61 protein-coding genes, 23 tRNA genes, 2 rRNA genes and 1 other RNA gene (2 of these 87 cut by a window edge) are annotated in these 53,490 nt (G+C 40.7%); 80 read left to right on the forward strand and 7 right to left on the reverse strand.

What is annotated here, in order from left to right:
- From DBT50_RS03455 to DBT50_RS03590, 28 genes are all read left to right on the forward strand, one after another.
- Positions 1-2,828, forward strand: a 23S ribosomal RNA gene (locus DBT50_RS03455) (it extends 76 nt beyond the left edge of the window).
- A gap of 76 nt (positions 2,829-2,904) precedes the next feature.
- A 5S ribosomal RNA gene (gene rrf, locus DBT50_RS03460) occupies positions 2,905-3,020 on the forward strand.
- Between the two features lie 10 nt (positions 3,021-3,030).
- Positions 3,031-3,103 (forward strand) — tRNA-Val (locus tag DBT50_RS03465).
- Between the two features lie 4 nt (positions 3,104-3,107).
- Positions 3,108-3,180, forward strand: a tRNA-Lys gene (locus DBT50_RS03470).
- 7 nt (positions 3,181-3,187) lie between these two features.
- Positions 3,188-3,269, forward strand: a tRNA-Leu gene (locus DBT50_RS03475).
- Positions 3,270-3,280: 11 nt separating this feature from the next.
- A tRNA-Thr gene (locus DBT50_RS03480) sits at positions 3,281-3,353 on the forward strand.
- Positions 3,354-3,364: 11 nt separating this feature from the next.
- A tRNA-Gly gene (locus tag DBT50_RS03485) sits at positions 3,365-3,436 on the forward strand.
- A 32-nt stretch (positions 3,437-3,468) separates the two neighbouring features.
- Positions 3,469-3,554: transfer RNA gene (locus DBT50_RS03490), tRNA-Leu, on the forward strand.
- 18 nt (positions 3,555-3,572) lie between these two features.
- Positions 3,573-3,646: transfer RNA gene (locus DBT50_RS03495), tRNA-Arg, on the forward strand.
- 4 nt (positions 3,647-3,650) lie between these two features.
- Positions 3,651-3,724: transfer RNA gene (locus DBT50_RS03500), tRNA-Pro, on the forward strand.
- 5 nt (positions 3,725-3,729) lie between these two features.
- Positions 3,730-3,802 (forward strand) — tRNA-Ala (locus tag DBT50_RS03505).
- Between the two features lie 14 nt (positions 3,803-3,816).
- Positions 3,817-3,890, forward strand: a tRNA-Met gene (locus DBT50_RS03510).
- A 9-nt stretch (positions 3,891-3,899) separates the two neighbouring features.
- Positions 3,900-3,973: transfer RNA gene (locus DBT50_RS03515), tRNA-Ile, on the forward strand.
- Between the two features lie 20 nt (positions 3,974-3,993).
- A tRNA-Ser gene (locus DBT50_RS03520) sits at positions 3,994-4,083 on the forward strand.
- 11 nt (positions 4,084-4,094) lie between these two features.
- Positions 4,095-4,167 (forward strand) — tRNA-Met (locus tag DBT50_RS03525).
- Positions 4,168-4,184: 17 nt separating this feature from the next.
- A tRNA-Asp gene (locus DBT50_RS03530) sits at positions 4,185-4,257 on the forward strand.
- A 3-nt stretch (positions 4,258-4,260) separates the two neighbouring features.
- A tRNA-Gly gene (locus DBT50_RS03535) sits at positions 4,261-4,331 on the forward strand.
- Positions 4,332-4,341: 10 nt separating this feature from the next.
- Positions 4,342-4,415: transfer RNA gene (locus tag DBT50_RS03540), tRNA-Ile, on the forward strand.
- Between the two features lie 12 nt (positions 4,416-4,427).
- A tRNA-Ser gene (locus DBT50_RS03545) sits at positions 4,428-4,515 on the forward strand.
- A gap of 9 nt (positions 4,516-4,524) precedes the next feature.
- A tRNA-Glu gene (locus DBT50_RS03550) sits at positions 4,525-4,596 on the forward strand.
- Between the two features lie 41 nt (positions 4,597-4,637).
- Positions 4,638-4,710, forward strand: a tRNA-Met gene (locus tag DBT50_RS03555).
- 23 nt (positions 4,711-4,733) lie between these two features.
- Positions 4,734-4,806: transfer RNA gene (locus DBT50_RS03560), tRNA-Asp, on the forward strand.
- A gap of 12 nt (positions 4,807-4,818) precedes the next feature.
- Positions 4,819-4,891, forward strand: a tRNA-Phe gene (locus DBT50_RS03565).
- A 17-nt stretch (positions 4,892-4,908) separates the two neighbouring features.
- Positions 4,909-4,980, forward strand: a tRNA-Glu gene (locus DBT50_RS03570).
- Between the two features lie 223 nt (positions 4,981-5,203).
- A complete protein-coding gene (locus DBT50_RS03575; protein WP_013669665.1) occupies positions 5,204-5,944 on the forward strand; it encodes a DeoR/GlpR family DNA-binding transcription regulator in 741 nt (246 codons plus the stop codon).
- Complete coding sequence (pfkB, locus tag DBT50_RS03580) at positions 5,941-6,861, forward strand: 1-phosphofructokinase (protein ID WP_111852581.1); 921 nt, start codon at positions 5,941-5,943, stop codon at positions 6,859-6,861. The genes DBT50_RS03575 and pfkB overlap by 4 nt, the downstream gene beginning before the upstream one ends.
- 18 nt (positions 6,862-6,879) lie before the next feature.
- Complete coding sequence (locus DBT50_RS03585; RefSeq protein WP_111852582.1) at positions 6,880-8,877, forward strand: PTS fructose transporter subunit IIABC; 1,998 nt, start codon at positions 6,880-6,882, stop codon at positions 8,875-8,877.
- Between the two features lie 335 nt (positions 8,878-9,212).
- Positions 9,213-10,034 carry a MetQ/NlpA family ABC transporter substrate-binding protein gene (locus tag DBT50_RS03590; protein ID WP_111852583.1) on the forward strand — a complete coding sequence of 274 codons (822 nt, stop codon included), beginning with the start codon at positions 9,213-9,215 and terminating at the stop codon, positions 10,032-10,034.
- A gap of 289 nt (positions 10,035-10,323) precedes the next feature.
- On the opposite strand, the gene DBT50_RS03595 is transcribed toward DBT50_RS03590, so the two are convergent.
- Positions 10,324-10,395, reverse strand: a tRNA-Arg gene (locus tag DBT50_RS03595).
- 272 nt (positions 10,396-10,667) lie between these two features.
- Here DBT50_RS03595 and clpP point away from each other — a divergent pair.
- From clpP to smpB, 15 genes are all read left to right on the forward strand, one after another.
- Positions 10,668-11,270: an ATP-dependent Clp endopeptidase proteolytic subunit ClpP gene (clpP, locus tag DBT50_RS03600; RefSeq protein WP_013669776.1), complete on the forward strand. Its 603-nt coding sequence runs from the start codon at positions 10,668-10,670 to the stop codon at positions 11,268-11,270.
- A gap of 242 nt (positions 11,271-11,512) precedes the next feature.
- The gene (locus tag DBT50_RS03605) at positions 11,513-12,553 is read left to right on the forward strand and encodes a sugar-binding transcriptional regulator (protein WP_070558135.1); all 1,041 of its coding nucleotides are present in this window, start codon (positions 11,513-11,515) and stop codon (positions 12,551-12,553) included.
- Between the two features lie 35 nt (positions 12,554-12,588).
- On the forward strand, positions 12,589-13,587 hold the full coding sequence (gene gap / locus DBT50_RS03610; RefSeq protein WP_064293523.1) for a type I glyceraldehyde-3-phosphate dehydrogenase: 999 nt from the start codon (positions 12,589-12,591) through the stop codon (positions 13,585-13,587).
- 98 nt (positions 13,588-13,685) lie between these two features.
- Positions 13,686-14,882: a phosphoglycerate kinase gene (locus DBT50_RS03615; RefSeq protein ID WP_013668894.1), complete on the forward strand. Its 1,197-nt coding sequence runs from the start codon at positions 13,686-13,688 to the stop codon at positions 14,880-14,882.
- Positions 14,883-14,897: 15 nt separating this feature from the next.
- Complete coding sequence (gene tpiA, locus DBT50_RS03620; protein WP_111852609.1) at positions 14,898-15,653, forward strand: triose-phosphate isomerase; 756 nt, start codon at positions 14,898-14,900, stop codon at positions 15,651-15,653.
- A gap of 47 nt (positions 15,654-15,700) precedes the next feature.
- Positions 15,701-16,999: a phosphopyruvate hydratase gene (gene eno / locus DBT50_RS03625; protein WP_064293521.1), complete on the forward strand. Its 1,299-nt coding sequence runs from the start codon at positions 15,701-15,703 to the stop codon at positions 16,997-16,999.
- 167 nt (positions 17,000-17,166) lie between these two features.
- Entirely contained in the window at positions 17,167-17,769 is a 603-nt protein-coding gene (locus tag DBT50_RS03630; protein ID WP_064293520.1) for a YutD family protein, read from the forward strand.
- Positions 17,769-18,593, forward strand: coding sequence for an HAD-IIA family hydrolase (locus DBT50_RS03635; RefSeq protein ID WP_111852584.1), 825 nt, complete (start codon positions 17,769-17,771; stop codon positions 18,591-18,593). The genes DBT50_RS03630 and DBT50_RS03635 overlap by 1 nt, the downstream gene beginning before the upstream one ends.
- A complete protein-coding gene (locus DBT50_RS03640; RefSeq protein WP_111852585.1) occupies positions 18,566-19,195 on the forward strand; it encodes a TIGR01906 family membrane protein in 630 nt (209 codons plus the stop codon). The genes DBT50_RS03635 and DBT50_RS03640 overlap by 28 nt, the downstream gene beginning before the upstream one ends.
- 118 nt (positions 19,196-19,313) lie before the next feature.
- Positions 19,314-20,405, forward strand: coding sequence for a 3-phosphoserine/phosphohydroxythreonine transaminase (serC, locus tag DBT50_RS03645; RefSeq protein WP_111852586.1), 1,092 nt, complete (start codon positions 19,314-19,316; stop codon positions 20,403-20,405).
- A complete protein-coding gene (locus DBT50_RS03650) occupies positions 20,392-21,576 on the forward strand; it encodes a 3-phosphoglycerate dehydrogenase family protein (protein ID WP_111852587.1) in 1,185 nt (394 codons plus the stop codon). Before serC ends, DBT50_RS03650 begins: the two co-directional genes overlap by 14 nt.
- Before the next feature lie 102 nt (positions 21,577-21,678).
- Positions 21,679-21,909 carry a preprotein translocase subunit SecG gene (gene secG, locus DBT50_RS03655; protein ID WP_013669309.1) on the forward strand — a complete coding sequence of 77 codons (231 nt, stop codon included), beginning with the start codon at positions 21,679-21,681 and terminating at the stop codon, positions 21,907-21,909.
- 74 nt (positions 21,910-21,983) lie between these two features.
- Positions 21,984-22,733, forward strand: a complete 750-nt coding sequence (locus DBT50_RS03660; RefSeq protein WP_181566096.1) for an alpha/beta hydrolase — start codon at positions 21,984-21,986, stop codon at positions 22,731-22,733.
- A 7-nt stretch (positions 22,734-22,740) separates the two neighbouring features.
- Positions 22,741-25,065, forward strand: a complete 2,325-nt coding sequence (gene rnr, locus DBT50_RS03665) for a ribonuclease R (protein WP_111852589.1) — start codon at positions 22,741-22,743, stop codon at positions 25,063-25,065.
- 21 nt (positions 25,066-25,086) lie between these two features.
- Positions 25,087-25,551 (forward strand): SsrA-binding protein SmpB, encoded by a 465-nt coding sequence (gene smpB, locus DBT50_RS03670; RefSeq protein WP_013669518.1) that lies wholly within the window; start codon positions 25,087-25,089, stop codon positions 25,549-25,551.
- A 195-nt stretch (positions 25,552-25,746) separates the two neighbouring features.
- Here smpB and DBT50_RS09630 read toward each other — a convergent pair whose 3' ends face one another.
- Both DBT50_RS09630 and DBT50_RS03675 read right to left on the reverse strand, forming a co-directional pair.
- Positions 25,747-26,025 (reverse strand): helix-turn-helix domain-containing protein, encoded by a 279-nt coding sequence (locus DBT50_RS09630; protein ID WP_111852590.1) that lies wholly within the window; start codon positions 26,023-26,025, stop codon positions 25,747-25,749.
- A 77-nt stretch (positions 26,026-26,102) separates the two neighbouring features.
- Positions 26,103-26,618 (reverse strand): hypothetical protein, encoded by a 516-nt coding sequence (locus tag DBT50_RS03675; protein ID WP_111853294.1) that lies wholly within the window; start codon positions 26,616-26,618, stop codon positions 26,103-26,105.
- Between the two features lie 171 nt (positions 26,619-26,789).
- Between DBT50_RS03675 and DBT50_RS03680 the strand changes: the two genes are divergently transcribed.
- The 5 genes from DBT50_RS03680 (at position 26,790) to DBT50_RS03700 (ending at position 31,007) form a co-directional block, all read left to right on the forward strand.
- Complete coding sequence (locus tag DBT50_RS03680; RefSeq protein WP_060778105.1) at positions 26,790-27,509, forward strand: histidine phosphatase family protein; 720 nt, start codon at positions 26,790-26,792, stop codon at positions 27,507-27,509.
- A gap of 130 nt (positions 27,510-27,639) precedes the next feature.
- Positions 27,640-28,002, forward strand: a transfer-messenger RNA (tmRNA) gene (ssrA, locus tag DBT50_RS03685).
- A gap of 392 nt (positions 28,003-28,394) precedes the next feature.
- The gene (pyrF, locus tag DBT50_RS03690; RefSeq protein WP_060778107.1) at positions 28,395-29,090 is read left to right on the forward strand and encodes an orotidine-5'-phosphate decarboxylase; all 696 of its coding nucleotides are present in this window, start codon (positions 28,395-28,397) and stop codon (positions 29,088-29,090) included.
- The gene (pyrE, locus tag DBT50_RS03695) at positions 29,091-29,726 is read left to right on the forward strand and encodes an orotate phosphoribosyltransferase (RefSeq protein ID WP_111852592.1); all 636 of its coding nucleotides are present in this window, start codon (positions 29,091-29,093) and stop codon (positions 29,724-29,726) included.
- 69 nt (positions 29,727-29,795) lie between these two features.
- Positions 29,796-31,007 (forward strand): MFS transporter, encoded by a 1,212-nt coding sequence (locus tag DBT50_RS03700; RefSeq protein WP_111822343.1) that lies wholly within the window; start codon positions 29,796-29,798, stop codon positions 31,005-31,007.
- A 232-nt stretch (positions 31,008-31,239) separates the two neighbouring features.
- On the opposite strand, the gene phoU is transcribed toward DBT50_RS03700, so the two are convergent.
- The gene (gene phoU / locus DBT50_RS03705; RefSeq protein WP_013669817.1) at positions 31,240-31,911 is read right to left on the reverse strand and encodes a phosphate signaling complex protein PhoU; all 672 of its coding nucleotides are present in this window, start codon (positions 31,909-31,911) and stop codon (positions 31,240-31,242) included.
- Positions 31,912-32,262: 351 nt separating this feature from the next.
- Between phoU and lysA the strand changes: the two genes are divergently transcribed.
- Together lysA and DBT50_RS03715 are read left to right on the forward strand one after the other, a co-directional pair.
- Entirely contained in the window at positions 32,263-33,579 is a 1,317-nt protein-coding gene (lysA, locus tag DBT50_RS03710; protein ID WP_111852593.1) for a diaminopimelate decarboxylase, read from the forward strand.
- Positions 33,580-33,609: 30 nt separating this feature from the next.
- The gene (locus tag DBT50_RS03715; protein ID WP_111852594.1) at positions 33,610-34,581 is read left to right on the forward strand and encodes a diaminopimelate dehydrogenase; all 972 of its coding nucleotides are present in this window, start codon (positions 33,610-33,612) and stop codon (positions 34,579-34,581) included.
- 108 nt (positions 34,582-34,689) lie between these two features.
- Here DBT50_RS03715 and DBT50_RS03720 read toward each other — a convergent pair whose 3' ends face one another.
- The 3 genes from DBT50_RS03720 to DBT50_RS03730 all read right to left on the reverse strand — a co-directional run bounded on the left by DBT50_RS03720 (position 34,690) and on the right by DBT50_RS03730 (position 37,525).
- On the reverse strand, positions 34,690-35,835 hold the full coding sequence (locus DBT50_RS03720) for a tyrosine-type recombinase/integrase (protein WP_181566097.1): 1,146 nt from the start codon (positions 35,833-35,835) through the stop codon (positions 34,690-34,692).
- 282 nt (positions 35,836-36,117) lie between these two features.
- Positions 36,118-36,687, reverse strand: coding sequence for a DUF4352 domain-containing protein (locus DBT50_RS03725; RefSeq protein WP_111853296.1), 570 nt, complete (start codon positions 36,685-36,687; stop codon positions 36,118-36,120).
- A gap of 76 nt (positions 36,688-36,763) precedes the next feature.
- Positions 36,764-37,525 carry a S24 family peptidase gene (locus DBT50_RS03730; protein ID WP_111853297.1) on the reverse strand — a complete coding sequence of 254 codons (762 nt, stop codon included), beginning with the start codon at positions 37,523-37,525 and terminating at the stop codon, positions 36,764-36,766.
- Positions 37,526-37,685: 160 nt separating this feature from the next.
- Here DBT50_RS03730 and DBT50_RS03735 point away from each other — a divergent pair, with 160 nt between their 5' ends.
- From DBT50_RS03735 to DBT50_RS03880, 30 genes are all read left to right on the forward strand, one after another.
- Positions 37,686-37,910, forward strand: coding sequence for a DUF739 family protein (locus tag DBT50_RS03735; RefSeq protein WP_111853298.1), 225 nt, complete (start codon positions 37,686-37,688; stop codon positions 37,908-37,910).
- A gap of 29 nt (positions 37,911-37,939) precedes the next feature.
- Positions 37,940-38,128, forward strand: a complete 189-nt coding sequence (locus tag DBT50_RS03740) for a hypothetical protein (protein ID WP_111853299.1) — start codon at positions 37,940-37,942, stop codon at positions 38,126-38,128.
- Between the two features lie 19 nt (positions 38,129-38,147).
- Complete coding sequence (locus tag DBT50_RS03745; RefSeq protein ID WP_111853300.1) at positions 38,148-38,390, forward strand: hypothetical protein; 243 nt, start codon at positions 38,148-38,150, stop codon at positions 38,388-38,390.
- 32 nt (positions 38,391-38,422) lie between these two features.
- Positions 38,423-38,554: a hypothetical protein gene (locus DBT50_RS03750; RefSeq protein WP_258455483.1), complete on the forward strand. Its 132-nt coding sequence runs from the start codon at positions 38,423-38,425 to the stop codon at positions 38,552-38,554.
- Entirely contained in the window at positions 38,532-38,714 is a 183-nt protein-coding gene (locus DBT50_RS03755) for a hypothetical protein (RefSeq protein WP_146742902.1), read from the forward strand. The genes DBT50_RS03750 and DBT50_RS03755 overlap by 23 nt, the downstream gene beginning before the upstream one ends.
- A 96-nt stretch (positions 38,715-38,810) precedes the next feature.
- Entirely contained in the window at positions 38,811-39,632 is an 822-nt protein-coding gene (locus DBT50_RS03760) for a hypothetical protein (RefSeq protein ID WP_111853301.1), read from the forward strand.
- A gap of 56 nt (positions 39,633-39,688) precedes the next feature.
- Positions 39,689-39,982, forward strand: coding sequence for a hypothetical protein (locus DBT50_RS03765; protein WP_111853302.1), 294 nt, complete (start codon positions 39,689-39,691; stop codon positions 39,980-39,982).
- Positions 39,975-40,268, forward strand: coding sequence for a hypothetical protein (locus DBT50_RS03770; RefSeq protein ID WP_111853303.1), 294 nt, complete (start codon positions 39,975-39,977; stop codon positions 40,266-40,268). Before DBT50_RS03765 ends, DBT50_RS03770 begins: the two co-directional genes overlap by 8 nt.
- A complete protein-coding gene (locus DBT50_RS03775) occupies positions 40,261-41,211 on the forward strand; it encodes a YqaJ viral recombinase family nuclease (RefSeq protein ID WP_111853304.1) in 951 nt (316 codons plus the stop codon). The genes DBT50_RS03770 and DBT50_RS03775 overlap by 8 nt, the downstream gene beginning before the upstream one ends.
- On the forward strand, positions 41,201-42,097 hold the full coding sequence (locus tag DBT50_RS03780; protein WP_111853305.1) for a recombinase RecT: 897 nt from the start codon (positions 41,201-41,203) through the stop codon (positions 42,095-42,097). The genes DBT50_RS03775 and DBT50_RS03780 overlap by 11 nt, the downstream gene beginning before the upstream one ends.
- A gap of 9 nt (positions 42,098-42,106) precedes the next feature.
- Positions 42,107-42,967: a phage replisome organizer N-terminal domain-containing protein gene (locus DBT50_RS03785; protein ID WP_111853306.1), complete on the forward strand. Its 861-nt coding sequence runs from the start codon at positions 42,107-42,109 to the stop codon at positions 42,965-42,967.
- A gap of 2 nt (positions 42,968-42,969) precedes the next feature.
- Positions 42,970-43,779 carry an ATP-binding protein gene (locus tag DBT50_RS03790; protein WP_111853307.1) on the forward strand — a complete coding sequence of 270 codons (810 nt, stop codon included), beginning with the start codon at positions 42,970-42,972 and terminating at the stop codon, positions 43,777-43,779.
- Positions 43,780-43,829: 50 nt separating this feature from the next.
- Entirely contained in the window at positions 43,830-44,090 is a 261-nt protein-coding gene (locus DBT50_RS03795) for a hypothetical protein (RefSeq protein WP_181566098.1), read from the forward strand.
- Positions 44,050-44,520 (forward strand): RusA family crossover junction endodeoxyribonuclease, encoded by a 471-nt coding sequence (locus DBT50_RS03800; protein ID WP_181566099.1) that lies wholly within the window; start codon positions 44,050-44,052, stop codon positions 44,518-44,520. The genes DBT50_RS03795 and DBT50_RS03800 overlap by 41 nt, the downstream gene beginning before the upstream one ends.
- Complete coding sequence (locus DBT50_RS03805; RefSeq protein WP_111853309.1) at positions 44,513-44,956, forward strand: hypothetical protein; 444 nt, start codon at positions 44,513-44,515, stop codon at positions 44,954-44,956. The genes DBT50_RS03800 and DBT50_RS03805 overlap by 8 nt, the downstream gene beginning before the upstream one ends.
- Positions 44,946-45,353 carry a single-stranded DNA-binding protein gene (locus tag DBT50_RS03810; RefSeq protein WP_111853310.1) on the forward strand — a complete coding sequence of 136 codons (408 nt, stop codon included), beginning with the start codon at positions 44,946-44,948 and terminating at the stop codon, positions 45,351-45,353. The genes DBT50_RS03805 and DBT50_RS03810 overlap by 11 nt, the downstream gene beginning before the upstream one ends.
- Before the next feature lie 16 nt (positions 45,354-45,369).
- Positions 45,370-45,639, forward strand: coding sequence for a hypothetical protein (locus DBT50_RS03815; RefSeq protein WP_111853311.1), 270 nt, complete (start codon positions 45,370-45,372; stop codon positions 45,637-45,639).
- Positions 45,632-46,009 carry a hypothetical protein gene (locus DBT50_RS03820; RefSeq protein WP_111853312.1) on the forward strand — a complete coding sequence of 126 codons (378 nt, stop codon included), beginning with the start codon at positions 45,632-45,634 and terminating at the stop codon, positions 46,007-46,009. Before DBT50_RS03815 ends, DBT50_RS03820 begins: the two co-directional genes overlap by 8 nt.
- A gap of 4 nt (positions 46,010-46,013) precedes the next feature.
- Positions 46,014-46,478: a dUTP diphosphatase gene (gene dut, locus DBT50_RS03825; protein WP_111853313.1), complete on the forward strand. Its 465-nt coding sequence runs from the start codon at positions 46,014-46,016 to the stop codon at positions 46,476-46,478.
- 70 nt (positions 46,479-46,548) lie between these two features.
- Entirely contained in the window at positions 46,549-46,839 is a 291-nt protein-coding gene (locus DBT50_RS03830; RefSeq protein WP_111853314.1) for a hypothetical protein, read from the forward strand.
- Positions 46,823-47,092 carry a hypothetical protein gene (locus DBT50_RS03835; protein WP_318602873.1) on the forward strand — a complete coding sequence of 90 codons (270 nt, stop codon included), beginning with the start codon at positions 46,823-46,825 and terminating at the stop codon, positions 47,090-47,092. The genes DBT50_RS03830 and DBT50_RS03835 overlap by 17 nt, the downstream gene beginning before the upstream one ends.
- Positions 47,073-47,312 carry a DUF3310 domain-containing protein gene (locus DBT50_RS03840; RefSeq protein ID WP_111853316.1) on the forward strand — a complete coding sequence of 80 codons (240 nt, stop codon included), beginning with the start codon at positions 47,073-47,075 and terminating at the stop codon, positions 47,310-47,312. The genes DBT50_RS03835 and DBT50_RS03840 overlap by 20 nt, the downstream gene beginning before the upstream one ends.
- Before the next feature lie 76 nt (positions 47,313-47,388).
- Positions 47,389-47,829: an ArpU family phage packaging/lysis transcriptional regulator gene (locus DBT50_RS03845; RefSeq protein WP_111853317.1), complete on the forward strand. Its 441-nt coding sequence runs from the start codon at positions 47,389-47,391 to the stop codon at positions 47,827-47,829.
- A gap of 146 nt (positions 47,830-47,975) precedes the next feature.
- Complete coding sequence (locus tag DBT50_RS03850) at positions 47,976-48,320, forward strand: HNH endonuclease signature motif containing protein (RefSeq protein WP_111853318.1); 345 nt, start codon at positions 47,976-47,978, stop codon at positions 48,318-48,320.
- A 95-nt stretch (positions 48,321-48,415) separates the two neighbouring features.
- Positions 48,416-49,729 (forward strand): phage portal protein, encoded by a 1,314-nt coding sequence (locus DBT50_RS03855; RefSeq protein ID WP_111853319.1) that lies wholly within the window; start codon positions 48,416-48,418, stop codon positions 49,727-49,729.
- Positions 49,638-50,969 (forward strand): ADP-ribosyltransferase, encoded by a 1,332-nt coding sequence (locus DBT50_RS03860; RefSeq protein ID WP_258113529.1) that lies wholly within the window; start codon positions 49,638-49,640, stop codon positions 50,967-50,969. The genes DBT50_RS03855 and DBT50_RS03860 overlap by 92 nt, the downstream gene beginning before the upstream one ends.
- Before the next feature lie 5 nt (positions 50,970-50,974).
- On the forward strand, positions 50,975-51,142 hold the full coding sequence (locus DBT50_RS03865; RefSeq protein ID WP_181566100.1) for a hypothetical protein: 168 nt from the start codon (positions 50,975-50,977) through the stop codon (positions 51,140-51,142).
- A gap of 163 nt (positions 51,143-51,305) precedes the next feature.
- Positions 51,306-52,691, forward strand: a complete 1,386-nt coding sequence (locus tag DBT50_RS03870; protein WP_111853320.1) for a terminase — start codon at positions 51,306-51,308, stop codon at positions 52,689-52,691.
- A 117-nt stretch (positions 52,692-52,808) separates the two neighbouring features.
- A complete protein-coding gene (locus DBT50_RS03875; RefSeq protein ID WP_111853321.1) occupies positions 52,809-53,291 on the forward strand; it encodes a capsid assembly scaffolding protein Gp46 family protein in 483 nt (160 codons plus the stop codon).
- 17 nt (positions 53,292-53,308) lie between these two features.
- Positions 53,309-53,490, forward strand: partial view of a phage major capsid protein gene (locus DBT50_RS03880; protein WP_111853322.1) — the 5' end (the start) only. Its footprint extends 730 nt past the window's final position; the window shows 182 of its 912 coding nt (coding positions 1-182); its start codon is at positions 53,309-53,311; the stop codon falls past the right edge of the window.

The raw sequence follows: 53,490 nt of genomic DNA on the forward strand, positions 1-53,490 counted from the left end.
TTCGGGGAGCTGTAAGTAAGCTTTGATCCGGAGATTTCCGAATGGGGGAACCTCATTGTTTTCATCGACAATGGTCCACTCAGTGAACACATAGCTGAGTGGAAGGTAGACGTGGTGAACTGAAACATCTCAGTAGCCACAGGAAGAGAAAGAAAAATCGATTTCCCGAGTAGCGGCGAGCGAAACGGAAAGAGGCCAAACCAGTGTGCTTGCATGCTGGGGTTGTAGGACTGATGGACGGGAGTGAATGAGCTAGTCGAACGCCATGGAAAGGGCGATCAGAGAGGGTGACAATCCCGTAGGCGAAAGCTCAGCCACCTCATTCAGTATCCTGAGTACGGCGGTACACGTGAAATTCCGTCGGAATCCGCCAGGACCATCTGGCAAGCCTAAATACTCCCTAGTGACCGATAGTGAACCAGTACCGTGAGGGAAAGGTGAAAAGCACCCCGGAAGGGGAGTGAAAGAGTACCTGAAACCGTATGCCTACAAGCAGTCAGAGCCCGTTAAGGGGTGATGGCGTACTTTTTGTAGAACGGACCGGCGAGTGACGATAGCAAGCAAGGTTAAGCTGAAGAAGCGGAGCCACAGCGAAAGCGAGTCTGAAGAGGGCGTTGAGTTTGTTGTCGTCGACCCGAAACCAAGTGATCTACTCATGTCCAGGCTGAAGGTGTGGTAAAACACACTGGAGGGCCGAACCCACGTCTGTTGAAAAAGGCGGGGATGAGGTGTGGGTAGCGGTGAAATTCCAATCGAACTTGGAGATAGCTGGTTCTCTCCGAAATAGCTTTAGGGCTAGCCTCGGATGATGACTATTGGAGGTAGAGCACTGTTTGATCGAGGGGTCCATCCTGGATTACCGACATCTGATAAACTCCGAATGCCAAATAGTTTAGTCCGGGAGTCAGACTGCGAGTGATAAGATCCGTAGTCGAAAGGGAAAGAGCCCAGACCACCAGCTAAGGTCCCAAAGTTTCAGTTAAGTGGAAAAGGATGTGGGGTTGCTTAGACAACTAGGATGTTGGCTTAGAAGCAGCCATCATTGAAAGAGTGCGTAATAGCTCACTAGTCGAGTGACCCTGCGCCGAAAATGTACCGGGGCTAAACTGAACACCGAAGCTGTGGATCCGTAGGATGGTAGGAGAGCGTTCTATAGGCAGAGAAGCATGATCGTGAGGACATGTGGAGCGTATAGAAGTGAGAATGCCGGTATGAGTAGCGAAAGACGGGTGAGAATCCCGTCCACCGAATGACTAAGGTTTCCTGGGGAAGGCTCGTCCTCCCAGGGTTAGTCGGGACCTAAGCCGAGACCGAAAGGGATAGGCGATGGACAACAGGTTGAGATTCCTGTACTTGTTTGATTTGTTTGAGCGATGGAAGGACACAGAAGGCTAAGCGGAGCGCGGAGATGGAAAAACGCGTCCAAGCAATGAGTGAGAAGGTGAGTGAAAGGCTTGCCTCAGACTTCATGAGTTGTGACGGGGAGGGAAGTTTAGTACCGAAGCCGCCGACGTCACGCTGTCAAGAAAAGTTTCTAGTGAGAATCAAACAACCCGTACCGCAAACCGACACAGGTAGTCGAGTGGAGAACACTAAGGTGAGCGAGCGAACTCTCGTTAAGGAACTCGGCAAAATGACCCCGTAACTTCGGGAGAAGGGGTGCTGACCGCAAGGTCAGCCGCAGTGAATAGGCCCAAGCGACTGTTTATCAAAAACATAGGTCTCTGCCAAATCGAAAGATGATGTATAGAGGCTGACGCCTGCCCGGTGCTGGAAGGTTAAGAGGAAGGGTTAGCATAAGCGAAGCTCTGAATTGAAGCCCCAGTAAACGGCGGCCGTAACTATAACGGTCCTAAGGTAGCGAAATTCCTTGTCAGGTAAGTTCTGACCCGCACGAAAGGCGTAACGATTTGGGCACTGTCTCAACGAGAGGCTCGGTGAAATTGTAGTACCAGTGAAGATGCTGGTTACCCGCGACAGGACGGAAAGACCCCATGGAGCTTTACTGTAGGTTGATATTGAATGTTTGTGCCACATGTACAGGATAGGTAGGAGCCATCGAAGTCGGGACGCTAGTCTCGATGGAGGCACTGGTGGGATACTACCCTTGTGGGATGACCATTCTAACCCGCGACCATTAGCTGGTCGGGAGACAGTGTCAGTCAGGCAGTTTGACTGGGGCGGTCGCCTCCTAAAGTGTAACGGAGGCGCCCAAAGGTTCCCTCAGAATGGTTGGAAATCATTCGCAGAGTGTAAAGGCAGAAGGGAGCTTGACTGCGAGACCTACAAGTCGAGCAGGGACGAAAGTCGGGCTTAGTGATCCGGTGGTTCCGCATGGAAGGGCCATCGCTCAACGGATAAAAGCTACCCTGGGGATAACAGGCTTATCTCCCCCAAGAGTTCACATCGACGGGGAGGTTTGGCACCTCGATGTCGGCTCATCGCATCCTGGGGCTGAAGTCGGTCCCAAGGGTTGGGCTGTTCGCCCATTAAAGCGGTACGCGAGCTGGGTTCAGAACGTCGTGAGACAGTTCGGTCCCTATCCGTCGCGGGCGTTGGAAATTTGAGAGGAGCTGTCCTTAGTACGAGAGGACCGGGATGGACACACCGCTGGTGTACCAGTTGTTCCACCAGGAGCATGGCTGGGTAGCTATGTGTGGACGGGATAAGCGCTGAAAGCATCTAAGCGTGAAGCCCCCCTCAAGATGAGATTTCCCATACTTTGAAAGTAGTAAGACCCCTGAAAGACGATCAGGTTGATAGGTTTGGAGTGGAAGCTTAGCAATAAGTGGAGCGGACAAATACTAATCGGTCGAGGACTTATCCAAAGGATAAGGTTGTATGAGGTTTAAGGAAGGCATGATAGATTCAGTTTTGAGCGAACAAGCTCAAAAAAATAAATTGTACGGTGACGATGGCAAGAAGGACCCACCTGTATCCATCCCGAACACAGCAGTTAAGCTTCTTAGCGCCGAATGTAGTTGGGGGTTGCCCCCTGTGAGACTAGGACGTTGCCGTGCAATATTTTATGGAGAATTAGCTCAGCTGGGAGAGCGTCTGCCTTACAAGCAGAATGTCGGGGGTTCGAGCCCCTCATTCTCCATTATGATTCGTTAGCTCAGTTGGTAGAGCATCTGACTTTTAATCAGAGGGTCGGGAGTTCGAGCCTCCCACGGATCATTTACATGCGGGTGTGGCGGAATTGGCAGACGCACCAGATTTAGGATCTGGCGCCGAGAGGCGTGGGGGTTCAAGTCCCTTCACCCGCACTAATATAAAAGCCGGCTTAGCTCAGTTGGTAGAGCATCTGATTTGTAATCAGGGGGTCGAGGGTTCAAGTCCTTTAGCCGGCATTATATCTCATGCGGAAGTAGTTCAGTGGTAGAACATCACCTTGCCAAGGTGGGGGTCGCGGGTTCGAATCCCGTCTTCCGCTTAGCCAAATGGCTTAAAATTAAATATTATTATGCCGGGGTGGCGGAACAGGCAGACGCACGGGACTTAAAATCCCGCGGTGGTTAAACACCGTACCGGTTCGATTCCGGTCCTCGGCATAAACTTTTTATAAATAGGCACCCATGGCTCAACTGGATAGAGTACCTGACTACGAATCAGGCGGTTGCAGGTTCGAATCCTGCTGGGTGCATTACCGGGAAATAGCTCAGCTTGGTAGAGCACTTGGTTTGGGACCAAGGGGTCGCAGGTTCGAATCCTGTTTTCCCGACTTTGGGGGGATTAGCTCAGCTGGGAGAGCGCCTGCTTTGCAAGCAGGAGGTCAGCGGTTCGATCCCGCTATCCTCCATTACATTATAATTTGGCGGTGTAGCTCAGCTGGCTAGAGCGTCCGGTTCATACCCGGGAGGTCGGGGGTTCGATCCCCTCCGCCGCTATTAATGTTCGGACCTTTAGCTCAGTTGGTTAGAGCAGACGGCTCATAACCGTCCGGCCGTAGGTTCGAGTCCTACAAGGTCCATCTTGTTAATTATATATTACGGAGGATTACCCAAGTCTGGCTGAAGGGAACGGTCTTGAAAACCGTCAGGCGGGTCAAACCGCGCAAGGGTTCGAATCCCTTATCCTCCTTTACTTATTATCGCGGAGTAGAGCAGCTGGCAGCTCGTCGGGCTCATAACCCGGAGGTCGCAGGTTCGAATCCTGCCTCCGCAATTATTCAAAATTGAATAGGTCCGGTGGTGTAGGGGTTAACATGCCTCCCTGTCACGGAGGAGATCGCGGGTTCAAATCCCGTCCGGACCGTATGCGGGTGTAGTTTAGTGGTAAAACCACAGCCTTCCAAGCTGTTGTCGCGAGTTCGATTCTCGTCACCCGCTTACATTATATGGGCCTGTAGCTCAGCTGGTTAGAGCGCACCCCTGATAAGGGTGAGGTCGATGGTTCGAGTCCATTCAGGCCCATTTATAATTTGTGGAGGATTACTCAAGAGGCCGAAGAGGACGGTTTGCTAAATCGTTAGGTCGGGAAACTGACGCAAGGGTTCGAATCCCTTATCCTCCGTTATCCAATGGCCCGTTGGTCAAGCGGTTAAGACACCGCCCTTTCACGGCGGTAACACGGGTTCGATTCCCGTACGGGTCATATTTAGGTATTATCCTAATTTAAACTGGAGATATTGACACCGCGGAGTAGAGCAGCTGGCAGCTCGTCGGGCTCATAACCCGGAGGTCACAGGTTCGAATCCTGTCTCCGCAATTTTATTTTACCTAATTTTTTTAGGTCCGGTGGTGTAGGGGTTAACATGCCTCCCTGTCACGGAGGAGATCGCGGGTTCAAATCCCGTCCGGACCGTTTCTTTTTCAAGGTCCGATAGCTCAGTTGGTAGAGCACTTGATTGAAGCTCAAGGTGTCGGCAGTTCGATTCTGTCTCGGACCATACAAAAAATATATTTTGGCCCGTTGGTCAAGCGGTTAAGACACCGCCCTTTCACGGCGGTAACACGGGTTCGATTCCCGTACGGGTCATATGTAAGCAACTCTATAAAGGGTTGCTTTTTTATTTGTCTAAATATATTTCCTAGCTTTGTTCAATATGATAGATAAAATACACTTTATTCTGCAAAATCTGTCAAAAATTGGCCCTTTTTGATAGAATATGAAAGAAAATGATTGATTAACAGCTGGATTTCCTTTATAATATCCTATGTTAAAAGAGAAAACGATTTCAATTAATGGAGGGAGGTAGATTATGCTTACCGAAGAAAGGCAAAAGTATATTATGGAAGCCTTAACCAAAGTCCCTATCTTAAATCTTCAAGAGGTATCAAAACAGTTAGCTGTTTCTGAATCAACTATTAGAAGAGATTTTGATAGTTTGGAAAAGGCGGGGAAATTAGAACGTATTCATGGTGGAGCCAAAAGAGTTCAGCAACGTAATATGGAAGCTTCCTTATCCGAGAAAAGCCAAGTGAATGTTTTAGAAAAACAACTCATTGGAAAATTAGCCGGAGAAATGGTTGCTGATCATGACACGATTTATCTTGATTCTGGTACCACGACGATTGAAATGATTCCCTGGATTATTAATAAGGAAATTATTGTTGTGACTAATGGCCTGGAAGTTGCCCAAGCTCTCTATCAATCACAGATCCACACCATTGTTGTGGGCGGTGAAATTAAAGAAAGCACGGGAACCTTGATCGGTGGCATAGCCTTATCTCAGGTTCAATCTTTTAACTTTGATAAAGCTTTTATAGGAATGAATGGCATTGATCTTGATACAGGATATACCACACCTGACATTGAGGAAGCACAAATTAAGAAGGCGGCAATTGACCATAGTCGTTACCGTTATATCTTGGCTGATGCAAGTAAATTTGACCAAAGTACTTTCTGTCACGTCTGTGACTTAGACCGAGCTATTTTATTAACTAATGAGAGCAATTCAAAATATGAAAACTATATGAAAATTATGGAGGTATCTCAATGATTTATACCATTACCTTTAATCCCGCTGTGGATTTAGTAATGCAAGTTGATGATATAAAATTAGGTGACCTAAACCGCTCCCATGAAGACCACTATGTGGCAGGCGGTAAAGGGATTAATGCATCAGTCGTCTTCCAGCGTTTAGGTAAGGAAAATATTGCCACTGGTTTTATTGGTGGATTTTCCGGTCAATTCATTATTGATGAGTTAGAAGCTGAAGGGGTCAATACCCATTTTATTGAACTCGACCAGCCTACTCGGATTAATGTGAAGCTCAAAGGCCCACAAGAAACCGAAATTAATGCCCAAGGACCAAGAGTCGATGCTGATAAATTCCAAGAATTAATGACTTACTTGAATGAAGAACTGACAGAAAATGATACTGTCTTTCTAGCAGGAAATGCCGCTCCTGGATTGGATGAGGAAGCTTATATCCGTATTGCTAAATTATGCTTAGAAAAAAAAGTTAATTTTGTTTTAGATTCTAATAAGCAATTATTAAAAGCCTGTTTAGAATATAAACCTTTTATTATTAAACCAAACCGTGAAGAACTTGGTGAACTATTCGAAACTCAGATTGAGTCAGACGCTGATTTAATAAAATATGCCAAGGCCTTACAGGAAGCTGGGGCTTTAAATGTTTTGGTATCTCTGGGTGGCGACGGGAGTTTATTGCTTACTGAAAGAGGGGATATCTACCGGGCCAATGTGCCTACAGGAAAGGTTATAAATTCTGTAGGAGCTGGCGATTCCATGTTGTCGGGCTTTATAAGTGCTTACGTTGAAAGTAAGGACTATGCCGAATCATTAAAAATCGCTGCAGCTACTGGGTCAGGAACAGCCTTTTCCGTTGGCATTACGACGAAAGACTTAGTTGAAGAATTAGTTGATCAAATTGTTGTTAAGAAAGAAAATTAAAAAGGAGGATTCAAAGCAATGAAATTATCTGATTTATTTGTCAAAGAGGCTATGGATCTCAACTTACAAACTGAAAGTAAAAAAGATACCCTAGTCCATTTAGCTAAGCGTTTCTCAGATTGTGGAGGCGTCAGTGATGCTGAGGCTTACGTGGAAAAGTTAGAAGCCAGAGAAGCTCAATCCACTACTGGCGTTGGTGATGAGATTGCCATTCCCCATGCCCAACATGAATCAATCAAAGAAGCTGCTATTATTTTTGCTCGGAGCGCAGAAGGAATTGAATGGGAATCCTTTGACGGTCAACCAGCTAAATTAATCTTTATGATTGCTGCTCCAGAAGGGGGCGGTGGGGAACACCTGAAGGCCTTAGCGCAATTATCTAAAGTCTTGTTAAAAGACGGAGTCAAAGATGCTTTATTAAAAGCAGAAAGTCCTGATGAAGTCCTAGAAATTATCAAGGCTCATGATGAAAGTGAAGAAGCAACAGAAGAAACTGGTGAAGCCAAAGCTGCACCAGTTGAAGCGGATAAGACTGATAGTACTGATAATGATGTATATATCGTTGCCGTGACCGCTTGCCCAACTGGGATTGCCCATACCTATATGGCGGAAGAACGCTTGAAAAAAGCCGGACAAGCCGCTGGTTACCGGATTAAGGTTGAAACTAATGGTCAAAGTGGGGTAGAAAACCGCTTAACCAAAAAAGATATTGAAGAAGCGACAGCTGTTATTGTTGCTGCTGACAAACAAGTTGAAATGGCTCGTTTCGATGGCAAACCAATCATTATTGTTCCTGTTGGTGATGGGGTTAACAAAGCTGACCAGTTAGTGGAACGAGCAGCCAATGATAAGCTACCAATCTATCATGCTAAGAAAGACCAAAATGCTGAAGAAGAAGAGAGTTCAGATGGCGAAACATTAGGCCGTTTAGCTTATAAGCACTTAATGAATGGTGTTTCTCATATGTTACCATTCGTTGTTGCTGGTGGTATCTTAATTGCCTTGTCATTCTTCTGGGGCATTACTTCCGCTGATCCAGCTGCTGATGATTACAACCAAATTGCGCAAGCCTTAAATACAGTAGGTAACTTATCCTTTGCCATGATGCTACCTATGTTGGCTGGTTTTATCGGTCATTCCATGGCAGACCGTATCGGTTTAGTTATCGGGGTTATCGGTGGTATCTGTGCGGAACCAAGTAAATTTGCTGCCTTTACTGGGGTTGGAATTTTTGAAAATTCGGTTTCTTCTGGTTTCCTTGGCGCCTTGGTTGCTGGTTTCTTAGCCGGCGGTATTGTTTGGCTATTAGAAAAACTATTTGCCTGGCTACCTAAATCCTTAAACGGGATGAAATCGATCTTCCTATACCCAGTCCTTGGGGTATTGATTATGGGCTTCTTGATGCTCTTTGTGATCAATGGACCAATGGGCGCAGTGATGAACGGCTTAATGAGCCTTATCAATAGTATTCCACCTTCCATGACCATTATCTTAGGTTTTGTGGTTGGAGCGATGATGTCTATCGATATGGGGGGTCCGATTAATAAAGCCGCCTATGTTACTGGTACTGCTTTAGTCACCGCATCAGCTGGTGCAGGATCTAACGTGATGGCAGCCGTAATGTGTGGTGGTATGGTGCCACCATTAGCCATTGGTATCTCTGCTACCTTAAAGAAGAGTCTATGGACTGAAGATGAACGTAATAGTGCTTATGTTAACTATGTCATGGGGGCTGCCTTCATTACTGAAGGTGCGATTCCTTTCGCTGCTAAAGATCCACTACATGTGATTCCACCACTAGCCCTTGGTTCAGGAATTGCTGGAGCCTTAAGTATGTTCTTTGGTTGTGTATCCTATGTTCCTCACGGTGGTGTATTTGCAGTCTTAGCTGGTGGGGTAACTAATGGTCTAATGTACTTACTTGCATGGTTAATCGGCGGACTTATCGGTGGCCTACTCCTTAATGTCTCTTTAAGTCGCGCTAAATCGAGCGATAAAACTCAAAAAGCTGAATAATTTAAATGAGTCCTTGTGTCCTAGCACAGGGACTTTTTTTATGAAATGCTTAATTTGTTATAAGACTGGTTGGCGCTAGTTTTCATCTATGATATACTTTTATCTATTGAAGATTCTTACCTTCTTAATAACTTTTTTACACAACTCAACTCAGTTATATTTAAGAATCTTTAAGTCGCTGCACGGAATGTGCAGCTTTTTTATATTCTTATGATAGTTGTTATAGATCATTGATGAATACTTTTAAATAAGGCTAAGAACATTGTCATAACAAGCTTTAATTAGTAGAATATAAGGGTCAGCTCATTATGAGTAAAATAGTAGGAGGAATTGCAATGAAGAAATGGATTTTACGATTGATGACCCTATTAGCTGCTTTTACCTTAGTGGCTTGTCAATCAGGCAATACTGATAGTAATAAAACGGTAAAAGTAGGGGTCGTTGGTGAGAAAAATGATGAATGGGACTACTTAAAGGATGAATTGAAGGAAAAGGAAGGCATTGACCTTGAATTGGTAAAATTTACTGATTATCGGATGCCCATTGAAGCCTTAGAGCATAATGAAATTGATATGCATGCTGCCTTAACTGAAATTTATATGGACAATATGAATGAAGAATCTGGTTACCACAACACCACGATTGGATATACCACCCTTAACCCAATGGGAGTCTTCTCCAATAAGATTGAAAGTATCGATCAAGTCAAAGAGGGTGACAAGGTAGCTGTGCCTAATGATGTCTCTAATGAAAGTCGGGCACTGTTATTGCTTCAAGAAGCAGGACTAATTAAGTTAAACCCAGATAAAGGGCTCATGCCAACCGTTGAGGATATCACTGAAAATCCAAAAAATCTGGAATTCATTACCTTAGACTCTAACCAAACAGCTAGTGCCTTAAATGATGTAACGATTTCTTGCATCAATAATGATATGGCTGCCGACGCAGGATTTGTTCCAACTAAAGACTCCATTTATTTAGAAAAGGCGACCGATAGTTCTAAACCTTATTGGAATGTCATTGCTGTTGATGAAAAGAATAAGGATAATGAAACTTATAAGAAGATTGTGAAGTACTACCAAACCCCTGAAGTCGCTAAAATTATTGATGAAAAAAGTAATGGCTCAAGTATTCCAATTTGGGAAAGCCAAAAATAATTAAAAAAGACCTATCCCTAGCTAAGGATTCCCTTAGTTAGGTGATAGGTCATTTTCTTTTAGTTATGCTTAAATGATCAAGTTGCTTGGCGAACTCGGGTTTGGGAGATATTTAGAAAAAATTGCTTAATCTGCTTCTAAGGGACCAAATTAGCAATTCATATATCTTGTTGCATCCTAATACGTGTCTTACAAATTAAAAGAGCAAGGCCCTCCTTGATAGCCTTGCTCTTTTAATTGCTGTTATAAACTAAGTTTTATAAGGGGGAAACCCCTTATTACGTTATTACGCGCCTAGAGGGAATCGAACCCCCATCTCAAGAACCGGAATCTTACGTGATATCCATTACACTATAGGCGCAAGCAATAAATATATTATAGCACAAATAGCATAGTTTTGTTAAGAACTTTCTCGAAAAAAAGTATTGCTGTTATCGATGATTTCTTACTATAATAGCCTCACTTGCAAAATCAGATGAAGGCTAGTAAAAAATCTAGCCTAATACTGTCTGAAAGGCAGTAATGTCAAATTATCATCAATTTTCTCAGTCAAAGGAGCGATAAGTTTATCTATTGACCTATATTGACTATTAAGGTTATAATGATTAGGAAGTTGAAAAAGGAGGAAATTAAATGAATTTAGTACCTACAGTGATTGAACAATCACCTCGTGGCGAACGCGCTTATGATATTTATTCACGCTTATTGAAAGACCGTATTATTATGCTCAGTGGAGAAGTTAATGATGATATGGCAAACAGTGTTATTGCCCAATTACTTTTCTTAGATGCTCAAGATAACGATAAAGATATTTATATTTACATTAATAGTCCAGGGGGATCAGTGACTGCCGGGATGGCAATTTATGACACCATGCAATTTGTTAATGCCGATGTTGTCACCATAGTTACTGGTTTAGCAGCTTCTATGGGCTCAATCCTATTAATTGGCGGCACAAAAGGGAAACGCTATGCCTTACCGCATTCTGAAGTGCTTATTCACCAACCTTTAGGTGGCGTTCAAGGTCAAGCCACTGAAATTGAAATCTCAGCCCGTCATATCTTACAAACCAAGCAAACCTTAAAAGAAATTATTGCTGAACGTTCTGGTCAAGATATCGATAAAGTAGAAAAAGATATGGACCGTGATTACTGGATGACTGCCAAAGAAGCTAAGGACTATGGCATCATTGATGAAATCATGGCTTCTAACCAAGGACTAAAAGGTCAAGAATAATATCTTAAAGCCTTACAAGATATATACAGAATGATTACCGAGTGTAGCTTAAGTAAGTACACTCGGTTTTTATAAAATTTGGATTTTCACTGCAAAATGCTTGCGGCTGCATGATATTCTTGTTATACTACTAGTGTAGAAAAATGAATAGCAGATAGAACTGCTCAAATTTTTTTGCACTATGTTGGTCAAAAAAAGGCATGACGGACAATAAAAGTCCATGCAATAGAAAGTTGAATGTCATGAAAGCCGTTTACAGTAGAATCCTTAAAGTGGTTCCTGAATTGGAAGACCTCTTTAAAAAAAGGATGCAAATTTTACAAATGGTCTTACGCTTTCAACCTATTGGTCGCCAAATTTTGGCGAAGAAGTTAGACATGACTGAGCGACCACTCCGGCGTGAAACAAATATCCTTAAAAAAGAAGGGTTACTAGATTCCACTAGAAATGGAATGGTTATCACCGCTAAGGGTGAGGAAGCTTTAGCTTTTGCTCGTGAAATGCTCCATGAAGATTCTAGTTTATTTGCTAAGGAGCAACGCTTAGAAAAGCAACTAGGCATCGATGAGGTACATATTATTGAGAGTAATCTTGATGAAGAAAATAGTACCTTGGCGCAAATAGGGGTTTTTCTATCTAACTATTTAGCCAATACTTTGCCAGAAGGATACATTACGGTGGCTGTTTCAGGCGGCTCGACAATACTCGAGGTTGCTAAGAGCTTAAACCGTAAAGTCTTAACTAAGAATCGACATTTTACGATTGTTCCTGCCCGTGGTGGCATGGGCGATTCGGTGGCGATTCAGGCAAATACAATTAGTGACCAACTCGCACACCGCTTAAACGGGACCACTAATTCTCTCTACGTTCCTGATGTTCTTACTGAAGAAACGAGAGACTTATTGGTAAAAGAGCCCTCCATTCAAGCAACATTAAATATTTTAAAGCGGACTGATGCTTTATTGTTTAGTGTTGGCGATGCTAGAATCATGGCCCAAAGACGGGGGTTTTCATCAGAATTGATTGATAAAATCCTTGCTAAAGGAGCTATTGGTGAAGCATTCGGGTGTTTTTACACCAAAGAGGGGGAAATAGTTTATCAAATGCCCCGTATTGGTTTACAATTAGATCAAATAAAGGATATTCAATATCCCATTCTAATTGCTGGCGGACGTGCTAAAGCAAAAGCCATTCAAGCTTTTGCAAAACTCGCACCCTTTAATTTTGTCTTAGTGACAGATTTAGGGGTAAGTAATCAGGTTTTAAATGAGGAAACTCATTAAAAATATTTTATTTCCGAAGGAGGAAAATTATTAATATGGTAAAAGTAGGTATTAATGGTTTTGGACGTATCGGACGTTTAGCTTTCCGTCGTATCCAAGATGTTGAAGGTTTAGAAGTAGTTGCAATCAATGATTTAACTGACTCAAAAATGTTAGCTCACTTATTGAAATATGACACCACTCATGGTCGTTTCAATGGTGAAATTGAAGTTTTAGATGACGCCTTCAAAGTAAACGGTAAAGAAGTTAAAGTTATGTCTCATCCAGACCCAGCTGAAATTCCTTGGGGTGACTTAGGTGTAGAAGTTGTTCTTGAAGCTACTGGTTTCTTTGCATCAAAAGAAAAAGCTGAACTACACTTAAAAGGTGGAGCTAAGAAAGTTGTTATTACTGCACCAGGTGGAGCAGATATTCCAACTATCGTTTACAACACCAACCACGAAATCTTAACAGGGGATGAAACTGTTATTTCTGGTGCTTCATGTACCACTAACTGTTTAGCACCTTTAGCAGATGCTTTAAACAAGAGCTTTGGTATTGTTGAAGGTTTAATGTCTACTATCCATGCTTATACAGGGGACCAAAACACCTTGGATGCTCCACACCGTAAGGGAGACTTCCGTCGTGCACGTGCCGCTGCAGAAAACATTATTCCTAACACTACCGGTGCTGCAAAAGCTGTTGGCCAAGTTTTACCAGAATTAAATGGTAAATTAGATGGTTCCGCACAACGTGTACCTGTTAAATCTGGTTCTATTACTGAATTCTTCACCGTTCTTGAAAAGAATGTTACCGTTGAAGAAGTTAACGCTGCTATGAAGGCTGCTTCAAATGAATCCTTCGGTTACAACGAAGATGAAATCGTTTCTTCAGATATTGTAGGTATGACTTATGGTTCCTTATTCGATGCAACCTTAACTAAAGTTATGGACGTTGACGGTAAGCAATTAGTGAAGACTGCTGCATGGTATGACAACGAAATGTCATATACTTCACAATTAGTACGTACCTTAGAATACTTCGCTAAGTTATAATAAACGCTAACGTTTAATAAAAGCGTCTATCCATGTAAAGGCGGGGAGTCAGACGCTCCCTGCCTTTTTTCTAAGTGATAGAAAAAGGAGAAATGAATATGGCAAAAGAAACAGTAAAAGATGTTAATGTCCAAGGTAAAAAGATTTTAATGCGGGTTGACTTCAATGTCCCTATGAAGGATGGAGAAATTACCGATGATAATCGTATGGTCCAAGCCCTACCAACGATTAAATATGTGATTGAACAAGGCGGAAAATTGATCTTATTTTCTCACTTAGGCAAAGTCAAAAGTGAAGAAGACAAAAAAGACAAGTCCCTTGCTCCAGTCGCTAAACACTTAGAAGAACTCCTAGGGCAAAAAGTAGTCTTTGTTCCTGCTACTCGGGGACAAGAGTTAGAAGAAGCCATTGACCAATTAAATGACGGGGAAGTTTTACTCTTTGAAAATACCCGTTTTGAAGATGTTGATGGCAAGAAAGAATCCGGTAACGATCCTGAATTAGGTAAATACTGGGCTTCATTAGGCGACGGTATTTTTGTTAACGATGCCTTTGGGACCGCTCACCGTGCCCATGCATCTAATGTTGGTATTTCTGCTAATGTTGACCATGCGGTAGCTGGCTTCTTGATGGAAAAGGAATTAAACTTCTTAGGGGATGCAGTCAATAATCCTAAGCGACCTTTTGTTGCTATCTTAGGTGGGGCTAAAGTTTCCGATAAAATTGCCGTGATCGAATCCTTACTTAATAAGGCCGATAAAGTGCTTATTGGTGGGGGGATGGCTTATACCTTCTTAAAAGCAAAGGGTTATGAAGTGGGTAACTCCTTGTTAGAAGAAGACCGTGTTTCATTAGCTAAAGAAATTATGGAAAAAGCTGGTGACAAACTTTACCTGCCAGTAGATGTTGTCGTTGCCGATGACTTTTCAAATGACGCTAATACGCAAGTAGTGGCTGCTGATGCCATTCCTGAAGGTTGGGAAGGATTAGATTCCGGTCCTAAGACCAATGAATTATTCGCTAAACAATTAGAAGATGCCAAGACGGTCGTATGGAATGGCCCTATGGGTGTCTTTGAAATGGAAAAATTTGCCGTTGGTACCAATGCCGTATGTAAAGCGGTTGCTGACCTTGACGATGCCATTACTATTGTTGGTGGTGGAGATTCTGCATCAGCTGCTAAGAATTCAGGCTTTGCAGAAAAATTCTCACACATTTCTACCGGTGGGGGAGCTTCTTTACAATTCTTAGAAGGTAATCCTCTACCAGGTGTTGAAGCGTTAAGTGAAAAATAAGGAAGGATGAACAAAGTGAGACAAGTTTTAATTGCCGGAAACTGGAAATTAAATAAAACCGCTAGTGAAGCAAAAGCTTTTATTGAAGACTTGAAAGCTAAATTAAGTGGTAACGAAAAGGCTGAAGTTTTGGTTTGCCCACCAGCTTTATACGTTCAAAGCTTACTCTCTGAAAGTCAAGGCACTAACATTAAAGTTGGTGCTCAAAACTGCTACTATGAAAATAGTGGGGCTTTCACTGGAGAAATTTCACCTTTAGCTTTAGCTGATCTAGGAGCGAGCTACGTGGTTATCGGTCACTCTGAACGTCGGGAATTATTTAACGAAAGCGATGAAGATGTTGCTAAGAAAGCTACAGCAATCTTCGATAATGGTATGACCCCAATTATTTGTTGCGGTGAAACCTTAGAGCAACGTGAAGAAGGTATTGCCAAAGAATGGATCACTGGACAAATCAAGGCAGCCTTAAAAGAACTTAGCCAAGAAGAAATTGCTAAGAGTGTCATTGCTTATGAACCTATCTGGGCAATTGGTACCGGTAAAACCGCCTCTCCAGAAGACGCTGAAGAAATTTGTGGCCATATCCGTGACGTTGTTTTTGAAGTTGCTGGTCAAGAAGCTAGTGACGCTGTTCGTGTCCTCTACGGTGGTTCAGTGAAACCTGCTAATGTAAAAGATATCTTAGCTCAAGAAAATATTGATGGCGCCCTAGTAGGGGGAGCTAGTCTTCAAGTCGACGATTTTCTTGCTTTAGTTAATGCTGCAGAATAATTCATCAAATAGATATAAAATTAATTAGATAAAAGGAGATAAAATCTATGTCATTAATTACTAACATCCATGCTCGTGAAATTTTGGACTCCCGTGGTAACCCAACCGTTGAAGTGGAATTATATACCGAATTAGGTGCATTTGGCCGTGGTTTAGTACCTTCTGGTGCTTCAACTGGTGAACATGAAGCGGTTGAACTTCGTGATGGCGACAAAGACCGTTATGAAGGTAAGGGCGTTCTAAAAGCTGTTGAAAATGTTAATACAGTGATTGCTGAAGCTATTGTTGGTATGGAAGTTACTGACCAAGTAGGTATTGATGAAGCAATGATCGCTTTAGACGGTACCAAGAACAAAGGTAAATTAGGGGCTAATGCTATCTTAGGTGTTTCTCTTGCTGCTGCTCATGCTGCTGCTGATGAATTAGACGTGCCATTGTATAACTACTTAGGTGGATTCAATGCCCATGTTTTACCTACTCCAATGATGAATATTGTTAACGGTGGTTCTCACTCAGACGCACCAATTGCCTTCCAAGAATTTATGATTGTGCCTGCAGGGGCTCCTTCATTTAGAGAAGCTTTACGTTGGGGTGCTGAAACCTTCCACGCTTTGAAAGGCATTCTTAAAGGCCGCGGTTTAGAAACTTCCGTTGGTGACGAAGGTGGTTTTGCTCCTCGCTTTGAAGGTACTGAAGACGCTTTACAAACCATTATTGACGCGATCGAAGCTGCTGGACGTAAAGCCGGTGAAGATATCTTTATCGCTTTAGACTGTGCTTCTTCTGAATTCTACATTGATGGAAAATATGACTACACCAAATTCGAAGGTGAAGGCGCTGCTGTTCGCTCTGCTGCTGAACAAGTTGAATACATCGAAGAATTAGTTAACAAATACCCAATCATCTCTGTTGAAGATGGTATGGATGAAAATGACTGGGAAGGTTTCAAATTATTAACCGAACGTATCGGTGATAAAGTACAATTAGTTGGTGATGACCTCTATGTAACTAATACCGACTACTTGAAACGTGGTATTGAAGAAGGCATTGCAAACTCAATCTTAATTAAGGTTAACCAAATTGGTACCTTAACTGAAACCTTCAACGCTATCGAAATGGCTAAACGTGCTAACTACACCGCCGTTGTTTCCCACCGTTCTGGTGAAACTGAAGATGCAACCATCGCTGACATTGCTGTAGCAACCAACGCTGGTCAAATTAAGACTGGTTCCTTATCACGTACTGACCGGATGGCTAAATACAACCAATTACTACGTATTGAAGACCAACTTGGTGAAACTGCTGAATACCAAGGAATCCATGCATTCTACAACTTAAGCAAATAATCCAATAAGTAAATTTAAAAACGTTTTTAATTAATAAGGTGGGTCGCTCCCACCTTTTTATTTTTACTCTAATGGGGATGACCTTCTTGAAAACTAAGAGGCTTTTCGTGTTAAATAAAGTGTGCTAAGATAGAAATTAATGATTCCAGGGAACAAGGAGGGATTAAATGTCTCAAACAGAAGACCGCCAAGCTTGGATAGAACAACGTAAGAGCGACAATTATATTTTTGCTGATGTCATCCAACAGGCTGATGATCGCTATTTAATCAATGGCCAAGCTTTTCAAGTGGTTAAGGATGCTGAAGCGGGCATCGATAAGCAGGAGTTAGCTAACCGCTATATGGATATTTTGGATAGCTATGACTATGTGGTGGGCGATTGGAGCTTCCAACAATTGCGTTTGAAGGGTTTTTATGAAGATAAATTACCCCACACCAGTATTGACCAGCAAATTTCTTTTTTAGATGATTATTTGTATGAATATTGTAGTTTTGGTTGCGATTATTTTGTTTTAAAGCACCTGCGTAGTGAAGAAGAAATCAATGAACGTAACCGCCAATTGAAGAGTAAACGGAATAATCAAAATTCTAAGCGCAAGAAGAGAAGGAACAGTCGTCATAATAACCAAGGAAATAATCATAAAAAAGCTTCTAAAAAACAAACGAAGACAGTGGGTAAACGCTTCTCGGTGAAAAAGAAAAATTCCAGTCGTAAAGCCAATGCTGTTAAAGTAACTGATAAAAAAACGTTTAAAATAAGGAAAAAGTGATGAGAAAAGCTAAGAAGATAAAAGGCTTATTGATTGATTTGGATGGAACGGTTTATCGTGGGAAAAGTTCTATTAAGGGAGCTAAAGCATTTATTGAAAAACTCATTACTAGTCAAATGCCCTTTTTATTTTTAACCAATAATTCCATGAGGTCCCACCAAGAAGTCCAAGCTTTCCTAGAAAAAGAACATCATATCTTGGTTGATCCAGAAAGGGTTTATAGTAGTGTAGATGCCTTAGTTTATGCTCTGGAAGACGCTTACCACCAGGTCGATCACCAACAGGCCGCTTATATTATTGGTAGTGAAATTCTTAAAAAGAGTGTCAGTGACTTAGGCTTTGAACTAAGAACAAATATTGATCAGCAGATTGACCTAGTAGTCGTAGGCTTGAATCAAAGTGTTTTTTATGATCAGCTCGCTCAAGCAGCTATTGCAGTCCAAAGAGGGGCGGATTTTTACTTAACTAACCCGGATATACAATTTCCAGATGAACGAGGATTTGTGCCCGGTGCTGGCTCACTAGGTCGTATGATCAGTGAGGTAAGTCGGACGCGTCCGATGGTTTGTGGCAAACCAGAAAAATTGATTATGTCCGGTGCCTTAGCTAAGCTAGGTCTTCAAGCCGATGAAGTGGCCATGCTGGGTGATAACTTAACCACCGATATTTTAGCGGCAAATCGTATGGATATGCCGGCGATATTAATTGAGACCGGTGTCCATCATAAAGAAGACTTAGAAGATTTTTCTGCTAAGCCAGATTATATCGTTAAAGATTATGAGGAATTAGGAAAATTATGGCAAGAAATATCCGATTTTACTTAGGACTTAGCAGCCTGGTGCTTTTTATATTGTGTGGAGCGATTACCTTCACGATTTGGTTTACCCCACTCTATTATCTGAGTGCATATCTTGAAGATGTCAATCAAGTCGTTGATTTATCATGGTTGGAGATTTTCCAGGACTACCATCGTATTATTGCTTACCTCAATTTCCCGTGGATTGAACACTTGTCCTTACAGCATTTTCCGATGAGTCCAAAAGGGATCTTTCATTTTTATGAAGTAAAGCGGCTATTTCAAATCCTATATATCTTATTATTAATCAGTGGTCTGTTATCCGCTCGCTTCCTAAAAAAAGTAAAAACTAACCAGGCTTACTTCTATTTATATCGACCCATGAAGGGGTTAATGGTCTTACCTCTTTTATTAATACCGCTCTTTCTTATATTTTTTGACCAGGTTTTTGTTCTATTCCACCAAGTTTTATTCAATAATGATGCTTGGCTCTTTGATCCCAAGCTTGACCCAGTGATTGAAATCTTGCCAGAGACATTCTTTTTGGCTTGCTTTATTTTAGTGGTGGTTCTGGTTGAAGGAGCCTTTTATTATTTTTATCGTTTAGGAAAAACTAGTCTCGAAAAGTAGGCTGGTTTTTATTTTTCCTTTAAATATTAAATAGGCTTTTTTTCTAGTCTTTGCTATACTTATTGGTAAGAAAAATCATGAAACAATCATAGAGTTTATATAGGAAGGCGTGTTGAAAATGACTCGTGTGTGGAATTTCTCTGCCGGACCGGCAACTTTACCCTTGGAAGTATTGGAAAATGTTCAGGAGAACTTAGTTGATTATCATGGTCAAGGCTTATCCGTTTTGGAAATGAGTCACCGATCAGACTCTTTTCAAGAGATCATTGAAGGAGCAGAAGCTTTAATTCGCGAATTATTAGCTGTCCCTTCCAATTATCAAGTGTTATTTATGCAAGGTGGTGCAACCTTGCAATTTTCAGCACTTCCATTAAACTTATTAAAAAACGGTAAAGCGGCTTACCTTATTGGTGGTAGCTGGGGTGAGAAGGCCTATAAAGAAGCTAAAAAATTAACCGGTAAGGCTACTATTCTAGCCTCTTCTAAAGACGATCAATACCAAAAATTACCCGTCTTAACCGATTTTAATTCCAGTGACTATGATTACATTCATATCACCAGTAACAATACTATTGAGGGAACCCAATTCCGAACTTATCCTGATCCGAAAAGCTCAAACTTAGTCGCTGATATGTCATCGGACTTCCTTAGCCACCCCGTGGATGTTTCTCAATTTGCTTTGATTTATGCGGGGGCGCAAAAGAATGTTGGACCAGCTGGTGTCAGTGTAGTGATTATCCGTGATGATTTATTAGAGGATAATGGTCAAGTAATTCCAACTTATTTAGATTATAAAACCCATGCCAGCAAGCATTCCTTATACAACACCCCACCAACCTTCGCTATTTATGTGATGCGTTTAGTTCTGGAATGGATTAAAAATCAGGGGGGCTTAGCCGCTATTGACCAAATCAATCAAAGAAAAGCCGCTAAACTCTACCAAGCCATTGATCAATCAGAAATCTTTGTTAACCCGGTTCTTCCATCAGATCGCTCACTCATGAATATTCCTTTTACCAGTCAAGATGCTGATATCGACCAAGAATTTATCCAAGCAGCCAAGGAGAAGGGATTTATTAATTTGAAAGGTCATCGTTCTGTAGGTGGGATGCGCGCAAGCATCTATAATGCCTTCCCTGAAGCGGGTGTGGATGCCTTAGTCCAATTCATGAAGGATTTTGAAAGTGAGGTTAAACATGAAAAAAATTAATACTTTAGATAACATCGCTGAAACCGGGCTTAATTATTTACGTAAGCAAGGCTACTTAATTAATAATGACCAAGAGCCGGACGCTCTTATTTTACGCAGTAGCGATATTCATAACTACAACTTTTCGTCTCAACTAAAAGCAATCGGGCGTTCAGGTGTGGGGGTAAATAATATTCCTGTTGATGAATGTAGTGAAAAGGGGATTGTTGTCTTTAATGCACCGGGGGCCAATGCCAACTCGGTTAAGGAACTGGTTATTGCTATGATGATTAATCTCTCTCGCAATGTCTTTCAAGCAGAGCATTGGATCAACCGCTTAGATGGGGAAGATGTCCACAAGCAAGTTGAAGCCGGAAAGAAGATGTTCCGTGGTCAAGAGCTAATGGGCAAGACCTTAGGAGTTATTGGCCTAGGTAATGTCGGCGCTCGGGTCGCTAATGCGGGAATTGAACTAGGTATGGATGTCATTGGCTATGATAACTATATTTCAGTGAAAAATGCTTGGCAAATTAACCAAAAAGTGTCTTATTGTGATGATGTGAAAGATATTTTCCAACAATCCGACTACATTACCATCCACACCCCCTATACCGAAGAAACCCACCATTTAATTGGCTTTGAAAACCTCTCTCTGGTTAAAACAGGAACGATTATTCTTAACTATTCACGTCAAGAAACCGTTGATCCCCAAGCCATGCTTACCTTCTTAGAAAATGGCATGGTGAAATACTTTGCTAGTGATTTCTATTTTGAAGAATTGGCAGGTAGGGAGGACTTTATTATGACTCCTCACTTAGGAGCAAGCACCGAACAATCTGAAGAAAAGTGTGCCTTGATGGTGGCCCAAGAAGTAAATCAGTACCTGGAAAGTGGCGAAATCAAAAATTCTGTCAACTTCCCCAATGTGGAAATGACCTTCAATGCGCCATTACGTCTGTCCATTATTAATGAAAACATTCCTAATATGGTGGCTGGGATATCTCGTTACCTAGCAGATGAAGATATTAACATCGAAAAAATTATCAATAAGAGTCGAGGAAATTATGCTTACACCTTAGTCGATGTGAGTGGGGATGATCTTTTAAGCAAAGTCAATACCTTTATGGAAGATGTTAGAAGTGTTAAAGGGATTAAAAAGATTCGTATGATTCAAAATCCTCATAATAAATAATGACTAGCTGTCCTGATGAGACGAAATGGTTTTTTCCTTGAGTCCCTATGATTATTATGTTACTATTGCTAAGAAACCTAGTAGAAGAGACGAGGGAAACTTTTGAAAAATATATTACTTATTTCAATAATTGTAATTAGTATTTTATTGATATTAGCAGTGATTATTTCCCCAGCCAAAACAAGTTCCAGTGCCAATATCACAGGCGCAATGGACCAAGGAATGAATGGAAAAAAGGCCCGCGGTTTTGACGCGGCCATGGATCGCATTATTAGCGTTCTAGGATTTGCCTTTATGATAATTGCTGTCGTGTTAGCAAAATTATCTTCCTAGTTTTAGGAAAGTGCTGGGCTTATCCCAGCTTTTTTTATAGAAAAATGTCAATCTTAGAAAGATCAGGGACCTCTATGCAAAAGCAAGAATCATTTTATTTTACCGGCGATAATGAAGTAGCTGTCCTCTTATTTCATGCTTATACAGGAACCACAGCTGATGTAAGAATGACAGGGCGGGCTTTGAATCGTGAAGGCTATACTGTCTATTGTCATAATTTAACCGGTCATGGCACTGGACGCGTAGAAGATATTTTAGCAGCAGATCCAAGTGATTGGATCGAGGATGCTCGCCAAGCTTTAGCCTTTATCAAAAGCCAAGGCTATGACAAGCTAGCGGTCTTTGGTTTGTCTTTGGGTGGTTCTATTGCCACCAAGTTATTTATTGAAGAAGAGAGTCAATTTATAGCAGCTGGCTCTTTCTGTACGCCTATTATGACTACAAACATTGAAGATACGAATGTAGGAAAGGCTTTTATGGCCATGGCTAGAAATGTCAAAGAAAAGGAAGGCTTTAGTGGAGAGGCTCTGGAAGCGGAATTAAAGGACATTGAAGCGGACCTCTCTCTTTCCCTAGAGAAGATCAATCGTTTTAACAATTCCATGCATAGCCAACTAGGGACAATCACTAAACCTTACTTCATCGCCGAAGCCGGTCAAGATGAACTTGTCGGTGATAATAGTGGTCGTCTGTTGAAAGAAGCTATGCCTAATGCTCAGGTGACCTTAGCCCATTTTGAAGATAGTGGCCATGTGATTACCGTTGGCAAAGCCCATCAAGCATTTGAACAAGCACTAATCGAATTTCTCAACCAGGTGGTGTAAAACATATATGAATATAGACCAAGTCAGTCAGCAATTGGTCGCTGCAGTAAAAAAAGAAGCGACCCCCTTAACGATACAAGAATGGAGTCAGAGGTTTAATTGCAATAGCAGTGATGACTATCCTGAATTTATAAAATTAGTTGCCCACTTACAGAGAAATGGTGACATCGAAATTCTTGATAACGGGGGCTTAGTTTCTAAAAATTCAGACAAACGTTATCAGGGAAGTTTTTCTTTAAATCAAAAAGGCTTTGGTTTTGTTTCCATTGAGGGATTTGATGACGATATTTTCATCCCCCGTGGTGAAACTGGTGGTGCAATGAATGGCGACCAAGTGGCGGTTCAATTGACTAAACGTAACCGGGGAGAACAAAAAGATGAAGGCACGATTACAGAGGTACTAGAAAGAGCTTTGAATCGAGTGACCGGTGAATTTGTTCCTTATAATGATAAGCTAAAAGCCGAATCCGGTTATATTGGTGGGATAAGGATTCAAAATAAAGGCGAAGAAATGATGACTTGCTTTGTCTTGAGTGATGGACTACACCCAGTAGAGGGTGAAATTGTCATCGCAGAAATTGCAGAATATCCTTCTCTCGACCAGCCCTTACAAATGACTGGCCGTGTCATCCAAACCATTGGTCATAAGGATGCTCCTGGGGTCGATATTCTCGCTATCTTAAATATGTTTGATATTCCTCATGAATTTCCTGAGGAGGTTCTTGATGAAGCGGAGGAAGTCCCTGAGCAAATTGACCCAGGGGAGGCTCAAAAACGTGATGATTATCGTTCCTTACTTACGATTACCATCGATGGGGCTGATGCTAAAGACTTGGACGATGCGATTTCCTTAAGAAAACTTGGCAATGGCCATCTGGAGTTAGGTGTTCATATTGCCGATGTTTCCTATTATGTTACCGCAGGGAGCGCTATTGATAAGGAAGCCTGGAAACGTGGGACCAGCGTATATTTAACTGATCGCGTGGTTCCTATGCTACCTCAACGCTTATCCAACGGGATTTGTTCCTTACAGGCTAACCAGAACCGTTTAACCATGTCATGCTTGATGGAAATTGATCCTAAATCAGCTAAGGTTATAAATTATCATATTGGGCCAAGCATCATCCAATCGGACTATCGGATGGTTTATGATGACGTTAATAAATTATTAGAGGGTAAAGATAAACAATTAAGTGAAAAATACGCTGAACTTTTACCTATGCTTAATGACATGGCTGCACTTCACCAGTCTTTAAGCGATAAACGCCATCACAGAGGGGCGATTGATTTTGATACGCCTGAAGCTGAAATCATTGTTGATAAAGAAGGCCGTCCCCTTGATATTGTGGTTAGGGAACGTGGAACAGCTGAACGGATTATTGAATCTTTCATGCTAGCTGCTAATGAAACCGTGGCTCATGAATTTACTAAGCGCCACCTGCCTTTCATTTATCGTATCCACGAATCGCCTGATGATGAGCGGATGAAGACCTTTATTGAATTTGCTCAAACGTTAGGGGTTCATGTGAAGAAAACAGACGGCAAAGTAAGTCCTAAAGATTTGCAAAATACCCTGGAAGAAGCAGCTGGTGAAAGTTATGCTCCCGTTGTCCAAGTCATGGCTTTACGGAGTATGCAACAGGCTAAGTATGACCTCCAGCCAATTGGTCACTACGGCCTAGCTGCCAAGGACTATACCCATTTTACTTCACCAATTCGTCGTTATCCTGACCTCTTAGCCCATCGCCTCATCCGTTATTATCTCACCCAAAAGCCCAATCCTGCCAAAAAGGATGAGGTCAGTCAAAGCATTGAAGTTACTGCCGACCAAGCTTCAAAAACAGAGCGGCGTAGTGTGGATGCCGAAAGAGAAACCGAGAGCCTTAAGAAAACTGAATTTATGCTTGATAAAGTTGGCGAAGAATTTGATGGTATTATTTCTTCAGTGACCAAGTTTGGTATCTTCGTACAACTCGCTAATACGGTTGAAGGATTGGTCCATATCTCTAACTTGGATGATGATTATTATAACTATGTGGATAAACATATGATCTTAGTTGGGGAGCATACGGGGAATATTTATCGTATAGGAGACCCAGTGCGGGTGAAATTGGTCAAGGCTGATACAGACTCTAGACAGATTGATTTTGAGATTATCAATCCAGAGAAAAAGACTAAGAAAACTAATTCCCAGCCTAAGAAAGCCGATCATAAAGGGAAAAATATTCAAGGACACAAGAAGCATTCTAAAAAAGCTAAAAAGAATAAACATAAGAAAAAGCATAAGAAGCAGAAAAACAAGAAGAATTTTGTTATTCGAAAGGCTAAATGATAACAAAAGGGGAGAAACTGTGTGACAAAGAAGAAGCAAGACAATGTGGTAGCGACAAATCGCAAAGCGAATCATGATTATATCATTGAAGATACTATTGAAGCTGGTCTTGTCTTAACTGGAACAGAAATTAAATCGATTCGTAAGGGGAAGGTAAACTTAAAGGATTCCTTTGCCCGGGTAGAAAATGGTCAGGTATGGGTCTATGGGATGCATGTGAGTCCCTTTGAACAAGGCAACCGTTTTAACCCGGATCCTATGCGGCCAAGAAAATTATTATTAAAGAAACGTGAAATCAATCGCCTAGCTAAGCATGTTAGCCAAGAAGGTTATGCGATTATCCCACTACGGATGTATATTAAAAGAGGCTTTGCTAAATTACTCATCGGCATTGGTAAAGGAAAGAAAAAATACGATAAGCGCCAAGCCTTAAAAGAAAAAGATATGAAGCGTGATATTAAACGGGCAATGAAAGAAAAATATTAAAAGGTTATTTCTTGTGTTATAAAAGAACAAGGATTCATAAAAAGGACTATGACCTGTAAGAGTTCCCCAAAAGTTAGACTAAATGTCAAACTTTTGAGACTTACTAGGGGTCGTAGTCCTTTTAATTATTTAAAAGGGGCGTTAGGTCGGAAGAAACATGATATAGAAAATCAGCTATTTGGCTACTGTGAGTGATTAATTGTTTTCTTTATTATCTTGGCTATGTTCTTTCCGATATTGACTCGGTGAGATGCCGTTTAGTCTTTTAAACATTTTTGAGAAGTATGAAGCTGAGCCAAAGCCTACTAATTTACCGACATGACTGATACTAAAATTGGTGGACTTCAGTAGCTGCTTGGTTTTATCTATTCTTACTTTAATTAGATAATCGATCGGAGACGCGGAAAAGGCCTCTGAAAATAGACGAATCATATAGTATTTATTCATACTGATTAAATTACTGAGATGGTCCAAGCTAATATCCTTGGTATAATAATTATCAATATACTTCTTCAGCCAGTGAATTTTTTCCTCATTGGTAAATTCACTTTTTAAGGCGAATAAATTTTTTGCTGGAAATATATTCGAGTAAATAACATTTGGATCAGCATTTGTAAGATGGTTTCTTTTTCGTCCTCTGCAAGCTCACCTTTTTTATCTTCGTAGTCAATTAATTGTAAATAATTTTCAATCCCTTTATGAGTGTCTTGACAACAAGCAATGTTTTCATGCGATAGTTTAAAACTTTGATTACGGCCGACTAGACTGATGATCGATAATTCATACCATTTTTCTAAAGCTTCCGCATCGATATCTTGGGCTTTTAAATGGGCTCTGTTGTTAATAATACAATAGCTGTTATTATCCATAATATAATTTTTATCATCAGAATTTATAGTTAGAAAGCCTTCTTTGCAGTAAATAATGATTAATTCATTAGGTCTTTGATCGCTAAAGAGGAGTGACGATTCTAATTGCTTATCCTTCCTGCGGTCAAAGTAGCCTATACTTTTAAAATGAAGTTCAAGTTGAAGAAGACGGTTTCTAACGAGTTGTTCACGTTCCATAGGAAATCTTCCTCTTTCTAGACTTAAGAATAGAAATATCTTTTTATATCTAAATAAATTATATCAGAAAAGTTTTAGTAAACGTTTTATAATTTGATATGTTTCGCTAAAATGGGCATTTTTTGTTATGATAGTTTCAGGTTTATCAGTATGAATGCGAGGTTGAAAGAAATGAGTAAAGGTGTAACAATTTATTTTATGCGTCATGGCCAAACCTACCTCAACCACTATCATCGGATCCAAGGTTGGGCGGATGCGCCTTTAACAGAGAAGGGTAAACGCGATGCCCAAAGGAGCGCCATTGGTTTACGTGATGTCAATTTCTCGGCTGTCTATACCAGTGATTTGCAACGGACTGTAGCCACAGCGGAGATTATTTTAAAATATAATTACCATGCTGGTTCCAACCTTCCAATTAATAAACGTAAAGCCTTTCGGGAACAGTTCTTTGGGAGCTTTGAAGGGCTAGAAGTTGAACGGATCTGGGGAAAAGTCTCTGACTATATCGAGAATGAAAAGCAGGACTTGTTAACTACAAATGACCGCGTGAAGGTAGAAATGGATACTTTCCATGAGTTAGATCCCACCCATGATGCCGAGGATTTTATGACATTCTGGCTACGGGTTGAATTAGGCTTGATCGATGTGATTACAGCTCATCGTGAAACTGATCAAAATATTCTGATTGTGAGTCATGGCATGACGATTCGCAATATGATCCATGAATTAATCCCGGAATTTTCTCTAGGTGAACCCTTAGATAATGCTAGTGTATCTATTGTTAGGTATCAAGATGGTTTTTACCATTTGGAAGCCTATAATCAAACCGATCATTTTGCTTTAGAGGAAAAAATTGATGATGTGAATAAGGATCGGGAAAGAAAAGAATAAGTCTCAGCAAGAACTTTGACAAATTACGGGGATCAAGTTAACTATAAGAAAAATGAAGTCGAAGTTTTGAATGAAGCGTAAATCTTGACTTTTCGGTAAGATGTTTGTTATATTAGAAAAGTATCCCTTTGGGGGTGTTTTTTTGGATTCGACAGGCATCAGACCGGGGTACAGCTACATTTCGGAGGTTACGTCTCCGTCACAAACGTTAACTTAAATTTAATTGACAAAAACGAAAGTCAATCTTTAGCATTCGCTGCCTAGCAGCATGCTAAGATCTGCCTAGTATCGCCCATGTATTAGTTACAGGTCTCATTGAAGTGGGATACGTCTTGCGCTTCCGCCTGGAGCAATAGAAAGAGAATAATCAGGTACGCAAGCTAGCAGGTTTGTTTATTGACCTCTAGTGCGCTTAATCAACAATAAACTATGAGTGTAAAAGCTGTATTAGCGGGGTGTCTGGACAGGGGTTCGACTCCCCTCACCTCCATAATAGTAAGCATAAGCGGTCGTTAGTGGCCGCTTTTTTGATTTAATCGCTTTTTAGATGTTGTTATTTACTTCTAATTTTATTCAAAATCATCTCACTGTTTAACTTACTTTGAACCAAATATACCTTATTCCCATTCAAGCTTGCACGAAACCAAGCAATTTTAACTTTTTGCTTTCATATGAAATATTTTTACTTTTTGTGTTGACATCAGCGAGTGTCCTTGCTACAATACTTGTGATTTAGAGCGAGACTCTATACTTTAATTCTGTCCAGAGAGGCACGAAAAGTGATGATAAGAATACCTATAAGTGTGCATACTTATAGCTAATTATGATGACTTTAAAGGCCTAGACAGAATTGTCTAGGTCTTTTTTCGTTAAAGAGGTGAAAAAATGGAAACATTATATGTGGCGTTGGATTTTAAAACAGAAGCGGAAACCTTTGATTTTCTAAAATTATTTGAAGGCCGACAAATCGGGGTCAAGGTAGGTATGTCGCAATTTTACATGTCAGGGCCAAGTATCATTGAGCGCTTATGTGATATGGGACATGAAGTCTTTCTTGATTTGAAGTGCCATGATATTCCTAATACGGTTTACCTAGCCATGTTACAGCTTAGTCAATTACCGATTGAACTCGTGACCATTCATGCCATGGGTGGTAAAGAAATGATGCGAGCTGCGGTTAAAGGGGTTCAAGAAGGCAAACATCAACCAAAAGTTCTTGCAATCACCCAACTGACCTCAACTAATCAAGAAATGTTAAATAATCAATTACAAATTCCTGGCACTGTCGCTGAATCGGTGGAACATTTGACCCGCTTAGCATTAGACAGTGGCGTGGATGGCCTAGTTTCTTCGGTGCAAGAAAGTAAAATGATTAAGGAAGTTTCCAAAGGGCAATTACTTAGTTTAACACCAGGGATTCGTTTGAATAAGAATGCTCACGATGACCAAGAAAGAATTGCTAGTCCAGAAGAAGCCCGAGCCAACGGTGCTGATTACATTGTAGTGGGCCGTCCGATTATTCAAGCTGACGATCCAGTGAGAGCCTATGAAGAAATGAAAGAACATTGGGAGGGTAAATAGATGAGTCAAAATATTAAACGCGAAGTTGCCGAAGCATTATTAGATCATGAAGCCGTGATTATCCGTAATGAGGATTGGTTTACCTGGGCCAGTGGGATTAAGAGCCCAATTTACTGTGATAATCGTCAATTAATGAGTTATCCCAAGGCCCGTAAGTTGGTGGCTCAAGCCCTAGCTAACTTGATCAAAGAAAAATATCCTAATGTGACCTGTATTGCTGGAACCGCGACAGCCGGGATTCCTCATGCTGCTTGGGTGAGTGAAATTTTAGACTTGCCTATGGTGTATGTTCGCTCTAAGGCTAAAGACCATGGGAGACAATCGCAAATTGAAGGTCACCTAGAGGCTGACGACCAAGTGGTATTGATTGATGACCTCATTTCAACAGGTGGTAGCGTCTTGGAAGCTTGTCAACCCGTTGCTAAAGAGTGTTCAGTGATTGGCGTCGCTGCAATTTTCACCTATGAGTTGGATCGGGCCAAGAAAAACTTCCAAGCTGCTGATATTCCTCTAGCCGTACTGAGCGATTTTCATAGTTTATTAGAAGTAGCCAAAGAAAAACATGACTTTAGCCAAGCAGACATGGATAATATCTTGGATTGGCACCGTCAACTGAACCAGTCTTCCAATAAGTAAAAGTGACTGCTAACAGTCAAAAAAGTTAAATAATAAATACCTGTGAGTATTTGTTTAAGGAGTGTAAAAATGGAAAATAAGAAAAAAGCTGTTATTTCAAGTATCATTGCCTCAGGTACCGATGACCTCAACGTAATGTTTCTATCCTTTTCAATGGCAAGCATTATTAGTGAGTTTTCACTATCAGGTGCCCAAGCGGGAGCTATCGCTACCATAACTAACTTGGGGATGTTATTAGGTGGATTAATTTTTGGATATCTGGGTGACCGTTACCATAAGCTAAACATCTTAAAGATAACCCTGCTTATCTTTTCTTTAGCCTCAGGAGCAATTGCTTTTGCGCCTTCGATCACTATGCTTTATATCTTACGTTTCATTGCCGGTATTGGTGTCGGTGGTGAGTACGGAATCGCGTTAGGAATCATGGCTCAAATTGTCCCCGTTCATAAAATGGGACGGATTTCTGCTTTAAATGGGGTAGCTGGCCAAGTCGGATCGATTACTTCAGCTGCTCTAGCGGGATTATTCTTGAGTCACCTAGGTTGGCGCGGATTGTTCTTATTTGGTCTCGCTCCTTTACTCCTTGTATTATATATGCAAGTAGCTATTAAAGATGAAAAAGAATTTTACCCGGTAAAAAATGATTCAGCTCTCGATAAAAGTGAAAAAATTAATTTTGCTGTTTTATTTAAAGACTTGCGGACCAGTTACCAAACCATTGCCCTTATGTTAATGTGTACGGTTCAAATTGCTGGCTACTTTGGCATGATGAATTGGTTGCCAACCATTATGCAAGAACAAGCCGGCCTCAGTGTGCAAGGTTCTTCATTATGGATGATTAGTACCATTTTGGGCATGTCCTTAGGGATGGTTGTCTTTGGCCGACTATTTGACCAATTTGGCCCTCGGCTAATGTTTGGTGCTTTCTTACTTGCATCAGCGTTTGGTGTCTACTTGTTTAGCCAAATTACCTCACCGCTTGGAATGCTATTTGGCGGAGCCATGATGGGATTCTTTGTCAATGGGATGTTCCCGGGATATGGAGCAACGGTTTCTTACCTATACCCTAAGTCCGTCCAAAGTATGGCCAATAATTTAATCTTAAACGTTGGACGAGCAGTAGGTGGATTTTCTTCAATGATTATTGGGATCATTATGGAACATGGTAATGTGACCATGGTTATGCTCTTCCTATCATGTCTTTATATCTTCTCTTTTGTGGTCATGTTAACCATTCCTGGGATCAAGCAAAAATCTTTTAAAAAGGTTTATGCCCAATAATTAGGAGTTATTCATGGAAAGCCTATAGCTTATTAAAGGCTTACCAAGTCAATGATAAATAACCAAACCATATTGAGATCGGTGTGGCTAAGACAAAGGCTGTGATTTTCACAGCTTTTTTTGTTTTTTCACTAATTCTTATGCGCGTCAATAATAAAAAGAATATATAAAAGGTGCTGATAAACTCTAATGTTCATCAGCACCTAATAAAGTGAAAATTATATTTTCTTATTTAGCCGTTAAGATCGACAACCTTGCCTTCATCTAAATAGATAATGCGTTCGCAGAGGTTGGTTACGTAGTCACCCATGCGTTCTAGATTAGAAATCATGGAAATATATGAAGCACCAGTTACTACTAAGCTGTTATCCTTCTTCATATCTGACACGACTTGTGGGATTAGTTTATCAAAGTAGTGGTCAACTTTGGCGTCCATTTCTGCTGCCGCCTTAGCTTGTTGGTCATTACGGGTAACAAAGGCGTTAACAGCTAGCTCGGCCATTTCAATGACTGTATCAGTCATTATTTCTAGGTCAGATTCAATATTTTCTAAACGGGGTTCATCTGCGATCCGTAGAGCTCCTTTTGCAATAGAGACGGCATGGTCACCCATTCTTTCAAGGTCAGCGCTGGCCTTAATGATGGAAATAATAAAGCGTAATTCATCGCCGATAGGGCTTTGTAGGGAAATTAGTCGGAAACATTCCTTATCAATGGCCACTTCATAAGCATTAATCTTTTCGTCATTTTTAATCACTTTTTCCGCGGCTTCATTATCATGGTTGAGAAGCGCATCAACAGCTTCTTCAATAGCTTTAGTAGTATCGATTCCCATACGTGTAAATTGACCATCTAAGGTCTTTAATTCTTCGACAAAGGCCTTTCTTAGTTGTGTCTTTTTCATTAAAAACTCACTCCCCGATATCTTATATAGAAATAGTATTTTACCATAATCCACTCATAAAGTAAAAGGAAGCCCTTACAATATTATTGATTACTGGAATACTCATTTTCGTATCTCTATTTTAACATGAATGTTCTGAATAATTATTGTTTAAAAGTGATAGCTTTTTAATAAAAGTTAAAAATTATTTCTGATATTGGCCTTATTGCTATAATATATTATTTGTTGACTTTTAGCTTATATATTGCTAATCTTTCAATAAATTTAATGAGTAGACTGACAATTTGATCACTAAAAGCAGTTTTTAGGGTAAAATAGTTAGTATCATGAAAAATATCTAGGAGGCAAAATATGAAACTGACGCAACACATGCAAGTGGTTAATAATGAATTAAACATTGCCGATATTCCTGTTTCTCGTCTGAAGGAAGAGTACGGAACTCCGCTTTATATTTATGATCAACAGGGGATTAAAGATCAAGCGAAAACATTTATCAATGGCTTCCATTCTAAAAAGTTTACTACTCATATTATCTATGCCTCCAAGGCCTTTTTAAACCTTTATATCGCTCAACTAATCAATGAACAGGGCTGTTATCTTGATGCCGTTAGTGGTGGGGAAATTTACACCCTTTTGGCAGCTGGTGTTCCAGGTGAAAAAATATATTTCCATGGCAATAATAAAACAGAGTCAGAGATCATTCTAGCTCTTGAGCAAGGGATTGGAACATTTGTTATTGATAGCCAGACTGATTTTTATAAAGTAGAGAAAATTGCTATATCGCTTAATAAACAGGCTAAGGTCCTTTTGAGAATTAATCCAGGGATTGAAGCAAGCACCCATAAATATATCCAAACAAGCCGCGATGATTCTAAATTTGGTATGAGTAGCCATGATGAGGATACGGTGGCTTTGGTTAAAGAGATGGTTAAGAGCGGTTGGCTCGACTTTGCCGGCTTCCATTGCCATATCGGCTCACAAATATTAGAAGAAAGATTCTTCTTTGAAGAAGCCGATTTAATGTTGGGATTCTGTCGGCAAATGGAAGAAGAAACCGGCTGCCAGGTAAGAGAGATTAACCTGGGCGGCGGTTTTGGTGTGTACTATAGCCAAGCAGATCGTCCTTTTGATTATGAGAAATTTTTACAAAGCTACATTCAGGTCATTGAAGCAGCAATTGATCAATATGGCTTAGAGCATGTCGATACCGTAAGCATTGAGCCGGGACGGGCTTTAATTAATGATTTCGGGACAGCTCTTTATAGCGTTGGGGGTGTCAAACATACCCTGGCTGGTAAACCCTTTGTCTTTGTCGATGGTGGGATGTCAGACAATATTCGCCCAGCCCTGTATCAAGCCAAATATGAAGCGGCCTTAGCTAATCGGATGAATGATGAGGTCGAAGGGGAGTACCGCGTGGCAGGAAAATTGTGTGAAACTGGTGACCAGTTGGTTCAAGATGCTCCCTTGCCAGAGGCTCGGATCGGGGACCTCTTGGTGATTCCTCGAGTAGGGGCTTATACTTATACAATGAGTTCGAATTATAATCGTCTGGGACGTCCAGCCCTGGTCTTTGTCGAGGATGGGCAATCTTATTTGGCTGTCAAACGAGAAAGCTACCAAGATTTGCTCAGAAACGACTATAATTATAAGAATAAAGAAGATTAGTTTTATTAGAATTTAAAGGAGGAAACAAAAATGATAAAAGTTGGTATTGTTGGCTATGGTAATTTAGGTAAAGGCGTGGAAATTGCAGTTAATGCAGCGGAAGATATGGAATTGCTAGGAATTTTTACTAGACGCCAGCCTGAGCAATTAGATACAAAGAGCCCGGCCTATCAAATTGATGACATTCTTGACTTTAAAGACAAAATTGATGTCCTAATTTTATGTGGTGGTTCCCAATCTGATATTCCTGTTCAAGCTCCTCGTCTAGCGGAAAACTTTAATACCGTGGATGCCTACGATAACCACGATAAGATTCCAGAATACTTCGATCAAATGGATCAACTTGCTAAAGAAAATAACCATGTCTCTGTGATTGCTACGGGTTGGGATCCAGGTCTGTTCTCACTTAACCGCTTATTAGCTGAAACAATCTTACCGCAAGGGCAAAGCTATACTTTTTGGGGCAGAGGGGTTAGCCAAGGCCATTCTGATGCAGTACGCCGGGTAGATGGCGTCAAGGCAGCTATTCAATATACCGTGCCTAATCAAGCCATGCTAGAGGCAGCAAAGGCTGGTGACCCTATTGATTACCAACAAGCGACTGCCCATAGTCGTGAAGTCTATGCGGTCTTAGAAGAGGGCGCTGATCCAGACCAAGTTGCCAAAGCGATCAAGACCATGCCAGATTACTTCGCCCCCTATGACCAAGTCGATGTGCATTTTATTTCTCAAGAAGAATTAGATCAAAACCATCAAGGAATTCCTCATGGGGGCGAAGTGGTGCGCCAAGGTCAAACCAGCGCTGACCACCACGCAGTTTATAATTTTGCTCTGCAATTAGGCAGCAACCCTGAGTTCACCGGTGCAGTAAATACTTGCTATGCGCGAGCTGCTTACCGTTTAGCTAAGGAAGAACAATTTGGGGCTAAAACAGTCTTTGATATTGCCCCCGCTTATCTTTCTGCAAAATCTGGTGCACAACTCCGCCACGAATTGCTCTAGCCTTGAGCATAAAGAAAGCATTTACATCATATGTTTGATATAAATGCCTATAAATCGCTCTATGACAAGCTTTAGCTTTGAAAGTTATAGAAAAGTTATAGAGCGGTTTTAGTTTTCCATAAAAGCAGCAAATTTGTCAGCGGACTCTTTACGACTATCTTTAGTAACGTGGGTATAAATATTCATGGTTGTGGTGATGTTTGAGTGACCAAGGCGTTCTTTTACGTCTTTCATAGGTACACCAGCTTCAAAGAGCAAGGAACAGTGAGTATGTCTAAAGCCGTGGACATTAATAAATCGGAGATCATATTTTTTGCAAAACTTCCGAAAAAACTGATCAGTTGCAGTAGGGTAGAGATGTTTATTCTTTGTAGAAGAAGTAAACACAACTTGATTGTTCTTCTCTACTGGGATCCCTAACTTTAAAAAATATTCAGCTTGTTCCAATTTCCATTTCCTAAGACATTTCAGTGTTATCGCATCTAAAGAAATTGTTCTTATGCTGCCTTTAGTCTTAGGGGTAGACAAAAAGGGGCCTTGTTTTCCTGTTGATAAGTTTTTGCTGACAGATAATACCTGGTTACTAAAAGATATATCTTCCCAGGTTAAGGCTAGCGCTTCGCCACGCCTTAAACCGGTGTAGGCTAGTAATCTAAAAAATACGTACCATTTATAAGGGGCGTTAGCTTCTAAAGATCTCAATACCTTATTTAATTCTTCTTTACTATAGAACCTTATTTTTTTATCATTAGTAAATTTGACATTAGGCAGATCAGCAAATTTGCAAGGGTTTTCTTTCAGCCATCGTTTCTTGTAAACAGCCCATTCCAATATTCTATTTAAATAGACGTAGATACGCTGATAGTTTTTGTATTGGATATTCCATGTATCAGCTGCTGTCTCAATATCAGATGGAGTAATATTTTTAATTTTCTGATCGCTGAAAACTGGTAAAATATGATTCTTAAAGATAGATTTTATTTGATACAAAGTACTGGGCTTCACACTAAGTGAGTACCTTTCTAACCAAGCCTCATAAAGTTCGTTAAAAGTATAATCTTTTACTTTAAACTTATATTCACCAGCTTCAAATTTAACTCTTTCCTGATTAAGGTATTTGACCGCTTGGGCCTCCGTTTTAAAGCCTTTTTTATAACAATTAACTTGCTTCCCGGTTTGTATGTCCGTACCTAGATAGGCTTTACAGCCCCAACGGTCTTCTCCTTTTTTAGTTTTATATTTGTAAGTAGTCATTTTTAATTCCTCCTGAATTGCCAGCCAGCACATTTAGAGGATATTGCCTTACCACCACCTTTTGGGTATAATAAAAAGAGGCGCAAAGCTATGTCTTTGCCGTTTATGTCCTAGCCCCACTCCGATCCGCCAAGATTAGGGAGTGGGGCTTTTTTGTTGTGTGAATACAAAAAAGGCATCTGATATACAGATGCCCACAGTAGGACTGGCTTACGCCATCCTAAGAATATATCCAATAGTGCATGCTTTTCGGCACCACTAATGTTCATCTGTATTGTATCATTATTTGTCTAATTTCCAAATAGCTTTATTACCGACACTAAATAGTGGCTGCCATTCTAATTCAATGTCTTTACCGTCTACACCATAGTAAACAGTACTATCAACAGTTCTACCAGCTGACACTGAGCCAAAGCCAACATCACCATCTGTACCGCCTAAAGGATAAGTTTTTGCCTTTTTACCATCTACATATAATTGGGTATCAGCACCAAAGGCATAGTCTTTGTTTTGCCCGTTTTCTAGGGTATAGCTAATTTTAATAACTCGTTCAGGATTAGTTTCTGCGAATTGATTTCGTTGGTCAGTAAATTCAACGCTATTTACTGTAAATTTAATGCCGTCAATTTCAGCTGTTTCGCCAACAGATAATTTTTTATCTTTCTTTTCTTCTTTTTTATCTTTTGATTTCTCAGCAGATTGACTAGTAGCGTCTGATGAAGATTGACTAGATTTATCATTGCCACCCATAATGCTACCGATAACAAGCAGCACTACAAGGACTAAAACAGCAATTCCAACCCACTTCAAGCATCCGCCACGCTTCACTTCATTTCCGTTTTCGTCATACAATTTTTTTCACCATATTCTTTTCCTCCTATGGTATAATTTATTTGTTCACAACCAGCGCCCTGAAAAGGGCGCTTTTTTACATTATCACGGTTCCTATCATCTTTACTTCATTAAAATCTTTAAAGATCAAATCGTCATATTTAGTATTTAGTGATACTAACCTCAACTGATCTTCTTCTAAATAAGCTTTCTTAACATAAGCTTCACCATCTACAAAAAACACACCTATTTGACCACTTCTTAAGTCATCTGTCTTCTTAACAAATATATACTCATCATCTTCAAACAGTGGTTCCATCGAGTCCCCATTAACTTGTAGCATCATGTCAAAGTCACAAGGTGGCAGGATAGAGTTTGGAACAGATACTGTTTCTATTGTTTCATCACCCAACCATTCACCAGTACCAGCAGATACAGCGCCATAACAAGGTTGGTCTGTATAGTCGGATAATTGGTAGATATTTGATTCTTCTTTAACTGAATTTTGTTCACTCAATTTTCTTTTTGCAAAAGAATAAACTGTAGATTGGTTTTCTAAATTGAGCTGATTGTATATGTCTAAAATGGTATTCTCTTCCCGTTGATTGTCTGGAATTCTTTCCTTATCAACTTCATATCCCATTAACCAGGGTTCACTTACATTAAAAGCTTTAGATAATAAATAAATTCTATCTTGATCAGGAGATTGCACATCATTGACATATTGGGATAAAGTACTTTTTCCCATTTTTATACCCAAGCTTTTCTGAAAAGGCTCAGTTTTTTTCAAAATATCCACTTGTTTTAAGCCTAACTCAGACATGAGTTCTTTTAGTCGAGTCCCAGTAGAAACTTTCATTATTTTTCCTCCTTACTTTTATTAACATTATTATATAAGTACTTGAACAAAAACTCAATAAAAAGTTCATAAAAAATGAACATTTTTTATTGACAAGTTTATCGGTTTTGATAATATAGTGTCATAAAGTTCATGAAACGTGAACAAAGGAGGTGATTTTATGACTTATGATTATTCTAAATTAAGTGGAAAGATTGTTGAAAAATATGGTACACAATATAAATTCGCAACAGCCATGGGCTTTTCTGATCGTACAATGTCTTTAAAATTAAATAACAGAGTAGGATGGAAAAATTATGAAATTGAACAAGCAATTGATTTGCTAGGATTATCAGTTGAAGATATACCTGAATATTTTTTTAGAAAAGAAGTTCATGTTTCGTGAATTAATAAATTAAAAAAGGAGCCCTAAAAATGAACGTAAATGAAGAATATCAATACATGGAAGCTAAAGAAATCTTACAAGCAATTGAGGAGGCTGAAACCTGGGATATGGTTGATGTAGAGGTTTATGAAGATCTTTGTGACCGGGTAGGCCTTGACTATGATGCCTTTGATGATCCTGATGAGCTGTTTGAAGCACTTGCAGAAAGAATTGAGTAATAAAAAGTAGGTGAAGCCAATGACGGCTACAATAGCCGAAGATCTTATAGAGATCAAAGGTTTACTTGAAAAGCTAGTCACTAGCCAACAGAGATATTTGAGGCCGCAAGATGTGAGAGATGAGTTTTTTATAGGTGAAAGGACATTAAAGACCTGGGAAGCTCACGGCCTTAAGAAAATTGAGTTGCCAACTCAAAGTAAAAGTAGATTTTATTACGACAGAAAAGACATAGAGCAATTTATGGAATCAAATAAATATTAAAAATGCCAGCCAGCATTAAAGGAGAGATAACCATGATTCAATTTTTAGTAGCCGTTTTAATCGTATCTGTAGCAATCAACGGTTTTAGTTTAGGGGTCTTTACCGCCTATGATAGCAAGCTACATGGAGAAGAGCGCCAACGTGAAGACGAAAGACTTTACTAAGATTCTATGGGTAAGGCAGCAGATTAAGCGGTCTTTACTCTTATTTATCAAGACAGGCGACATTGAACACTATCAAGACATGGAACGAGTGATTGATTATGTACGTAGTAGCGAAAATCAAGATCAGAAATGGTCAAGAAGTAAGCAGATTGTATTTTGATGAAAAAGACGAAGCCCTAGAATTTATTTGCTGCAATAACAGCTATGCAAAGCGACTGGGCTATAAGTACCAGCTGTTGAAGGGAGGAAGGAAGAAATGAATTTATCGCAGATTAAAGCCATTCAGGCTATTGGGGATAAACTGACGGCTGAGGAGATCGCAGAGGCGTTTAGCGCTACAGAGGACAAACTAGAAGTATCTGAGCAAGCAGAGGAACCTGAAAAAGTAGAAGTTGAGCCAGTTATTGAGCAGACACAGGAAAAAGCAGAAGATGCCTGGAAGTCAATTAATAATGGTGTGGTTTTTGAGCCAGACCCAGAAAAAATGCTAGTTGATGAAGATCATAGGAGTATTTTTGTGCCACCAATTAATTCTAAAAGTGATCAACTTAAACCATATGAAATTAAAGAGGACAGACAAGGAAAGCCGTGGACAGCGGGAGAAAACAATATGCTTGAAGAGCTAGTAAAAGAAGACTTTGATTTTGAATATATCGCAGAAAAAATGAAAAGATCGTGCAATGCAATACGCACACAAGCGTCCCTGCTGGGTTTTATGGGTCTAAAACAAAAGCAAACAACGTGGATAAAAGCAGAAGAAGATTCATTAATTTCTCTTTCAAATAAAGGGTTATCTTGCTCAGAAATTGCTGAGGAAATGGGAAGAACATATGATTCAATATCCAACAAAGCACGGAGCTTGGGGCTAAAGCTGACGGGCAAAAAAAATAAGAGGTGGTGGAGTGATGATGAACTTCTTGAAATTAAAAATATGCTGAAACGATATGGAACACCACAAGCAGCGTTTAATAACCGAAAATGGGCCGATAATTTTTCAAAAAGAAGCGGGCGGTCGCTTTCAGCTATCAAGCAAAGATTGGAAATAGTTTATAAGGAAAAGCCGACTAGCGGCAACTAGTCGACAAAAATAAAAAGTTTACACCTGGAGTATATCACATTAAAGGAGATTGAAAAATGATTAAAACATTAACACAGACCACAGAATATTATTGCAGTACGGAAGAAGAAGCTAATCAGGTCATTGAAGAACGCAAAAAGGAGCTAAGCAAGGTTATTGGCGATAGACGGCTTGGAGAGCTAGTTAAGCAGACTATTGAGGCCAAAACCTCATCCGACTATGAATATACTAAGCTAACGCTCAAAGAAGAATACAACTTGCCACTTGATCTGGCCAAGAATGACCCTAAAGACGATGTGCATCCGGACAATGTAGAGCTGTTTCCAATCGAGGGTGAGGCCAATGTATAATGCAGTAACTTATGACAGTTGTGGGCGGCCAATGGAGCCAAAGAGCCTAAAGCATGAAGTTATTGCCCATGACTTTAAAGGCAATCCAATCTATTTAGATGGTACTGATATTTACTGGGACTTTGATGGGGACTATGTCAGGTCTGATGGCAAAGATCTCTATCAATACCTTGGCCAGGATAAAGAAGCTTTTTATGACCTGATCTTTAATGCCCTGGCTGAGCAATACAGCCTATTGCCACCAGTAGACATATACCGGGAGTTAGTGGGTGATAGCTATGCCTGAATACTACTTAGCTAAAGACCATGCAGACTGGCTGGAGATACGTAAAAAAGGACTAGGCGGGTCAGATATTGGCACCGCCTTAGGTTTTAACCCTTTTAAGACACCATACCAGCTATGGCTTGAAAAGACTGGCCAAGTGGAACCAGAAGATATTTCCCAAAAAGTGGCCATACAGATTGGTAATGAGCTAGAAGACCTAGTGGCCAGGATGTTTACCCAAGAGACCGGGCTAGAAGTACAGCGGGACAATAAGACCCATGTGCACAAAGAATACCCATTCTTACTGGCCAACATTGACCGCAAAATTATTGGCCAAGAAGCCTTGCTAGAGTGTAAGACGACAGGGGCACATAATGCCGGCCAATGGGCAGGGGATAATGTGCCAGCCTCTTACTTATTGCAGGTACAGCACTATTTAAATGTCCTGGACTATGACACGGCCTATATAGCAGTAATCATTGGCAATAATGATTTTCAATGGAAAGAGATCAAGCGGGACAATGACCTGATTCAAGCTTATCAAGAAAAGGCTATCAGCTTTTGGCAAGACAATGTATTGGCTATGAAAGCCCCTGAAATTGATGGCAGTGCTTCAACCAGTAGGGCCTTGAGTGCCATGTATACCAGCATTGAGCCTAATGTTGAGCCAATGCCTAAGGATAAAGTGGCCATGGTACAAGATCTGATCTTTACCAAGGATGTCATTAAGCAGTACGAGGAAAAGCGGCGGAAAATTGAAAACGAGTTAAAGGCCTACATGGGGGCTAACAACGTCCAAGAGCTTACCAATCCTGATATGACAGTAACCTGGAAGCCCCGGACCGCAAGACGACTGGACACTAACCGCTTGAAGCAGGAGCATCCGGAGATCTACAAGGCTTACCTTACCGAAACCACTACAAACTACATGACAGCAAAGGAGTTAACTAAAGATGGCGACTAATGACACAATCAAACAACAATTATCGACTCAAAAGACAAGCCAGGCCCCAGCTAAGAATACCGTGGGGACGTTACTTAAAAGCCCAGCTATTCAAAATAAATTCCAAGAGCTGTTAAAGACAAAAAGCGCTAACTTTACTTCAAGCTTGCTTACCTTGGTCAATAATGACAGCTACCTAAGTGACTGTGAGCCAATGAGCATTATAGCTTCATCCATGCAAGCAGCTCAATTGGATTTACCCATTGAGAAGAACTTTGGCTTTGCTTATATTGTCCCTTTCCGGGATAAGAACACCAGAACGAAAAAAGCCCAATTTGTCTTAGGGTACAAGGGTTATATTCAGCTAGCTCAAAGAAGTGGGCAGTATAAGAAAATTAATGTTGTCCCAATTTGTCAGGGAGAGTTAAAGACTTGGAACAAAGTGACAGAGGAATTTGAATATAACTTAGACGGCAAACAGTCAGACGAAGTTATTGGCTATGTGGGCTACTTTAAGCTACTCAACGGCTTTGAAAAGACAGTTTACTGGAGCAAGGAAGATGTAGAAGCCCACAGGATTGCTAATAACAAGGCCAGAGACAAAAAAGCTTTATCCGGTGTATGGGCATCTAACTATGATGCCATGGCTATGAAGACCGTTCTAAGAAACTTGCTATCTAAATGGGGTATCTTGTCCATTGAAATGCAAAAAGCAGTTGTAGCTGATGAGAGTGATCCGGAAGAACAAGCATTAGATCTTGCCCCGGCTGAACGCAAAGAAGTCGAAAAGGTGGAGACACCACAGGCCGCAGAAAAAGCCCCTGAAACTATGGGTGAGTGGCTAGAGAAGAACCCAGAAAAGCCTGAGCAGGAAAGCCTGGACATTTTGGGGACATATAAGAAATAGGTGATGTAAATGGCTAAAAAATATTTTTGGCTCAAATTAAAAAATGATTTTTTTGAGCAAAAGGAGATAAAAATGCTAAGGCGCATTGCTGGTGGTGATACCTATACCATTATTTATCTAAAAATGCTTTTGTTGAGTTTATCCAACGAGGGGAAAATTTACTATGACGGTATCGCAGAAAATATGGTATCAGAGATAGCACTTTCCATTGATGAGGATGAGGAAAATGTTCAAGTTACTTTTACCTACCTACTCAATAAAGGGCTGATAGTTTTTGGTGAAGACGAGGACGAGCTAGAACTAACCAATATTGCCTCTATGATAGGGTCTGAGAGCGATTCAGCCCGGAGAATGAGGAAGCACCGACTTAAGAAAATGTCACAAAGTGACACTTTGCCGTCACATAGTGACAAGAGAGTGACGGCACCGTTACGAGGCAGTGACGCAGAGATAGAGAAAGAGATAGATATAGAGATAGATAAAGAGCAGCAGCAGGGTAATAGTTACATAGTAGATAACTATAGTAAGCAGGGTAAAGAAACTTCAATGCCTCCTGCTGCTGGTCAAAAAGCTATTGATTATTTTCAAGACTCTTTCAATATCCAAGTAACACCTATTATGGTCCAAGAAATTCAGCACTGGGCAAAAGAGACTAGTGAGGATTTAGTTATTCTTGCCTTTAATCGATCAATTGGCACTAAGAACCCTTACCGATTTGCTAAATCCATTCTAGAGGATTGGGCAATTAAGAAGATAAAGACAGTTGAAGCAGCCAATGCTGAACAAGCTGAATTTAAGAAAAACCACTTTAAAAACTTTACTAACCAAGCAACAGAAGTTGGCCAGATCAATCCTGAATTGGGGTGGTAACGATGGGCAGTATTTCTTTTGCAAAATTTTTGGAGCAGTCAACTGATCAATGCCAAAAGCATGAAGTTAACTTGCAGCGAGTAATTGGCAGTCCTACTGGCTTTAAGTGTCCAATTTGCCAAAGAGAGGACCTAGAAGCCAGAGAGCAGGAAAGAGTAAAACAAGCCATGGCTAACTATGAAGCTTTAAGGACTACGGGGGTGCTTAAAAATAAAAGCATTGTTACTGATGACACCTTATGGACCGCTGGCTTTAAAAATTATGACCTTAAAAATGACGAGCAAAAAGCTAATTTGCGCAAGGCTATCGAGATAGCTAAGAAGTATATAGCTAATAAGGACTTCTTTAACACCATCCTAACCGGTAATGCCGGAACAGGAAAAAGCCACTTGGCTATGGCCATTCTAAAGACCGTTAATGTTAAATCTGATCCCCCTAGACAGTGTTTATTTGTAAGTTGGGACAAAGTTGTAAGAGACATTAGGACAGGCTACTTTTCCAAAGACGGTTCAGGCCTAGATGAGGGAGCAACCATTAAGCTGCTATCTGATGTTGATTTGCTAGTCATTGACGACTTAGGGGCCGAGCTAGGGCTAATAGCCACTAGTAAGGGAGCTACTGACTATGTGGCCAGAGTCCTTTATGCAGTCCTTAATGCCAGACAGTCTAAATCAACTATCTTTACCACCAACCTATCAAGTGTGGACATAGATAAAAATTATGATGCTAAAATTGCTAGCCGTATCCGAAGACGATCAGCAGACCATACGATCACATTTAGAGAGACAGAAGACCAAAGATTATATTACTAGGTTATAAAGTGAGTAGCCCTCAAGATGAGGGTAGTTGGGAGAGTATGAAAATGAAAAATAAAAAAGGAAGAGTAAATGTTTTTTGTTGGCCAGATCCTGACAAGCCAAATCTTTCAAAGGATTATGTAGGTAGGTGGCGGCTTTGGAATGGCCAAGATTGGACACATTCAATTGAGACAAAAGAAAATGCTTTATATTTTGGGGAAAAGTTTGGAGCTAAAGCGATTGGTTTTTGTACAAAAGATAAGGATGGAGAGGCGGTTTATAAGCATGTTACATACTTACATAGTCCCTGGAGAGTGTGTCCCTAAAGGCCGGCCAAGGTTTACTAGAAAAGGACATGCCTTTACACCTAAAAAGACCCGGGACTATGAAAATCTAGTCAAGTCAACATTGATTAAGGCAGGGGCTAAACCGACTGATAAAGCCGTGCAGATGGAGATTTTTGTTTTTAAAGGTCCGCTAAAGAGCTGGACTAAGAAATTACTTGCCTTAGCCCAGCAGTGGCGGCTGCTGCCCACTAAAAAGCCTGACATAGATAACTATGCTAAAGCCATCTTGGATGCCTCTAATGGTGTCTTATATAAAGATGATGGCCAGGTCGTTAAATTGACAGCAACAAAAGCTTATGCACCAAAAGCATGTGTAGTAATTAATGTTTTGGAAGTTGATCAGCTAGTTATAGATCCATGGGTAATTGACCTGGTAAACAAGAATTGGCAGGTGAAAAGCAATGAATAATGGGTATTATCGTAACGTATTGGACGCTAACGGAGTTATTTGCTCAGGACGTGATCTATATAGGTCAAGTGGGAAGTGCAAAAATCCTTTTAAAAATGTAACTATCTTGGTTTGCGAAGACGGCCGGCATGTTGTGCCAATCTTAAACCTTATTGAGTTTGACCGTGTAAAAGAATGGGATTATAAGAAAACGGTCTATCAAAATGCCTTAGCCATGCAGAAAAAATATCACCTAAGCATAGAGAGATTAGCAACCGCTTTTGGCATTTCAGAATTTGTAATGACTAAGATGCTGAGAGATGGAGAAGATTTTAAAGCTAGTGCCCGCATTTTAGCGCTTATCAAGGGTAACTTTAATTTGGAAACAGAATACTATAGGCAAGTAGTGCTTAATCATTGCCTATCTAAATCGGAGGTAAGGAAATATGATAAATAATGTTGTATTGGTGGGCTACATGTCTAGAGACCCAGAATTAAAGCATACCCAAAGTGGTAAAGCTTTTACTTATTTCACAGTGGCTTGTAACCGGCCAAAGACTCAAGATGGCCAACAGCAAGCAGACTTTATAAATTGTGTAGCTTGGAATAAAAATGCTGAAAATCTATGCCAATATTTGGGCAAGGGCTCAAAAGTAGGTGTTGAGGGAAGAATACAGACCAGAAGTTATGAAAACCAGCAAGGCCAAAAAGTTTATGTGACCGAAGTGCTGGCCAATAGAATTACTTTCTTAGACTCAAGGGAAGCTAGTCAAAGGCAAATGCCACAGCCGGCAAATACCAATGCAGCGCCATACCAAGGCTTTGATATTTCAGATGATGAAATTCCATTCTAGAAAAGGAGACTGAAAAATGTTTAACAAAATCGATAATTTAATAACCAAAGCCAAGTATATGTTTTTTACCAAGAAATTAAACCAATTGACCATGGATTTTTTTAAGCAAGCAAACATAGAAGATACTAAGGAAATGAAAAGATTAGTACAACCTTTAGGGGAACTATCTGTAAAAATAACAATGCTGGTTTTGACTGAATTGGTTAGTGAAAAAGAAAGAGACCCAATTCTTGATGCCATGCTGAAATATAGCATGGAAGCAACGGAGGAATTAGAGAATGAGTAGTAAGACATTAGGAGTTATTTATATAGCTATGGGTAAATTTGATGGAACCGATACTGTAGATACTTGTTTTATTGGGGTAATTGAGGATACAGAAGAGGGTAGGGAAAACTTATTATCAGGTTTTAGTAGTAGCATGGATGCCGTTGAAAATGATTTTCTAAAAGATTCTAAAGGAAGTTTTACCAATGGAGAAACGAACTGTATTTCATGGTTTGGAGATAATAAAGATTGTGATGGTGAACCAATTTTTTATGTTTTAGAACTCTATTCCAAAGATGAACTAATTGGAAAAGCACTAAGAGAATGTGGAGAAAAAATAGAAAAGCTATCCATGAATTTTGAGTATTCAAAAGAAAATTTTAGGTGGTGAAGTAATGAGAATAACAAAAGAACCTTTAAAGCTTAAAGTCAAGCGGTTGACCGATACCGCTAAGTTACCAGAAAAAGCCCATGCATCTGATGCTGGGCTGGATATTTTTGCTGATGAGTATATAACCATCACTAAAAGCTTTTCAGAAACCGTTTCAACAGGTATAGCAGTAGATATACCAAAGGGCTATTATGGCCGGTTAAAAGGCCGCAGTGGTCTAACCAGTAAGACTGGCCTAAGAGTCCAAGAGGGTACTATTGACAGTGGTTATACTGGTGAAATTAAAGTTATGTGCGACTTTAAAGACAATCTGACTCCTGGCCAATATACCCCCGGTTATCTAATTCGCAGAGGAGACAAGATAGCCCAATTGATCATACAGCCATTGCCTGAGATTGAAATTGAGGAAGTCGAGGAATTGGCCGATTATGAGCGGGGTGCTGGTGGTTTTGGAAGCACAGGAAATTAGGAGGGATAGAAATGACACAAGAAGAATTAAGAGAACTTGTTGAAGAAATGATTGGCTAGGAGGTTAGGACATGGGAGCAATTCAAATTACTGAAAATATTAGAGTCCGCAGAAAAGACAAGCTCAATGTGGTGGTGGAGATTTTACAGACTGTTACCAATCCCAAGACTAAAGAGCGGCGGACTGAATGGGTAGAAAATGGCTTTTATCGTAACCTGAGGCAAGCCCTACAAGGTTTACGCACTAAAGATGGGTTAATACCTTACGAGGACCTAAAAACGGTTGAGGAATATCTAAGGGCCCTTAAAACGCAAGATCAAATTATAGCTAAAGTATGGGAGGAAAATGCTGATGTCGTTTAATAAGTTAAAGGATCCGATGTTCTGGTTCTACCTGCTTACAGCTGTCTATCTTATTGCAATAATTTGGGGAATAATCTTAGATCAAGTTAAGCCGCTAGAAGTCACTGGCCAGCCTGAATTGGTTGGCCAGTATGACATTACAGGCAGTGGACAAGTTAAGCGGACATTACAAATCTATAGGATCAAGACCAATAGGGGCGAAGAATTAGTAAGCACTGAATGGAGGGATAGCGATGGAAGAAACAAAGATTAAGCCAGAATACTACCGTCAAGATGTGGATGGGCCAGATGTCATTGATGTGATTGATATGCTAGGCATAGAGGATGGCTATGTAGGCTTTATGATTGGCAACGTCTTGAAGTACCTGGTCAGATTTCCTTTTAAGGGTGGCCTGGAGGACTTACTAAAGGCTAGGGAATATCTAGATCGCCTGATTGCCAGAGAAAAGAGGGTCCGTTATGGGTCTGATTAGTGTAGCTATCTTAGGACTAAGTGCTGTTTATTTGGTAGATCGTATGACTAAATACTAACTGTTTGGGGGACTGGCTATGTGGAGATTACCAAAAAGAGATGAGATAGATAAGTACGCTACCATAAATAAAGTCGAGTCCCTACTGGAAGAATATCCAAGGCTTTGCCGGGTGGCTGGGGTCAAGGTTCAGCAATCATTAACAGCTAACTACAATAGTGTAGCAGTATCTCATAGCACTACTAATACCAATGAGGAAAGCATAATCAATGCTATTGGCGCTAGAAAGGAGATCCAAGACATTGATTATGCTTTATCATTGCTTAATGATACAAACCGAAAGATATTAGAATATAAATATAAATATGGGTATGGTGATCGCTTTGCCTATAGTCGATTAGCTATTAGCGAGTCCACCTATTATCGCTATTTAATCAAGGCTAAGATAGAGTTTGCAGAAGCTTACTGTAATGGCGTACTACTAGTTAAAGATGGAGCAAGAGGTATAGGAGGAATCTGACAGTACCCTGCCTGATGAATCCACCTATTATGGTATAAGGGAAATCAAAAAGACCTCCCCCCTACTGTCAATTGCCAGTGCAGTAGTAAAGAATGAATGGCCACCTACCATGGGTGGCTTTTATTATATCCAGGAGGGATAACACTATGGCCAAGGCTAATCGTAGAGCAGATAGGCAAGGCGCTCACCGTGTACAGTTTGAGCGCAACCGCAAGAGAGTCTTAGCTACTCAAAGAACTTGCGGGATATGTGGCAAGCCAGTTGACGTAAGACTAAAGCAAGGTAATCCTTTAGCGCCAGTTGTTGACCACATAATTCCAATAGCTAAAGGTGGTCATCCAAGTGACATTAACAACCTACAGCTAGCGCATTGGACTTGTAACAGAATGAAATCAGATAAATTGTTTAAGAATGAGACAGAGCCTAAAGTGTTAGGAAATCGCAATTTACCGCAATCTAAGGACTGGAGTAAATACCGGCCAGCTCAGTAGGGGGGATACCACCCCCACCCCGTGGCCGGCCGGACTTCAGCCGTCTATTGCACATATTTTTTCATGAAAAGGAATGAAAGCAAGGAGTTGATCACATGGATAATCGAGGGATGGACTACCTCAAGCGTAAATTGGCCATATTTAGTGTAGGCGCAAAGAAAAAGTACGATTATTACGATTCAGAAGCGGCACCATATAACCGCAGCCCCCTAATGCCTGATGCTTTATTGGGGCGATATAACTCGGTTATTGGCTGGTGCTCAAAAGCAGTAGATGCCTTGGCAGATCGCCTGGTATTCCGGGAGTTTAGCAATGATGTCTTTGAGCTGAATGAAATTTTTGAGCTTAACAGCTCAGATATTTTCTATGATTCCGCCATTTTGTCCGCCTTGATCACGTCTTGCTGTTTTGTCTATGTGTCGATCGATAGCGAGGGCACACCTAAGCTACAAGTCATTGAGGGCACAGACGCTACTGGGATTATTGACCCGGTCACTGGCTTGCTTACCGAGGGCTATGCCGTGCTGGATCGTGATGAGATGGGCCAAGCCACACAAGAGGCTTACTTTAAAGCTGGCCAAACCATTTACTATAAGAACGGCAAAGAGGTGGATACTATCGCCACTCATGCTCCCTATGCTGCTTTGGTGCCTATCATCCATAGGCCTGATGCTAAGCGGCCTTTTGGGCGATCTAGGATAACTAAGGGCTGTATTTACTATCAAAATTATGCCCGGAGAACCCTAGAGCGGTCAGACATTTCAGCGGAATTTTATTCATTTCCGCAAAAGTACGTCACTGGGCTAAGCCAAGATACTGAGTTTATGGACTCTTGGAAAGCAGCTATTTCATCTATGCTGATTTTTCAAAAAGACGATGATGGGGATTCTCCTAAGTTAGGTTCGTTCCCTCAACAGTCCATGACACCATACCTGGAGCAGTTAAGAGCCGCAGCTAGTGGCTTTGCTGGAGAGTCCGGCTTAACTCTTGATGACTTAGGTTTTCCAAGTGATAACCCATCTAGTGCAGAGGCAATTAAAGCCAGCCATGAAACCTTGAGAGTTACCGCTAGAAAAGCACAACGCTGTTTTGGTAGTGGCTTCTTAAATGTTGGCTATATCGCTTGTTGCATGAGGGATAAATACCCATATCGCAGAGCAGCATTTTATAAATGCAAGCCAAAATGGGAGCCAGTCTTTGAGGCTGATGCTACAACCATGTCACTAGTGGGTGATGGAGCAATCAAGATTAACCAAGCTATCCCTGGTTACATGGATAAAGAAACTATTAGGGATCTAACCGGATTGGAGGGCGGCAATGGAGCAGGATATAACCCCCAAGCTTTGGGAGGCAATTCAGAGGGACTTTCAACGGCTTCTAAAGGAAGTCAAGCCGGGCAAGAGCTATAAAGATGCTGATGATTATGCAGATATTGTTGGCCAGGCAATGGCCAAGGCTTTTCATGACAATGCTGTTAACCTCCCCAACGATAAGATGTACTTTAATATAGCTGACAGACTTATAAGGGCCGCTATGAGCCGAAACTATGAGCTGGTGGCTAATTATACTGCCGACACTCAAACAGCCCTGAACAAGACCTCAGGATTAAATTTTAAGGGGTTAGCTGCTGACCTAGATGAGGATAAGGTTAAGAACCTGGTGGAAGTCGCTTGTGGGGCTGACGAGTATGCAACTGTAGCCCCCAAGGTAGAAAATGCCATGACTAGCTTTAGCCGGTCAGTGGTATCAGATACCCTTGAAAAGAATGTCAGTTTCCATCACAAGTTAGGCTTGCGGCCTAAAATTGTGCGAAAGCTAGGCGCTGGGACAGGCAAAAAGCGGTCCAATTCAAGGTGTGACTTTTGTAAAGAGCGTGTGGGGACTTTTGATTATAATAAGGACACTATAGACAAAGAAATCTTTAGAAGACATGCCCACTGTAACTGTACTTTGGAGTATTACCCGGGGGACGGTAAGAAGCAGAACCCATGGGAAGCCAAGAAAAAATGGGAAAAAGTTACTGAAAAAGATTTATCTTTTATCAAAGAGCAAGAAAAAGAAGCCCAAAATGCTAATAAGAAATTGCAATCTTTAGCCTATAGTAAGGCTTTAGAGCTTGGTTATTCACCTTTATCTCCTGGTGAGGTCGTCCCAATACTTAGAGAAGATGCCAAGGAGTGGCTGAATAAGCTAACGGCGGAGGAAAAGCGGGCTATCACAAAGTACACATTTAATGGCAAAGATCCTGATGGCCTAAGGCTGTTTGAAAAAATTAATGGATATTTGGACGGCTATTATAAGCCGGTCAACAGCAAAGAAGAAAAGACATTACTAAAATATGCAGGTTTAATAGAAAAGGGTTTATTGAGATATAACTTACAAAGGGATATAATTGTTTATAGGAAAGATTTTTATACTAGTGCATTAGAAAAGCCTATAGACAAATTCTTGAGTACCTCAATTAGTACTAAAGGTGTTTTAACCGGTAAACCTAATATTGCAATTATCGTTCCTAAAGGGACTAATGGGGGATATGTTGAATTATTAAGTCAAGAGAAATTTAAAAGGCAGCGAGAATTTTTATTTAATACAGACCTGGAGTTAGAAAAGTTAAAAGAAGATGGTCTGTATATCGTAAAAAGGAAGTGATAGAAATGACAGAAGATGTTAATAAACTTACAGATGAAGAAGTTGGTGCAATTATTCAAGCTAGATATAATGCTGAGAGCCGTAGACCAGAAACGGATGAGCAGCGTAGGTTGGCCGCAGAGCGTAAAAAGAAGCTTAAAGAGACCGTAAGAATGTTGCAACAGCAAGAATAGTAGACCACCGCAGATGTGAACGGTGGTTTTTTACGCCCATAATCGTGTGTTAATCGTGCGAAAATCAATAGGAAACCTGATATATCAACATTAAATCGTGAGTAAATCGTGCGAAGTCGCTAATAAGCGGCTTTTTTTATTTTGTCTTAAAAGGAGCGATGACATGACTAGATTAGGCAATCCAAGGCCTACAAGGTCAGTCATTTTGCCATATAAAAAGAGTAAATTCCAAGAAGCCATTGACTTATACGAAAAGAGCGGGAGGAAAGCTCAGCAGTGGCAAATTGACATGATGCAAGACATTATGGCCGTTAATGAAGACGGCTTATGGACACATGCAAAATTTGGCTATTCCTTGCCCCGGCGGAATGGTAAGAATGAGCTTGTGGTAATGAGGGAATTGTGGGGACTAGTGAACGGTGAAGAGATGATGCACACCGCTCACAGAATTTCAGCCTCCCATAGTGCCTGGGAAAAGCTTTGTTTTATGTTGGATAAGGCCGGTATAGAATACCGTTCTATCAGAGCTAAGGGGCAAGAATTAGTAGAATTGCCAGGCGGTGGCCGTGTACAATTTCGGACCAGGACTAGCAACGGTGGGCTTGGTGAGGGTGTAGACCTGATGATCATTGACGAGGCCCAAGAATATACTGATGATCAGGAATCATCTTTAAAATATGTTGTATCTTCTTCTAAAAACCCGCAAACAATCTTATTAGGTACACCACCTACAGCAGTATCAGCTGGTACAGTTTTCCCGGGGTTTCGTAAAGCGGTACTTAGTGGGGATAGCCCTGATAATGGCTGGGCTGAGTGGGGTGTAGACGAGGAAAAAGACCCACATGACGTAGAAGCTTGGTACTTTACCAACCCATCCTTAGGCACCATTCTGACGGAAAGAATTATCAGAAGTGAAATTGGCCCGGACACGGACGACTTTAACATTCAGCGGCTGGGTTTGTGGATCTCTTACAATCAGAAATCAGAAATTAGCGCCGAGGAATGGGAGAGATTGCGGGTTAAGCGCCTGCCTAAGCTTACAGGGAAGATGTTTGTAGGTATTAAATATGGCAATGATGGGGCTAATGTAGCCATGAGCATTGCTATTAAGACCTCCCGGGGAAAAGTTTTTGTTGAGACCATTGACTGCCGTTCAGTGCGGGCAGGAAATGACTGGATCCTTGCTTTTCTTACTGCTGCCAAGCCTGAAAAGGTGGTTATTGATGGCGCTAGTGGTCAGGGGTTATTGGCCAGAGAAATGAAAGATGAGCGCTTAAAAGCTCCTATATTACCCACTGTTAAGGAGATCATCCATGCCAATGCCGACTGGGAGCAAGGTATTTACCAGGAAAGCATACAGCATAAAGGACAACCATCCCTGGTACAGATCGTGACCAATTGCGAAAAGCGAAACATTGGATCTGCTGGGGGCTTTGGTTATAAGTCACAGTTTGAGGATATGGACGTTGCTTTAATGGACTCTTGCATATTGGCCCACTGGGCATGTGTAGAAACTAAACCAGCTAAAAAGCAAAAAGTATGGTATTAAATTTATTTTTGACCTGAGTACGTCATTAAACTGCTCTTTTTTCGTTCGCCAAAAGCGTTATTTTGGCTATCAATCGTGGCCGCTACCACGTAAAAAGCGTAGAGAGGAAGATGTATAATGAACCGCAAATTTTTGGAGGATTTAGGACTAGAAAAGACAGCAGTTGATAGCATTATGGCTGAATATGGTAAGTCAATTAACACTTATAAGGACCAAGAAGCCGAGCTAGAGGCGCTGAAAGAGCAAAACAAAGTCCTGGAGCAAGCCAGCCAAGACGCAAGTAATAAATACACTCAACTGGAGAGCAGCTTGCAGGAAAAACAAGCATCCATTGATGATTTAACTAAGCAACTGGATGGCGCTAACCTACAAAATTTACGAGTACAGGCAGCCCTTGACAATGGCTTGCCTTACACTTTTGCAGACCGGTTAAAAGGTTCAGATGAGGAAAGTTTAAAGGCAGATGCAAAATCTTTTGCTGAGCTTTACAACAATAAGCCAAACCCTGAACCACCAATGAAGTCAACAGAGCCTAATAATGGGAGTGTTAACCCTTATGCTCAGATGGCAGACAATTTAATTAATTCCATTGCAGATTAGAAAAGGAGACTGATAACATGGCAAATACAACAACCGACTTAGCTTTAGATCCACAATTACTAACTGACTTATTAAGCAAAGTTAAAGGATCTAGTGCTTTAGTACAATTATCAAATCAAACACCAATCCCTTTTAATGGGACTAAAGAATATACATTTAACCTTGACCGTGAAATCGATGTCGTAGCTGAAGCGGGTAA

The sequence above is a fragment of the Aerococcus tenax genome (assembly GCF_003286645.3).
In the GTDB taxonomy this organism is placed as follows: Bacteria; Bacillota; Bacilli; order Lactobacillales; family Aerococcaceae; genus Aerococcus; species Aerococcus tenax.

What these genes read in the sequence shown, in the direction of transcription:
- DBT50_RS03730 (WP_111853297.1), bottom strand. Translation starts at nt 37,525, where the DNA reads ATGAAAGTTTCTACTGGGACTCGACTAAAAGAACTCATGTCTGAGTTA.
- DBT50_RS03745 (WP_111853300.1), top strand. Translation starts at nt 38,148, where the DNA reads ATGACGGCTACAATAGCCGAAGATCTTATAGAGATCAAAGGTTTACTT.
- phoU (WP_013669817.1), bottom strand. Translation starts at nt 31,911, where the DNA reads ATGAAAAAGACACAACTAAGAAAGGCCTTTGTCGAAGAATTAAAGACC.
- DBT50_RS03845 (WP_111853317.1), top strand. Translation starts at nt 47,389, where the DNA reads ATGTGGAGATTACCAAAAAGAGATGAGATAGATAAGTACGCTACCATA.
- DBT50_RS03780 (WP_111853305.1), top strand. Translation starts at nt 41,201, where the DNA reads ATGGCGACTAATGACACAATCAAACAACAATTATCGACTCAAAAGACA.
- DBT50_RS03805 (WP_111853309.1), top strand. Translation starts at nt 44,513, where the DNA reads ATGAATAATGGGTATTATCGTAACGTATTGGACGCTAACGGAGTTATT.
- DBT50_RS03700 (WP_111822343.1), top strand. Translation starts at nt 29,796, where the DNA reads ATGGAAAATAAGAAAAAAGCTGTTATTTCAAGTATCATTGCCTCAGGT.
- DBT50_RS03635 (WP_111852584.1), top strand. Translation starts at nt 17,769, where the DNA reads ATGAGAAAAGCTAAGAAGATAAAAGGCTTATTGATTGATTTGGATGGA.
- DBT50_RS03720 (WP_181566097.1), bottom strand. Translation starts at nt 35,835, where the DNA reads ATGACTACTTACAAATATAAAACTAAAAAAGGAGAAGACCGTTGGGGC.
- DBT50_RS03750 (WP_258455483.1), top strand. Translation starts at nt 38,423, where the DNA reads ATGATTCAATTTTTAGTAGCCGTTTTAATCGTATCTGTAGCAATCAAC.
- DBT50_RS03735 (WP_111853298.1), top strand. Translation starts at nt 37,686, where the DNA reads ATGACTTATGATTATTCTAAATTAAGTGGAAAGATTGTTGAAAAATAT.
- DBT50_RS03770 (WP_111853303.1), top strand. Translation starts at nt 39,975, where the DNA reads ATGTATAATGCAGTAACTTATGACAGTTGTGGGCGGCCAATGGAGCCA.
- eno (WP_064293521.1), top strand. Translation starts at nt 15,701, where the DNA reads ATGTCATTAATTACTAACATCCATGCTCGTGAAATTTTGGACTCCCGT.
- DBT50_RS03870 (WP_111853320.1), top strand. Translation starts at nt 51,306, where the DNA reads ATGACTAGATTAGGCAATCCAAGGCCTACAAGGTCAGTCATTTTGCCA.
- rnr (WP_111852589.1), top strand. Translation starts at nt 22,741, where the DNA reads ATGAATATAGACCAAGTCAGTCAGCAATTGGTCGCTGCAGTAAAAAAA.
- pfkB (WP_111852581.1), top strand. Translation starts at nt 5,941, where the DNA reads ATGATTTATACCATTACCTTTAATCCCGCTGTGGATTTAGTAATGCAA.
- dut (WP_111853313.1), top strand. Translation starts at nt 46,014, where the DNA reads ATGAGAATAACAAAAGAACCTTTAAAGCTTAAAGTCAAGCGGTTGACC.
- DBT50_RS03800 (WP_181566099.1), top strand. Translation starts at nt 44,050, where the DNA reads ATGTTACATACTTACATAGTCCCTGGAGAGTGTGTCCCTAAAGGCCGG.
- DBT50_RS03680 (WP_060778105.1), top strand. Translation starts at nt 26,790, where the DNA reads ATGAGTAAAGGTGTAACAATTTATTTTATGCGTCATGGCCAAACCTAC.
- DBT50_RS03875 (WP_111853321.1), top strand. Translation starts at nt 52,809, where the DNA reads ATGAACCGCAAATTTTTGGAGGATTTAGGACTAGAAAAGACAGCAGTT.
- DBT50_RS03835 (WP_318602873.1), top strand. Translation starts at nt 46,823, where the DNA reads ATGCTGATGTCGTTTAATAAGTTAAAGGATCCGATGTTCTGGTTCTAC.
- DBT50_RS03865 (WP_181566100.1), top strand. Translation starts at nt 50,975, where the DNA reads ATGACAGAAGATGTTAATAAACTTACAGATGAAGAAGTTGGTGCAATT.
- DBT50_RS03855 (WP_111853319.1), top strand. Translation starts at nt 48,416, where the DNA reads ATGGATAATCGAGGGATGGACTACCTCAAGCGTAAATTGGCCATATTT.
- pyrE (WP_111852592.1), top strand. Translation starts at nt 29,091, where the DNA reads ATGAGTCAAAATATTAAACGCGAAGTTGCCGAAGCATTATTAGATCAT.
- DBT50_RS03830 (WP_111853314.1), top strand. Translation starts at nt 46,549, where the DNA reads ATGGGAGCAATTCAAATTACTGAAAATATTAGAGTCCGCAGAAAAGAC.
- DBT50_RS03850 (WP_111853318.1), top strand. Translation starts at nt 47,976, where the DNA reads ATGGCCAAGGCTAATCGTAGAGCAGATAGGCAAGGCGCTCACCGTGTA.
- DBT50_RS03740 (WP_111853299.1), top strand. Translation starts at nt 37,940, where the DNA reads ATGAACGTAAATGAAGAATATCAATACATGGAAGCTAAAGAAATCTTA.
- DBT50_RS03660 (WP_181566096.1), top strand. Translation starts at nt 21,984, where the DNA reads ATGCAAAAGCAAGAATCATTTTATTTTACCGGCGATAATGAAGTAGCT.
- DBT50_RS03715 (WP_111852594.1), top strand. Translation starts at nt 33,610, where the DNA reads ATGATAAAAGTTGGTATTGTTGGCTATGGTAATTTAGGTAAAGGCGTG.
- DBT50_RS03590 (WP_111852583.1), top strand. Translation starts at nt 9,213, where the DNA reads ATGAAGAAATGGATTTTACGATTGATGACCCTATTAGCTGCTTTTACC.
- DBT50_RS03860 (WP_258113529.1), top strand. Translation starts at nt 49,638, where the DNA reads ATGGAGCAGGATATAACCCCCAAGCTTTGGGAGGCAATTCAGAGGGAC.
- DBT50_RS03615 (WP_013668894.1), top strand. Translation starts at nt 13,686, where the DNA reads ATGGCAAAAGAAACAGTAAAAGATGTTAATGTCCAAGGTAAAAAGATT.
- DBT50_RS03585 (WP_111852582.1), top strand. Translation starts at nt 6,880, where the DNA reads ATGAAATTATCTGATTTATTTGTCAAAGAGGCTATGGATCTCAACTTA.
- DBT50_RS03760 (WP_111853301.1), top strand. Translation starts at nt 38,811, where the DNA reads ATGAATTTATCGCAGATTAAAGCCATTCAGGCTATTGGGGATAAACTG.
- clpP (WP_013669776.1), top strand. Translation starts at nt 10,668, where the DNA reads ATGAATTTAGTACCTACAGTGATTGAACAATCACCTCGTGGCGAACGC.
- DBT50_RS03605 (WP_070558135.1), top strand. Translation starts at nt 11,513, where the DNA reads ATGAAAGCCGTTTACAGTAGAATCCTTAAAGTGGTTCCTGAATTGGAA.
- DBT50_RS03790 (WP_111853307.1), top strand. Translation starts at nt 42,970, where the DNA reads ATGGGCAGTATTTCTTTTGCAAAATTTTTGGAGCAGTCAACTGATCAA.
- serC (WP_111852586.1), top strand. Translation starts at nt 19,314, where the DNA reads ATGACTCGTGTGTGGAATTTCTCTGCCGGACCGGCAACTTTACCCTTG.
- DBT50_RS03765 (WP_111853302.1), top strand. Translation starts at nt 39,689, where the DNA reads ATGATTAAAACATTAACACAGACCACAGAATATTATTGCAGTACGGAA.
- DBT50_RS03815 (WP_111853311.1), top strand. Translation starts at nt 45,370, where the DNA reads ATGTTTAACAAAATCGATAATTTAATAACCAAAGCCAAGTATATGTTT.
- DBT50_RS03675 (WP_111853294.1), bottom strand. Translation starts at nt 26,618, where the DNA reads ATGGAACGTGAACAACTCGTTAGAAACCGTCTTCTTCAACTTGAACTT.
- DBT50_RS03810 (WP_111853310.1), top strand. Translation starts at nt 44,946, where the DNA reads ATGATAAATAATGTTGTATTGGTGGGCTACATGTCTAGAGACCCAGAA.
- DBT50_RS03840 (WP_111853316.1), top strand. Translation starts at nt 47,073, where the DNA reads ATGGAAGAAACAAAGATTAAGCCAGAATACTACCGTCAAGATGTGGAT.
- DBT50_RS03575 (WP_013669665.1), top strand. Translation starts at nt 5,204, where the DNA reads ATGCTTACCGAAGAAAGGCAAAAGTATATTATGGAAGCCTTAACCAAA.
- DBT50_RS03630 (WP_064293520.1), top strand. Translation starts at nt 17,167, where the DNA reads ATGTCTCAAACAGAAGACCGCCAAGCTTGGATAGAACAACGTAAGAGC.
- DBT50_RS03785 (WP_111853306.1), top strand. Translation starts at nt 42,107, where the DNA reads ATGGCTAAAAAATATTTTTGGCTCAAATTAAAAAATGATTTTTTTGAG.
- DBT50_RS03640 (WP_111852585.1), top strand. Translation starts at nt 18,566, where the DNA reads ATGGCAAGAAATATCCGATTTTACTTAGGACTTAGCAGCCTGGTGCTT.
- lysA (WP_111852593.1), top strand. Translation starts at nt 32,263, where the DNA reads ATGAAACTGACGCAACACATGCAAGTGGTTAATAATGAATTAAACATT.
- DBT50_RS03795 (WP_181566098.1), top strand. Translation starts at nt 43,830, where the DNA reads ATGAAAAATAAAAAAGGAAGAGTAAATGTTTTTTGTTGGCCAGATCCT.
- DBT50_RS03820 (WP_111853312.1), top strand. Translation starts at nt 45,632, where the DNA reads ATGAGTAGTAAGACATTAGGAGTTATTTATATAGCTATGGGTAAATTT.
- pyrF (WP_060778107.1), top strand. Translation starts at nt 28,395, where the DNA reads ATGGAAACATTATATGTGGCGTTGGATTTTAAAACAGAAGCGGAAACC.
- gap (WP_064293523.1), top strand. Translation starts at nt 12,589, where the DNA reads ATGGTAAAAGTAGGTATTAATGGTTTTGGACGTATCGGACGTTTAGCT.
- DBT50_RS03775 (WP_111853304.1), top strand. Translation starts at nt 40,261, where the DNA reads ATGCCTGAATACTACTTAGCTAAAGACCATGCAGACTGGCTGGAGATA.
- DBT50_RS03650 (WP_111852587.1), top strand. Translation starts at nt 20,392, where the DNA reads ATGAAAAAAATTAATACTTTAGATAACATCGCTGAAACCGGGCTTAAT.